We start from the raw sequence: 54909 nt of genomic DNA, 5'->3' as shown, positions 1-54909 counted from the left end.
ATTGTTGATAAGTAAAAACAGGAAATTACTAACAAGCTATCAACGGTTTATATACATACTTATCAACATGGCAAATATTTGTTTTTTTATGATTTTTAGTTAAATATCCACAGAAATAGACCTGCTTAATAATAATAAATAATACTTATTGAATATATAATAATAAAATAATTTTTTGTGGATAACTTTTGTTGAATGGTATTTGTTATACAAAAATATTATTTTAAATAAATAAAATAATTGATTGTGTCTGTGATTTAAAGAAAGAAATTAACCAATAATCTTAGTTATCCTTGACCTATTGGTTAAAATTAAGGATAATACTAGATTAACTGTTTTGAAATTTTGTATTTTAACCGCTATCGGTTAAATATCACGTAAATTTAGCCAAGGTGAATCGCATGAAACGCACTTTCCAACCAAGCGTAATCAAACGTAAACGTACTCACGGTTTCCGTGCTCGTATGGCTACTAAAAATGGCCGTCAAGTTTTAGCTCGTCGTCGTGCTAAAGGCCGTCATCGTTTAACGGTGTAATGTCTATTTCGTTAACTTGATTTAATAATATTGTTGATATTAAAACAGGTTATAGTAAAAAGCGATATACTTCTTATATCGCTTTTTTTATTGTCGTACTAATCGTTATGCTAGAAGTCGGTTTGTAACTAGCGCTTAGCATACTCCCCTACTCTATTATTTCAGCCTATTTTTACCCTATCCATAAAATTTATAGCTTCTTGTTTATGGTTTAGCTTTTATTTTAATGGGGCTTTGGTATTGATTTGGACTTACCCTCATGATTGCAGACAAACCTTTTAAATTTGATAAATCACAGCGGCTACTAACGCCCAAAGATTTTAAAGCGATGTCGGGTCGTCATACCAAAACTGGTGAAGATCAGTCACAGCCTGTTGTGATATTTAAAATTCATCAGCCTAATTTATTGTTCTTTGTCAAAGTGGTTTTAGCTGATAGCCAAAGACAAGCTGCAGTAAATCGGTTGGGTCTTGCGATCACTAAAAAGAAAGTCAAACGTGCCCATGAGCGTAATCGTATTAAGCGATTAACGCGAGAGCATTTTCGGTTGCATCAGCACCAGCTAAATGGTCAAGTTGATATTTTGTTAACTATCAAGCAGTTTTCCGATGACATGCCAAATGAAGCAATTGCGCAGCAATTAGCGATGGGCTTTAACTTAATCAACGATAAGATTAGAAAGTTGAAGCGGAATTAATTTTAGCGGCAGTTCGTAATATCTTTACTCAAATGAAGGTGATAAAAAATCTGGGTTTAATCCATGAATAAATTATTAGCAAAATTTTTGTTGTTTATGATTATATTTTATCAGCGTTTGATTAGCCCGTGGTTGGCACCTCGTTGCCGCTTTTATCCAACGTGCTCTAGTTATGGTTTAGAGGCGGTAAGATTGCATGGGGGGTACCGGGGTGGATTATTAACAGCCAAGCGTATCGCACGTTGTCATCCTTGGGGTGGGCATGGCATTGATTTTGTCCCTAAGCCATTATATCGCTACCGTTATCATTATATTGACACATTGCCGTCTTACTTTTTGGTATATGCTTACCACTATTATTAATTTATTGGGTTGATGAAATTATAAAAACTTGTTGCGAGTCTTAAATAGCGTAATTGAGTCAACTATTTATGGAATATCTTTTTTAACTTTTTTTTAGTAGAATGTCTTCTATTTTTTAATTGTTTTTCCTTTATTAGCAACTAGTGATTTCAAGCAATATCATTAGATAGGATAGCTATATATGCAAAAAATTTTACGGACATTGATTATTATCGCAATGTTAATTACGGGTTATTTGCTGATTCTGGCTTGGCGGGATGATTATACCAATGTAAATAAACCCGTGGCGATAACCCCAACAACCACAGCCGTGAGTAGCAATGATGTGCCAGTGGCGGGGGCTTCAGGTACGCCAACGGGTGATATTCCCGCGGCAACGGCAACCACGCCAACTGCTGCTCCCACTACCCAGAAAACGGGCGCACAGCTCATTAGCGTGATGACGGACAAATATGATCTTCGTATTAATCCAGTGGGTGGCGATGTGGTATACGCGGCGCTTCGAGAGCAGACCCAGACATTAAATAGCAACCAACCGTTTGTACTCCTTGAAGAAGATAGTAATCGCGTATATGTGGCTCAGTCAGGGTTAATTGGTGCCAATGGTATTGATAATAGCAATGGCCGTGCGACTTTTACCGCGCCTAGTAACCAATTTGTCATGCAACCTAATCAAGCCGAATTGGTCGTGCCTTTAACTTATCAAAAAGATGGCGTAACCGTCATCAAATCCTATAAGTTTACCAAAGGTCAATATCCTATCAACGTCAGCTATAACATCACCAATAACGGTACGCAGCCTTGGCAAGGACAAATGTATGCGCAGTTAAAACGTGATAATAGCGAAGACCCAGGTAAAGGTGACAAAGGCGCAATTAGCCTATCGACTTACCTAGGTGGCGCATGGGGTACACCAGATCAGCCTTACAACAAACTCAAGTTTGGTAATTTTAATGAGGGTTTAAAAGCCAGCAGTGATAAAGGCTGGATTGGCATGGTACAGCATTATTTTGTCACCGCTTGGATGCCAAAGGATTACACAGCAAATTTTTATAGCCGTGAAGCTGGCAAAGATCACATTATCGGGTTCACCAGTAACCCTGTGTCAGTCGCTCCCAACAAACAAGTGACGTTAACGTCTGCCCTGTATGCAGGTCCAAAAATTCAAACCAACTTAAAACCTTTGGCAGAGGGGTTAGATAAAACTGTTGATTACGGTATCTTATGGCCGATTTCAAAAGTCCTATTTTGGATTTTGGATAATGTACATAAAGTCTTGGGTAACTGGGGTTGGTCAATTATTGTACTCACTTTATTGGTAAAAATCGCGTTAATGCCTATCGCCAATAAAAGCTATCACTCGATGGCAAAAATGCGCGCAGTGGCACCACGATTACAAGCCCTAAAAGAAGAATATGGTGATGACCGTATGCGTATGTCACAAGAGATGATGCGCATCTACAAAGAAGAAAAAGTCAATCCGATGGCAGGTTGTTTACCTGTATTGCTGCAAATGCCGATTTTCTTGGCGTTGTATTGGGTACTGGTCGAATCGGTCCAATTACGCCATGCCCCTTGGATTGGTTGGATTCGTGACTTATCATCCATGGATCCATTGTTTATCTTGCCACTCATTATGGGCGCGGCGATGTTTTTCCAGCAGATGCTAAACCCACAGCCGCAAGATCCTATGCAAGCCCGTGTGATGAAATTTATGCCGATTATTTTCACCGTGTTTATGCTATTCTTCCCAGCGGGTCTAGTGCTTTATTGGACAGTCAACAACTTGTTTAGTATGGCGCAGCAATACTTTATCAATAAAAAAGTTGAGCGTGAGCAAGCAGCAAAAGAGGCAGCACGTAACGTGGTGTAAATCCATCAATCAGTAAGTTATCCACCCTTTAAACCGTTGTTTAAAGGGTTTTTTATTGGCAAAAAATAATCATGTTGTAATCAGTGAGTGGATGTTAAAATATCAGTATTAAGTCAATGCTGACTACCCGAAATGTTAGATTGTAAAAAATTATGTTAAATAACTCTCAGACAGCGCTTACTTCAACCATTGCCGCCATTGCAACTCCAATGGGTCGTGGCGGGGTTGGTGTGATACGCCTATCAGGTCCAAACAGTTACCAAATTGCCTTGGCGTTAACCGGTCGTCAAGCTTTCAAACCGCGATTTGCCCATTTTTGCCGATTTTATGATAGTGATGATACGGTGATTGATGAGGGATTGGTGTTATATTTCCCTGCCCCCCATTCTTTTACGGGTGAAGATGTGATTGAGTTGCAAGGTCACGGTGGTATGATTTTGCAGCAGCAGCTTTTGACCCGTGTGTTTGAATTGGGTGCAAATCAGGCGGTAGCGGGCGAGTTCTCGGCGCGGGCTTTTGATAATGATAAGCTTGATTTAGTACAAGCAGAAGCGATTGCTGATGCCATTGATGCCACCAGTGTGGCTGCCGCAAAAAGTGCCATGCGCTCATTGACCGGTGAGTTTTCACAAAAAATTAATGCGCTGCTTGAGCAGTTAATTCAGCTACGACTGTATGTTGAAGCCGCTATTGATTTTCCGGATGAAGAAGGGGTTGATTTTTTGGCAGATGAGCATATCGCCAAGCAATTACGCCAAGTTTGTGAGCAACTAAACAATGTATTAGCCACTGCCAAACAAGGGCAATTACTGCGAGATGGTGTCTCAGTTGTGATTGCCGGGCGACCCAATGCGGGAAAATCTAGCTTGCTCAATCGTCTAGCAGGGCAAGAGCGTGCCATTGTGACCGATATTGCAGGAACAACGCGCGATATTTTGCAAGAAACCATTGTGTTAAACGGTCTAACGCTAAATTTGACCGATACCGCTGGGCTGCGCCAAACCGATGATATTGTGGAACAGGCGGGCATTGAGCGAGCACGACAAGCCATCACCCAAGCCGATTTACTGCTTATGGTGTATGATGCGCACCGTGAGCATGAGCCGTTACGATTGGCGAGCGAATTATTTGGTAGCCTACCCAATGCCAATTCGATATTAATGATTGCCAACAAAATTGATTTATCCGACAATCACCAAAATTTGCCCAAGCAGTTTTCATCACAAGAGCAGATTTACCACCCCGTCTATGTGTCTTGTAAATATGGTACAGGGCTTGAGGAATTGGTCAATCAAATCTGTGATAAAGTCGGTTTTCATCCCCCTGAAAACAGCTTGATTGCACGAACCCGCCATCTTGATGCGCTACGCCGTACCCAAATGGCGCTGCAAGAAGCCGATGAACAACTGCATTTGTTTCATGCCGGTGAATTGGTGGCGGAAAGCCTACGCCAAGCACAGATTAGCCTCAACGAAATCACCGGTGAATTTACCGCCGATGATTTATTGGGCAAGATTTTTGGCAGTTTTTGTATTGGTAAATAACGTAATAGGTTTAAACTTAGCTAGGAAATCGCATGCACTGTCCATTTTGTAATGCTGAAGATACTAAAGTCATTGATTCAAGACTCGCGGCAGAAGGTGCGCAAGTACGACGTCGTCGTCAGTGTGCCGCGTGCCAAGAGCGATTTACCACCTTTGAAATTATCGAAGCGGTCATGCCTCGTATCATCAAATCCAATGGTCGTATTGAGCCGTATGATGGGCAAAAACTGCGTCGCTCAGTGCAACTACCGTTACAAAAACGTCCAATATCGACTGACAACATTGAAGCTATGATTAGCCGGATTGAAAAGCAGCTCAGACAGCTCGGGGAGCGTGAGGTGCCAAGTAAAATTTTAGGTGAAATCGTCATGAAAGAGTTGAGCCAAATTGATGATGTCGCCTACGTTCGATTTGCTAGCGTGTATCGAGATTTTCAAGATATTGAAGCCTTCAAACACATGGTGTCAAACCTCACCACGGACACCAACAAACAAGAAATCAATCAACGTATCGAAGATTTGACTCACCCACACAAGCTCAAACATCTACAATCCTAAGTTTTATTATGACGGCAACTTTATCCCCTGCTGAGTGCTATCAGCACCAATACTATATGTCACGCGCCATTGAGCTGGCTAAAAAAGGACGTTTCACCACCCGTCCCAATCCTAGTGTCGGCTGTGTCATTGTCAAAGATAATCAAATCATTGGCGAAGGTTTTCACTATCAAGCAGGACAACCCCACGCCGAAGTGTTTGCCCTTCGCCAAGCGTATGAGCGTTATGCTAAGCATTTGCAAGGGGCAACAGCTTATGTCACGCTTGAACCTTGTAGCCATCATGGACGTACCCCGCCCTGTGCTGATGCGCTAATCCAAGCGGGTATTAGCCGTGTGGTGATTGCTGTTGTCGATCCTAATCCTAAAGTCGATGGTGGTGGTATTGCCAAACTGCAGCGAGCGGGTGTCGAAGTCATTACTGGCATTTGTGAGCAAGCGGCTTATCAATTAAATGAAGGCTTTTTTAAGGTCATGCGTGGCGGCTTGCCTTTTGTGCGCTTAAAGATAGCGACAAGTCTAGATGGACGCACCGCGATGGCAAATGGTGAGTCAAAATGGATAACAAGCGAACAATCACGTGAAGATGTACAGCGTTTACGAGCGCAAGCAGGGGCGATTATCACGGGTAGCGAAACCATCCTGCAAGACCATCCTGCGCTAAATATCCGTAGTCAGCAATTAGGGATAAATTTAGACGATATACCCCAGCCGTTACTGGTCGTGCTTGACCGTCGTCAACGCATCAAAATGACGGATGCATGGTATCAAAGTCAAATCAACAAGCGTCCTGTTTTGCTTATCCAAGATTCAACTATGAGCTTAACCCAACTACTCACCAGTCTAAAAGACAATTACCAAATCAATGATGTGTTGGTTGAAGCAGGTGCGACGGTCGCTGCTAGTTTCTTACAACAAGGTTTGGTAGATGAATTAGTCGTGTATCAAGCGCCATGCTTTTTGGGTAACAGTGCTAAGCCCATGATTAACTTTACGGCACAGCATATCCACCAGCAAATTATCGCTTCGTTAGTTTCACATGAAACAATGGAGACTGATATCAAATTAACCTATCGTTTTGATAAGTAAATACACATAATGGGTTGGATAAATCTCGCTGAAAATAAAATAGTTAAATTATTATATTTTTCGCTTTTTAAAACTTATCCACATTGTTAGCTAAATTTAATGAAAGCGTTAAAAGTAGATTTTCTTTGTGGATAAGTGTTTCACATGAAACAGTCATTAAAGCTATGTTTTACTGCAATACTAGACTATAAGCGGTGTTTCACATGAAACATAGCACAAAACACCCGTAATCTATCACAATTAAGACCAGTGGATAAGTAGATAAACAAGGTCATAAGTAGTCTATGATGGTAAGTTATCCACCAAAAGCTACCTCTATCATTTTAATTTTTTGAATGCCTGATGACCAATTTAAATTATATCTGAGAGCTGATTATAATTTAATTATTCTAAATAATATTTTATATTTGTGATAGTTGTAAAAGTACATTAAAATGCATTGATATCATAAAGAAATAGGATAAACAATGTTCACAGGTATTATTGAAGCGACTGGAAAAATCGTTGCGATTACGCCAACACAGGGTGATGTACGCTTAAAAGTTCAATCTGACTATTTAGACTTTGCTGATGTTAAATTGGGTGACTCGATTGCAAGTAATGGGATTTGTCTCACTGTTGTAGAGCAAGGTAAAGACTGGTACGCCGTTGATGTTTCACGTGAAACACTCAATAAAACAGCGATGCAACAATGGCAAGTTGGCGATGTAGTAAACCTTGAAAAAGCCATGTTGCCTACTACACGATTTGGCGGGCACATTGTCACCGGTCATGTTGATACCACGGGTACGGTTAAACTGATAAAAAATGATTCGCGCTCGATTTATATAGAAATTGAGATTCCAAGCGAGTTTACCAAATATGTCGCTACCAAGGGTTCTGTAACAGTCGATGGTATTAGCCTGACCAGTAATTTGGTGGAAGGTAATGTGATTAGTTTAAATATCATCCCCCATACAGCGCAGGTCACCAACATAAGCAGACATTGGAAAGTGGCAACAAAAGTCAACATCGAGGTGGATGTGGTAGCCAGATATTTAGAAAAACTTCTTATGTCAACACCAGACAACATGTCAAATTCTAATCATGAAGGCATTACATTAAGCTTCCTACAACAAAATGGGTTTAGCAAATAGAGCGCAACTGCTTTATAATGATGGACAAAGAACCACCAACCAATTTACTTTTAAAACTCGACCCTCATAACGTTTTACTTCAAACAAAAAAAGACCAAGTTAACCTGGTCTTTTTTATTGTCTCAGACCATGTAATGACTGATGACTTCGATGAGTTTTTGCTTGTTGATGGGTTTGGTCAAAAAACTGTCCATCCCCGCTTCTAAACAGATATTCTTATCATCATCAGAATCATTGGCGGTTAAGGCAACAATCGGCACACTATCTTTATTGAGACGAATAATACGCGTCGCTTCAATACCATCTAGAATTGGCATGCGACAGTCCATCAGCACAAGTCCGATTTGCTGACGATTTTCACTGAGTAACTTAACTGCTTGCTCGCCATCGGATGCTACAAGATAGCGATAACCCAAGGCTTCCAAATGCTTTTTGGCAATTTTTTGATTAACCGGGTTGTCTTCTGCTATCAATATCAATTTTTGGCTAGAAGGGTGCGCATCGGTTGGGCTATCAACACTCGTTTGCCCGTCATCAACCACTTGAATTGGTGTGTCCAATAAGACATTATAGTTATTAACGGGGGGCGTTACGGATGCTACGTTAACGCTAGAATTAGAGAGGTTAGGGTACTGCTGCAAAAATTGCTTAAAGGCCAGTTGTACGGGCAGATGGGTATTGGTTTTTTCTTTTTTGATTTTTAACTCATATAGATGATTCACCTCAGCAATCAACAGGCTTAAAGACGCAGGTTTTTGCAAATACCCATCAAATTGTAATTGCAGCTCGGGTGGCAGAGTTTTAGGTGATTCAATACTTAAAATAATTTTAATCGCATCAGCATAAAAATGAATATTATCTAATAAATGGTTGTTGGCTTTAAGTGCTGCATCATCAATCACAAAGACCGGCATCAAGCCTTGCAAGTTAAGGTTATTAATCGTATTGATAACGGTTTCATCAATAGTTGTGAAGATATGATGCGATAATTCCACATAACTTAAAACTTTATTCGCTCGCTCAAAGATAGAAAATGGCGAGATAAGAATGAGTGTTACCCTTAAATTCCTGGTTTTATGTTGGTAAACAGGTTGCAGACTAAACTTTGGAATCGGTAAAAATAGTTGGAATTCACTGCCTTGACCAAATTGACTTTCTAAATGAATAAAGCCACCCAATAAATGTGAAAAACTATTGGAAATAGCTAAACCAAGTCCTGTACCGCCAAACTGCCGACTAATGGAATCATTGGCTTGTTCAAAGTAGGAAAATAATTTTTGTTGGTCTTTTTCGCTAATACCTAAACCGGTATCTTTTACCGTTATTTTTAACCAATCTTTGCTGACAGTCATATTTTGGCTGGTTTTAGCCGCGATTAATGGGTGACGGCTATCGGTTTTATCAACCGTGATAGCCACGTAGCCCTCTTTGGTAAATTTTACCGCATTGGTCAATAAGTTTAAAATAATTTGCCGTAATTTGCCTTCATCACAATCAATAAAACGTGGGGTAAATGGGTCCACAAAAATATACAGACTAATTTTTTGACGTCGGGCGTTACCAACCATCAGTCCAGTGGTTTGGCGTAGTAACTGCAAGAGATCAATAGACGTGACATTGGTTTGTAGCCTGCCTGCGTCTAATTTGGCCACATCAAGCATATCATTGAGCAGTTGAATCATGGTATAGCTAGATTGTTGCAGGGTTGCGATAGTCTCTTGTTGCTCGCTATTAAACTGTGCTTTATCTTCAGCAAGTAGATCTATCATGCCGACTAGACCACTGAGTGGAGTACGCAATTCATGCCCCACTACCGCCCACATTTTATTAAAATTGGTTAGTTTATCAGTAGTAAATTTATCTTCGACCCACGCTTTTTGCAGCTTATCGTGATAATCGGTGGTATCTTGTAAGCCACAGCTATAACCTTGTAGTTGACCAAAACGGTTATAATACGGGGTAATGCGTAAATCAAAATACAGATTTCGCTGTAGATTGGTCACGGGTAAAGTTGCATAAGTCTGAATATTCTCGAGCGAATTTAGTAACTGCTGCGTGGTTTTATTGGCACCGGTGATAAAGTCACTGAGAATATACATCGAACCCGGTTGAAACGGGGTATAAAACACTTGTGAAAATTTATGATTAAAGTAAACAATCCGACCATTTCTGCTCATGATAAATAGCAAAATTGGTGAAGTATCAATCAAAATATTTTGTCGATAGGTTAACTCGCGAACCTTATCATAATATTGCCCCATCTTATAAGCATGACGATTAAACAGCTGAGATAAATAGCGTAATTCAGGGTGGTCACGAAACTCATGAAGCTTGGCAGGCTGATAACCTTGACTAATTTGCAATTGCAAATTTTGGGCGTAATCGAGAAATTTATACCAAACCTCGTAACTCTTTCGTAGCTGAATCATCACATATAAAAATAGGCAAAACCCCAATAGCAGCGGCAGCAAATAGATAGGGTTGGCAAAATTACGCCAAAGTGGCAAATATTGTACTTTAACGTATAAGCGGTAACCCGCTGCCAGATTCTGCCAAACTTCAAAGCCATGAATATCATAAAACATTTTATTGCTTTGTTTGTTAGATAGCGTCCAATTGGGTAAGGGGACAGAAAAATCATCATGGTTGTTTTTGACAACGGTAGTAGCACCCGTCGGCTCAACAATAATCAACTGATAATTTTTAATCGCCGCATGGTGATCTAAAGTGACTTGGCTCCAATCGTACTCATGATGGCTAATTTTATGATTGAGTTTATCAACCAGCTCAACGAGGCAACTTTCACCGAGCTGCTGTTGCTGCTGCAACGCATAAAAACCTAGCAACCCATAACCTGCCACTATCAGTATCAGTTCGATAGCCACTAAGGTTATGATGAGTCGCCGAGCTGCTGGGCGATTGTAGAGAGAAAACTGGTTTGACACAGCGTGATATACCCAATAAAGAAAACAGTCAATGAAGGTAAAAGAAAAAAACCCATCATCACAATGCTAGATTTAAGTATTGTGCCAATTCATATTATAATAACAGAAATTTATTGTATTTAAGACGAAATTTATCATGTCTCAAACCCCGCTTAGGGTCGTATTTGCTGGTACGCCCGAATTTGCTAAAGTCGCCTTACAAGCACTAATCAGTCACCAAAAAACCCTTAATATTGACATTGTGGCGGTCTATACACAACCTGACCGCAAATCTGGTCGTGGGCAAAAAATTAGCGCATCGCCCGTCAAAGCCCTTGCCTTGGCAAATAACATTGCGGTGGAACAACCCGAAAGTTTTAGCTTAAAATCAGCCGATGGGATTGTTTCACGTGAAACACTTAAACGCTATCGACCCGATGTTATGGTGGTGGCTGCGTACGGATTGATTTTGCCGCTTGGTGTGCTGCATACCCCAAAATTTGGCTGCATCAATATTCACGGCTCATTATTGCCACGCTGGCGCGGTGCAGCGCCCATTCAGCGTGCGATTTTAGCAGGGGACGACACTACAGGCATTACCATCATGCAAATGGCGCAGGGACTCGATACGGGCGATATGCTGTATAAAATAGAATGCCCAATCACTGACACAGATACCACCCAACTATTGCATGATAAATTAGCCAAATTAGGCGGTGAAGCCATTGTGACGGTGCTATCTGATTTAGAAAACTATCAACAAAACGCGCAAAAACAAGACGACGCTTTGGCTAATTATGCCGAGAAAATTACCACAGCAGAGGGTGAAATTAACTGGCAAAATGATGCTATCAGTATTCAACGCCAAATCCGTGCGTTAAATGCCTTTACCTATCTGGATGAACATAAAGACCCCAACAGCCGTATCAAAATAATAGAAGCAGCGCCCATTAAACTCGACCAACAAACCCATGAACCCGCAGGTAAAATCGTCAGTGTGGGTCGTAACGCGATTTTGGTCGCCTGTGGCAAAAACGCGACCAACCACCAACATCAGGGTGTACAGCATCTGATTAATATCACCCAAATGCAGTGGCCAGGGGGTAAGCCGTTAACCGCTGAGCAAATTGCCAATGGAGATAAACTCAACGATGGTGATATTTTTCACTCATAACCAATTAGGCACATCATGACTCAATTACATTCTCAGCTTAACACTCGCGCCAAAGTTGTCGCCACCCTTGAGCGCATCCAACAAGGCGAGTCATTAGCTAGCTTGCTTGACCCACTACTCAACCAAGTGAGCGAAAAAGACAAAGGCTTTGCCCATGAATTATTGCTTGGCACACTGCGTCAATGGTGGGCACTCGCTCGTATTGGTGAAAGCTTGATTGAGCATGAAGTCACTGACAAAGGCGTATGGGCAGCACTCAATATCGGACTGTACCAACTGCTATATATGGACACACCAGATTACGCGGCGATTGGTGAAACGGTCGAAGCAGTCAAACAACTGGATAAAGGTTACGGTGCTGGACTTATCAATGCCATACTGCGAAAGGTGCAAAAAAACCCTGCCAAATTTGCCAAGAAAATTGAGAAAAACCACAGTCTACCTAATTGGCTTGCCAAGCAGCTCAAACAAGATTGGGGTGAATACTATGCCGAGCTTGGACAAGCGCTTCGCCAACCTGCGCCCATATTCTTACGCGTCAATCGCAAGTTTTGTAGTGTAGAGGATTATGCCGATATATTAACCCAACAAGGCATCGGTTTTGCCCTAGTGTCCATTGGCTTTGAGGAGGTGCAAACCATTCAACTCACTGACGCTATAAGAATCACCGATTTGCCTAAATTTGCCGAAGGATGGGTCAGTGTGCAAGACAAACATGCCCAGTTATCAGCACATATTTTGGCAAGCCTCGCCTTGGATAAATCTTTGACGGTACTAGATGCTTGCACTGCGCCCGGGGGTAAACTGGCGCATTTATTGGAGCTTGAGCAGTCAAAAACGTTTCACGTGAAACATCAAAATATCGCGCATGTAATCGCTTTGGACAACGATGAAAAACGTTTACAACGGGTAAGCCAAAACCTTGAGCGTTTGCAGTTAAACCAAGAAAATGTACACTTGGTATGTGAGGATGCCACAACGTTTCAAGTAGATACCCAATTTGATGTGATAGTGCTTGACGCACCTTGTACCGCAACAGGTGTGATTCGCCGCCATCCTGATATCGCATTGCTACGCACCGAAGAAGATGTGGGGCAAACTGCTGCGTTACAAGCCAATATTTTAGCCAACTGTTGGCATAATTTAGCCGATAATGGTTATCTACTCTATATCACTTGTTCGATGTTAAAAGCAGAGAATGAAAATCAACTACAAGCGTTTTTAGCCACACACCAAGCGGCGCAAATCGTGGATTTTAGCCTTAATTTATCTAACCAAATCAAACGGGACATCGGTTATCAATGCTTACCGCTTCATCAAAACGATGGCGATGGCTTTTATTATGCCTTACTGCAAAAACGTGGCTAAAAAATTGGCATTCATCGCAATGCTAGGTTTATGCTAAACTGCATCAAATTGATTAAATGGATGGAAAGATGAACTATATCAGCACCCGTGGCAAAACGGCCCCTATGCAATTTAGTGATGTGTTACTGATGGGGCTTGCCCCAGACGGCGGCTTAATGCTACCTGAAGAATACCCACAGATTGATGAAGCAACGCTCACCCAATGGCGCACTTTAAGCTACCCTGAGCTTGCCTTTGAAATCATGCAATTATTCGCCACCGATATCCCAAAAGACGATTTAAAAACACTGATTGATAAAACTTACACCGTGCAGGCATTTGGCAATCCCGATATCACCCCTGTTCGTACACTCAAAGATGGCATCAAAATCATCGAGTTATCAAACGGCCCAACACTGGCATTTAAAGACATCGCCATGCAGTTTTTGGGCAATGCTTTTGAATATGTGTTAAAGAAAAAAAATGAGCGTCTGACCATCATCGGTGCCACATCAGGCGATACAGGCTCAGCGGCTGAATATGCGCTGCGTGGCAAAGACAATATCGAAGTGTTTATGATGTCGCCCCATGGCAAAATGAGTGAATTCCAGCGCGCACAAATGTATAGCCTAGATGATAAAAATATCCATAACATCGCCATCAAAGGTATGTTCGATGACTGCCAGGATATCGTAAAAGCCCTGCAGCAAGATGCTGAGTTTAAAGCCAAATACAGCCTTGGGACTGTCAACTCCATTAACTGGGGTCGTATCCTCGCGCAAATCGTCTACTATTTTAAAGGTTATTTTGCCAGCACCACTGACAATAGCCAAAAGGTGAGTTTCTGCGTGCCATCGGGTAACTTTGGTAATATTTGTGCCGGACATATTGCCCGTGAAATGGGATTACCCATCGAGCGTTTAATCGTTGCCACCAACGAAAACGACGTTCTGCACGACTTTTTTACTACTGGTAAATATAGCCCCCGTACCGCTGACAAGACTTATGTGACATCAAGTCCATCGATGGATATTTCAAAAGCGTCGAATTTTGAGCGTTTTGTATACCTGCTCGCTGAGAAAAATGGCGAAAAAATTAATACGCTTTGGCAGGATGTCAACGCAGGCAAAGGCTTTGATATGTCGGATTTGATGGCAAACATCAATGGCAAATATGGCTTTGCATCGGGTAAATCAACCCATGCCGACCGTATCGCCACAATCAAACAAGTGTATGCCGAAGACAATCAGCTCATTGACCCGCACACCGCTGATGGGATAAAAGTGGCTCGTGAAGTACGCAAAAAGGGTGAGGTCATTGTCTGCGCCGAAACCGCCTTGCCAGCCAAATTTGCCGAGACCATCACCGAAGCTGTCGGTCAACTTGACATTCCCCGTCCCAAACATACCGATAATATCGAAAGCTTGGCGCAGTATGTGACTGTGCTTGATAATGATGCAAATTTGGTGCGGGCGCAAATTGAACAGTTTGTGGTAGCCAAATAATGGCTATCTAATAAATTGGCTAATAAGTTGGGTTAAACAAAAGCCTTTTAATTTGCTAGTTAAAAGGCTTTTTTGCATTAGTGTTCTCTTTTGCCTTATTGTTTATGGACAAATTTGCGCAGTATCGCTTTGACTTCATCCGTCTGCAGACGGTTACTAAAGTGAACATTTTCTTGTTGGATACGCGCTAGGATTTCTGTGGCATTACGCATCAAGTCTTTGGTTTGTCGTACCGATGACACCGATTTTTTGGCAAGTATTTCTGCTTTTTGGCGCGCCGTGCTTAGTACCTCATCACTATTAGCAAAAGCTTGGTTGGCTAAGCCCAATTCAACCGCCTGTTTACCTGTAATTTTTTCACCCATCACAAACACTTCAAAGGCACGCTGATAACCAATTCTTTGCGTCAGCAAAAGGGTCGAACCTGCTTCTGGCACCAAAGATAAATCCACAAATGGGGCTAATAATTTAGCGTTTTCTACGATATACACCAAATCACAATGAAGTAGCAGCGTCAAGCCAATGCCAACGCCTGAGCCTGTCACCGCTGCCACGATGGGTTTGGGATAATCGCCCAAAAACTGCACGAAATCTAACGCGTTAAGCTCAGCATCATCGTTTTCTGCTTTGTTTAAAAAATCGACAAGATCATTACCTGCGGTAAAAAAATCACCGGTTGACGTAAATAAAATCACTCGAATATTATCGTCACTTTTTGCCTGTTCCATCGCGGTTTGTACGGCTTGGTACATGGCATTGGTTAGGGCATTTTTTTTATCAGCACGATTAAATTGGATTTCTAAAACGCCATTTTGCGTGTGAAAATTGACAAGTTGTTCCATGAAATTATTTACCTTGGTATCTCATCAGTGTCTAGTAGGGGTCTAGTAGGTATGTCGTGCTAAAAACCAAGTCAACAATATAGCATTATTCTAAGCTGAGATTCCAAACTTAGTAAGACAATGACGGCAAAAAAATTCAAACTGAAAAAAATTAAGCCCAACATACCAAGCGTTAGATGCTATGAGTTAGATGCCAAGCGTTCAGAAAATTTTAGCCAATAAAAAAGGCATTTAAATTAAATGCCTTTTTTTAATTGATATTTTAAATTGATTGCATAGTTAACTAATACAGTATTGACCATTAACCAATACGGCGTTTACCAGTGGCTAGTTCATAAACGAATAGCACAATAATGGCACCAATCACTGAAAAGATTAAACCGGTAAAACCACCACTGGCATCCACACCTAGCATACCTGCTAAGAAACCGCCCACTAATGCACCAATAATACCCAGTACAATGGTAAGAATCCAACCCATTGCGTCCGCACCTGGCTTGATAGCACGGGCGATAACACCAACGATAAGACCCATGATAATCATATAAATAAAGCTCATTTTAACACTCCTAATTTTTTAACTTGTCTAATTTTTAACTTATTTTGTTGCCTAATCGATTGGCAGGCGTCATAGGGCTAAATTGTTATATTTATGGTTTTAACTAATAACTGCCTCTCTGATGACTGTTATTTTATACATAAGCTATCAGTAGTTAAAATGTTGGTTTGTTAATTATGTAAGTTCTCTTTGAAGTATTAAGAGAATTTTTTATTTAATGTAATGCTATGTCAGTAGAGACGATTAAATGTAAGTTCCGTTATCTGGATTCGATTTCTTGATAAAGTGCAGCGTATTGTTGGGTGAGTTTATGTTTGGGGTCCAAATAAATCAGCGGCAAACTTTGATGATGAGATTGTTTCATGATAATTGAAGGGCTAAGTTTGGTGTCATACACAGGATAGCCTTCATTGACCAACGTTTGTACCACTTCTTTGGGTAAATTGGCACGTGGGTCAAACTGATTGACGATAATACCTTCAATTAACAAGTCACTATTATGGTCTTGGCGCGTCTCTAAGATGTTTTGCACCAAGGTTTGCAGCGCGCGTTTGGAGAAAATATCACAATCAAACGGGACGATAACACGATCAGCCGCGATCAATGCCGACAAAGTAAAAAAGTTAAACGCCGGTGGTGTATCAATGTACACCCGATCAAACCGCTGACTTAAAAGGTTTAAGCCGTCTTTTAATTTATAAATTTTATGTTTGCTTTCAAGGGGCTGCAAAATATCGGCAAGCATCGGGCTGGCTGGAATCAGTGATAAATTATCAAATCGGGTAGTGTGAATACAGTGCTCCAACCCCTGATTGCGACTACCCGTCATACCGCCAAACGGAAATGCAAACATCATCGGCATAGGGCTAGACGTCGCTTGCAGGGTTTGCGAAAAGAAATTTTCAATATTGGGTTCTGTGATATGCGCGGGATGAATGTCTGTGGCCGCATCGCCGATGATATATTGGGTAGCGTTGCACTGTGGGTCAAGGTCGATAAGTAAGGTACGCAAACCTTGATGGGCGCTCATCGCGGCAAGATTGACAGCAATGCTGGATTTACCAACACCGCCTTTTTGATTAAAAATGACTCGGGTAAGCATTGTGTAACCTAATATTTGTACAAGTAATCATGAGTATGCTAAAAAATCACGATTTTTGCTAGCAAATTTACAAGGTTAGAACAGTTAGGCTTGCTGCAGTGCCTTCACCAGTCGACCATGAATGCCTTCAAAGCCGCCATTTGACATCACAATCACTGCATCGTCATCGCCAATGTGCGCTGCAATATGCTCAATAATCGCATCGGTCGATGTCATCACTTGTTGGTTGGCAGCATTGCCAATCGCATCGGCAACTGACCAATCTAGATTGGCAGGTTGATACCAAATGACTTGGTCGGCGATACTCGCTGACGGCGCAAGCAAACCTTGGTGGGTACCGAGTTTCATGGTGTTTGAACGTGGTTCAATCACTGCCCAGATTTTACGGTTTGGGTTATCCGCAAAACGTTTTTTGGCGCCATCGAGCGTGGTTTCAATGGCGGTTGGGTGGTGGGCAAAGTCGTCATAAACTTCTATATGCTTGCCGTTGTCATCAATTGTACCGACCAGCTCCATACGGCGTTTGATACCCGCAAAATTAGATAAGGCTTCACAGGCTTGTGCAACTGATACGCCAACATTGTAGGCTGCTGCAATTGCCACTAAACCATTATTGACGCTATGTAGCCCGCTCATCTGCCAATTGACTTGTCCCGTGTTACCATCAAACATGACTTCGTATTGGCTTCCGTCTTGTTTCACTAGCTTGACTTGCCAATCCGCTTGGGAATTAGTGGCAGCAATCGCTGTCCGCCAAATCGGGGTCCAACAGCCTTTTTTAAGGGTTTCTTCCAAGCTTTCGGTATCTGCTGGCATGATGATTTTGCCATTTGACGGTATCATACGTACCATGTGATGGAACTGGGTTTGGATGGCGGCAAGGTTTGGGAAGATATCGGCGTGGTCGTATTCAAGGTTGTTTAAAATTGCGGTGGTTGGGCGATAGTGAACAAACTTAGAGCGTTTATCAAAAAAAGCACTGTCATACTCATCCGCTTCGATGACAAAGTAACCTTCATGATCCGCAGTTTTATCACTACCCAAATAACTACTGTGGGCAAACGCTTTTTTTAGGCGTTCATCTGGGGTATCAACAAGTGGCACGCCACCAATCAAAAAGCCGGCATCAATGCCTGCATAGTGTAAAATCCACGCCAGCATGGTGGTAGTGGTGGTTTTGCCATGCGTGCCTGCGACGGCTAATACATGACGGTATTGCAATACTTGCTCTGCCAAAAACTGCGGACCTGAGGTATAAGGAATACGCTCATTGAGCATATATTCAACCGCCTCTATGCCGCGCTTCATGGCATTGCCGACAATCACCAAATCAGGTGCAGGTTGTAAATGACTGGCGGCGTACCCTTGCATAATCTCAACACCCGCATTTTCAAGCTGGGTGGACATTGGTGGATAGACATTAGCGTCCGAGCCTGTCACGGTATGTCCAAGGTCACGCGCAAGCAGCGCCAACGAGCCCATGAAGGTACCACAAATACCAAGAATATGAATGTGCATAAGTTTGCCTTAGGTCAAATACGCATTAGCGGCTAACCAAAGCCGCTAAACCTTGCTAAAAATTAACAATTTTAAAGGACAAATCATGCTTTGTCAGCTATTAAATCCAGTTGCAGGTTAACTTGCTCGCAAACACCCATGTCTAGTTTTCGGCAACCCACCGTGCCAAAACCGTGCCAAAGAGGTACAGAAAAATAGTTTTACAAATTACTATGACAGTGATAAGTTACTATAAATTCACCAAAATAGTGTTTTTGCACTATTTTTATGAAGTTAAAGAATTGAGGAGTGGTATGAAAAGCAGTGAGTTATTAAGCATTTTAAAGCAGTGTCATAGCAATGAGCCAGAGTTTATACAAGCGGTCGAAGAATTCTGGGAAGATATCGCAGCGGTTTATGACCAATCCACTGTTTATCAACACCTTAATCTATTTGACCGCTTAACCAACCCCGACCGTGTTATTCAATTTCGTATAAACTGGGAAGATGACCAAGGCAATGTTCAAGTCAACCGCGGTTGGCGTGTGCAATTTAACAATGCATTAGGTCCTTACAAAGGCGGTATCCGTTTTCATCCCAGTGTGAATCTTTCGGTACTAAAATTTTTAGGGTTTGAACAAATCTTTAAAAACGCATTGACCGGTTTGCCTATGGGTGGGGGTAAAGGCGGTTCAGACTTTGACCCAAAAGGTAAATCAGACGCCGAAATCCGTCGATTTTGCTATGCCTTTATGCGCGAATTAGCGCCTTATATTGGTGCAGATATAGACGTACCTGCGGGTGATATCGGTGTCGGCGGCCGCGAAATTAATTATATGTTCGCCATGTATAAGACGCTTAATCGGGAGTTTACGGGGGTATTAACCGGTAAGACGGTGGGACAAGGTGGTAGCTTGATTCGTACCGAGGCAACGGGTTTTGGTCTTGTGTATTTTTTACAAAACATGCTAGAAGCCCATCATGATAGTTTGATGGCTAAGACTGTCCTAGTCTCAGGTGCGGGCAATGTATCGCTACATGCGGCACAAAAATGTATTGAGCTTGGCGCACAGGTACTGACATTATCAGACTCAAAAGGTACCTTATATCTCAAGAATGGCTTTACCTTAGAGCAAATTGAAGCGCTCAAAACTTATAAAGAGCAAGACAAACGTTTAAAAGACTTCGTCGGCACCAGTGATGACGCTGAATGGATAGACGGTAGCCGCCCATGGCATATCAAAGCCGATATCGCCCTACCTTGCGCCACCCAAAACGAAATCAACGGGCAAGATGCACAAAATTTGGTCAATCATGGCGTTAAATACGTGGCAGAAGGTGCCAACATGCCCAGTGATGCCGAGGCCATCGCCATTTTCCAAAGTAATGGCGTCATCTATGCGCCGGGAAAAGCCTCGAATGCCGGTGGGGTTGCGGTATCGGGTCTTGAGATGTCACAAAACTCGGTACGTCAATACGCAACCTTTGCGGTGCTTGATGAGCAATTAAAAACCATCATGACAAATATCCATGACGATTGTTTTAACCATGGTAAACAAGCGGATGGCAGCATTGATTATAAAAAAGGCGCCAATCTAGCAGGTTTTAACAAGATTGCTAAAGCCATGGTGAATTACGGCATTCTATAATAATAAAAAACCTCTCATTAACTTTAATAAATAAAAAGCGCCGTCATTGTGATGGCGTTTTTTATTGAAGCCATAGCAATCAGTCAGCACAAGCCTGAAAAAATTTAAAGCTGGTGCTAGGCAGCCAATTTACATTGAGTTTCTTGTTTTGTAATTGTACAAAGCCCACATGTCCCCCATGCTGGCTGTACAGTAAGCGCACGCAAGGTGACACATCGGCTTGGGTGGCAAGAATGCCCAAAAATGGGTCGTCTTTGGCAGTGATAATCAGCGTGGGTTTAGTGATGTTTTTGAGTACAGGTAGGGCAGAGGCCTGGATGTAATAATTCGCCCCTGTACCAAAACCATGACGCGGCGCGGTATATAACTCATCAAACTCATCAATCATCTTGATATTTTTTAAGGCGTTGATTAATGCTGGCTCGTCTACCTTTTTTAAGGCTTTTTGCAATAAAGGATTGAGCAAATAAGGCGTATACACGCGTTTGGCGACAAAACGATGCATGGCTTTTGCCGAAGTTGTCAAATCGACGGGCGCAGAAATCACCACCGCTGCTTCACAGGCAGCTGCATCGCCTTGCTCACCCATATAACGCGCCAGCATATTGGCACCGAGCGACACGCCACTGGCTACAATTCGGCTATAACCGTACTGAGTTTTTAGCAGGTTAAACATATGCACCGCTTCGGCAGTATCACCCGCGTTATAGTCCAGTTCTGAGGTATTATCCACCCCGCCGCAGCCGCGAAAATGGACAATAACCGCATCATACCCCAATCGGTGCGCTTGGTGGGCAAAGGCAATGGCATAATGGCTGTCGCTACTGCCTTCAAGCCCATGAAACATCACCGCCAATGGCTTATCAAGGTTTGGCTGATTATCGGTATTGGCAAATACAAAGTCATAAGCCACTTGGGTGGTACCGGTACGGTCAGGGTGAAGGTGTCGCTGATAATTGGGTTTTGGCAGTTTGATAAACTTGGGTAAAATGGTTTGAACGTGGGGGTTGGCTAAGAAAAACGGGGTGCGAAATGGCGTTAGGGGTAGTTGATGAATGTTCATAATATACCTAGTGATTGTTATGATTTTTGACTATTTTACGGCTTTTTGACAGTTTTTTCATGGCGACTTATGAGCTAAGTTTGGGGTATTTTGTAGGTTTTTTTGAGAACAATTTTGCTAGGCTATCACTTTTACGCTACTGCTGTGGTTATTTGCTTTTGGTTATTCACTGGCTTTCACAGTCCCGTAAAAGCCGATTTTTTCGCTGAGGGCTTGAACCGACTTTTGCTCAGCCTCTACGGTCAAAACGACATTTTTACCATAATCAACCTTCAAAATCGTGGCATTAAAGCCATCTAATGTATGTCTGACAAAGGACTCATTGGCAAAATCGGTTTCAATCATTATCACGCTTAACGGCACAAACGCGTGCAAATTCATGTTATCAACCACGGCTTGTGCGCTGCTACTATAGGCACGTGTCAGCCCGCCTGCACCAAGTTTGATACCGCCAAAGTAACGCACCACAATGACCACACAGTTACCAATGCCCTTGTGTTGTAACACGTTTAAAATCGGCTTGCCTGCCGTACCACTGGGCTCACCATCGTCATCAAACCCTGCCGAGGTAGTGTTATGCGGGTCGCCAATAATATAGCCATAGCAGACATGGCGCGCATCGGGATACTGGCTGCATAATTGTTCCACGTGAAACATTAATTGCTCGCGGTTATCAATGGCAAAGCCAAAGCCCAAAAATTGGCTTTTTTTAATCTCAAGTGTGGCAGTACATGGGTCGCTAAGCGTGTAATAGGTCATGGTTAATCTATGTTACAATAAACAAAACAAGCAATAGGATAACAAAAAAATGCGTTTAGACAAATTTTTAAGCAAAGCCACCGAGCTATCGCGCAAAGACTGCAAAAAAATCTTGCACGCAGGCGAAGTCACTGTCAATGGCGAGGTGGTCAAAGATGCAAGCCTACATATCGATGAAGTGGGTGACGATATCGAATGGGCGGGTGAGCCATTATCGGTCGCGATGGGCAATCGCTACTTATTATTATATAAGCCAGAAGGCTTTGAGTGCACCCTAAAGCCAAAAGAGTGGCCGATTGTTACAGACTTGATTGATGTACCCCAGCTAGGTAGTTTGCGGATTGCGGGGCGACTCGATGTCGATACCACAGGTGCGCTGCTACTGAGCGATGATGGTGGCTTTTTGCACCGTGTCACCAGCCCCAAACATCATGTGGCAAAGGTGTATGAGTTGACCCTTGCCGAGCCAATGACTGAAGCACAACAGGCATTTGCTATCCAAGAATTGGCAAAAGGCATCATGCTTGAGGACGAGTATGATAAAACCAAACCCGCTGAGTTAAGTTTTTCTGATGCTACCCATGCCAAGTTGGTACTCACGGAAGGCAAATATCACCAAGTCAAACGCATGATGGGCTACTTTGGCAATAAAGTCATTGAGTTACACCGTGCCAGCATCGGTAACATTACCTTGGAAGGATTAGAAAAAGGCGAAAGCCGATTTTTGACCGCTGAAGAAATTGACCAGTTTTAATCATTTAGCGGCAGCGTCACACCCACGATTTTCCAATGAATAAGCCCTTGGCGCTGCAAGTGGAGCGTTAACGGGTAGCCACGCACCTGTCCGGTGACTTCAAAACAGTTAAAACCACAATAGTGTGTGGTCGGTTGGGTCTGCGACGTTGCTGTGGTGGCATTGGGATTGGGCGATTGCAGTTGTTGTTTAATTTTTTGATTAAGCTCAGCTGAATTGCGCGCTAAAATCAAGTCTTTGATATCAATCTTATCCATCGCTACCGCCACCAACCCTCCTAGCAGTTTGACGTTTGTTTTGAGCGGCTCGCTAGTCGCTTGTCCTGTCAGCGCATACTGTACGCCCTCTGGCGTGACGGTATTATCCACGGCTTGATTGACCATTTTATTCACTAGGTCATCAGGGTTTAGCGTGATATTGAGCATCTGCAAAATAGGGGATTTTGCCACATGATTGGCTTTTTCCACCAATACAGGGGTTAGCTGTGATTTGATACTTTGCTGCAGTTGCGTAAATTCAATCGCTGCACTGATAGTGTCTGCTTGTTGTGCATCATAGGCTTTTTTCAGTTGGTACATTGCCCAATAAGGGGAGGCAAATACCCATGCGACGACAATCAGTGCCAGGATGATTAGCAAAGATAATACTTTTTTCATAAATGACTATCAGGGTTAGAGTTTGCTAATTAGTTTAAAACAACGGGCTAGGCTATTGCGTATTTTTCTTGCAAAAAAAGGAAAATATTTTTGCGCTGATAGCCGATTATTTGCTTGATTATTTAACAAAAATCGCCACTATATTGCATATTTTTAAATTTTAGTCTTTCAAAGGTTTGGCAGCTGTTAAACGTTGCTACCGGTCGAACCCACTCTTCCGTACTGTCAACACTATGCTGCCAAAGGAGTTACTATGTCAAAACGCGATTTTTATGAAGTATTAGGGGTAGATAAAACCGCTAATGAACAAGAAATCAAAATAGCCTACCGCAAACTTGCGATGAAATATCATCCAGACCGTAATCCTGATGACCCTGCCGCCGAAGAAAAATTCAAAGAAGCCTCGATGGCGTACGAAGTGCTAAGTGATGACGACAAACGCTCAGCGTATGACCGTATGGGGCATGCCGCGTTTGAGAATGGCATGGGCGGTGGCGGCTTTGGCGGTGGAAACTTCCAAGACATTTTTGGCGATATTTTTGGCGGCATGGGCGGCGGTCGTGGTGGCAGCGCGGGCGGCTTCCAAGACATTTTTGGCGACATTTTTGGGGGGCGCACAGGGGGTGGACGTAGCAGACGCGGCTCAGATTTACGCTATATGCTTGATTTGACGCTTGAAGAAGCGGTGCAAGGGACAAAAAAAGAAATTACCTTTACCGCACCTGCCCCTTGTGAAACTTGTGATGGTAAGGGCGCCAAAGACAGCATCGATATCGTGACCTGCGCAACTTGTGGTGGTGCGGGTGTGGTACGTATGCAGCAAGGCTTTTTTGCTGTGCAACAAACCTGCCCCAACTGTGGCGGCTCAGGTAAACAAATCAAGAATCCTTGCAATGACTGTCATGGCTCAGGTGTTAAAGAAAAATCACGCACCCTTGAAGTCACCATTCCTGCCGGCATCGACAATGGCGATCGGGTACGTTTAACGGGCGAAGGTGAAGCGATTACAGGCGGTGAAAGCGGTGACTTGTATGTTGAAATCCGTGTGGCACAGCACCCTATTTTTACCCGTGAAGGCGCTGATTTATACATGGATGTGCCAATTAGCTTTGCAGATGCAGCCTTAGGTCGTGAGGTGGAAGTGCCAACGCTTGAAGGACGTATCAATTTACGCATTCCCGAAGGCACCCAAAGCCACAAAGTATTCCGTATCAAAGGCAAAGGCGTTACCCCCGTGCGCACCACGATGAAAGGTGACCTGTTATGCCGTGTGGTGGTTGAAACACCGACCAACCTTAACAACGAACAAAAAGAGCTACTTCGTCAGCTACAATCATCCATGGGTGATCATCAACAATCACCACAGAAAAAATCCTTCTTTGATAAACTCAAAGAAGATGTCAAAGACTTGTTTGACTAAGTTTTATTGATATATATTGTTTTATAGAAGTTTCACGTGAAACATTAAACCCTTGTAATGATTGCAAGGGTTTTTTTTGGCATAAGCCAGTATCGGGTTAAGCTAGGATTCAGCGAGACAAGCTGTTATGATTTGAACTTAGAAAGTTATGCAAGAAAATGAGACTAGAAAATCAAATTAGCAAGTTACACTAGGTAATTGGGCGAGATAAAGGATAAGCAAATGGTAAAAATCGGGGTCATAGGCGCAGGTGGGCGCATGGGACGTATGTTGATTCAAGCAGTGGCACAAAATCCACAAACTACCCTTGCAGGGGCGATAGAGCGTCAAGGCTCAAGCTTGTTGGGCGTGGATGCGGGCGAGCTAGTTAATCTTGATAAAACTAATGTCGCTTTGGTCGATGACTTGGCAGCAGTGATTGATGATATTGATGTGCTCATAGATTTTAGCTTGCCTGAGTCGACTGCCAAAAACTTACAACTTTGTGCTGATCAAGGCGTCAATATGGTCATTGGGACAACAGGCCTAAATGATGAACAAAACGCCATCTTAAAACAGGCAAGTGAAAAAATCGCCATCGTATATGCAGGCAACTACTCAACTGGGGTGAATTTAACCCTTAAACTGCTTGAAATGGCTGCCAAAGCATTTGGCGACAGCGCCGATGTCGAAGTCATCGAAGCCCACCATAAACACAAAATTGATGCGCCATCGGGCACCGCTTATATGATGGCTGAAGCGGTTGCCAAAGGACGCGGTCAAAACCTAAAAGACGTGGCGATCTATGGTCGAGAAGGTCAAACTGGCGCGCGCAAAGCAGGCGAGATTGGTATCCATGCCATTCGCGGTGGCGAGATTGTCGGCGACCATACGGTGATGTTTATCGCCGATGGCGAGATAGTTGAAATCACCCATAAAGCCCGTGAGCGCATGACCTTTGCCGCAGGGGCGGTGCGTGCGGCGGTATGGGTCAATGAGCAGCAAACGGGACAGTTTGATATGCAAGATGTGCTTGGGCTGAAAGACTAAATTAACGCATATGGGTTCGATGCTTACTAGATAAGGCTAATGTATTGAAGGAAACAATAATGGGCGAAACAGCAAATATCACCAAATTACCCCCATTTGGTGATTTACTAAATTCAGGGATTCAAACGCTAAAGAATCTTAGTGGGCGTAGCAGTATTAGTCAAAACTTATTTTTTCGTGAGTTTGATAAGGTTGCCCAATTAAGTGACGATCAAAAAAGTATTAGCTACTTAAGCCAATTTGACATTCAAAATGAATATGAGGAAGGGACACCTTGTTACGAGCCACTGACTAATTTGATATTAATGTGCTTATCTGCCATGGGTGTTATCAAAGAGAACTGTTTTAGTTTGCAGCCAAATATTGGTAAAGAGTTTGCAAGCTTAATTACCTTTGATGAAAAAGTAACCATAAAAAATCTTGTTAGGATAGATCCACTTGGCAAGATATTTTTTTGGTTAGCCAATGAAAATTTTTCACAATATCTTATGAAAGGTATCCCAAATAATGATTATATCGCAAACTTAAAACGCTTTGATGAAAAGTCTTTTCAAGATCTTAAAAAAGTTAATCAAGTGGCGTATGGCAAACGTGGTGACCCATTGATTAACTATTTTATCAATGAGACAACGCGCCGCACGTCATTATTTATGAATAACTATCAAGATGCCATGGTCAGTGATGGCAATGTAAAAGTTACCCCAGATATGATATTGACCCAACTTGATAATTTAACACCATTGCAATTTGAATGGTTTTGCCTAAAATTGGTAGAGCGTTCACTAGAGAATGAAAGTCCAGAAAGTAACTTAAGTTCGCACCATACAGGAAAAGCCAATGACGGCGGTATTGACGGTATGATTACTCAAATATTTTCTAATGAAGAACGGCATACGTACTATATTCAAGCAAAACTTTACTCCCAAGGTAATAATATTTCAAATCGCGAATTAAGAAACTTTGTGGGCGGCTATCCACCGCAGAAAGAGAGCCATCATGGTATTTTTATTACCACAACTAGCTTTACCAAACCCGCGCTCGATTATTTTGAAAACCTTGAGTCGCATAGTTTAATCCTGATTGACCAAATGGCACTAATTGAGCTGATGATGGAGCATGAAGTGGGGTTAAAGCAAGTAGATTCTAAGCCAAAACTTGTACTGGACAATGATTTTTTTGAAAAAATTAAGCGGTATTAAAAAAATAAGGTAGATTAACTACCCTATTTTTTACCAAAAAATTTAAACTTCTTTATACAGCTGTTTACCTTCTTCAATAAATTTTTGCTTCATCTGCTCCATACCTAGGCGGACCTCATCGGCAGACGCTTCACCGACTTGACCGACCAACTCAGTATCCACCTGCTTGATAGCGTGGCTGGCATCTGATAACTCACCTGTATCAGGGGTGATGTCTTGCCCAAGCTGTGGCTTATTAAACTCAAGCCCTGCAGCATAATCCCGCACGTTTTGGGTGATTTTCATCGAGCAGAATTTTGGACCGCACATCGAGCAAAAATGCGCCGATTTATGCGCTTCTTTTGGCAAGGTTTCATCATGGAATTCACGAGCCGTGTCTGGGTCTAGGCTCAGATTAAACTGGTCATCCCAGCGAAACTCAAAACGTGCTTTTGACAAGGCGTTATCCCGTGCTTGGGCACCTGGGTGTCCTTTTGCCAAATCCGCTGCATGTGCGGCGATTTTGTAAGTGATGATACCGTCTTTGACATCCTTTTTATTGGGTAAGCCCAAATGCTCTTTTGGCGTGACATAGCACAGCATGGCCGTGCCGTACCAACCAATCATCGCCGCACCAATGGCGGATGTGATATGGTCGTAGCCTGGCGCGATATCCGTCGTCAAAGGTCCAAGTGTATAAAAAGGCGCTTCTTTACAGACTTCAAGCTGTAAGTCCATGTTTTCTTTGATACGGTTCATGGCAACATGCCCTGGACCTTCAATCATAACCTGTACGTCATGTTGCCATGCCACTTGGGTCAGCTCGCCCAAGGTTTTGAGCTCACCAAACTGCGCATCATCGTTGGCGTCTTGTAGGCAACCGGGGCGCAAACCATCACCCAGACTAAATGCCACATCGTAGGCTTTCATAATCTCGCAAATGTCTTCAAAGTGGGTATAAAGAAAATTCTCTTTATGATGGGCAAGACACCACTGCGCCATAATCGAGCCGCCACGGCTGACGATGCCTGTCAAACGATTGGCGGTCACAGGTACGTAGCGCAGCAGTACGCCCGCGTGAATGGTGAAGTAATCAACACCTTGCTCGGCTTGTTCAATCAAGGTGTCTTTAAAGATGTCCCATGTCAAATCTTCGGCAACGCCATCCACTTTTTCTAAAGCTTGATAAATCGGTACGGTACCGATGGGCACGGGGGAGTTACGGATAATCCATTCACGGGTTTCATGGATATGCTTACCGGTTGACAAGTCCATGATGGTGTCCGCGCCCCAACGGGTAGCCCAGGTCATTTTGGCAACTTCTTCGTCAATGCTAGAGCCCAGGGCTGAATTACCGATATTGGCATTGATTTTGACCAAAAAATTGCGCCCAATAATCATCGGTTCTGATTCGGGGTGGTTGATGTTATTGGGAATAATCGCCCGTCCTGCGGCGACTTCGGCACGCACAAATTCTGGGGTGATAATTTTGGGGGTATTGGCACCAAAGTTGTTACCAGCGTGCTGACGCAAATCTGTCAGGTCATGCTGTTTTTGGGTTTCACGGATGGCGATGTATTCCATCTCTGGGGTGATGATGCCTTGTTTGGCGTAGTGCATTTGGGTGACGTTTTTGCCATTGAGCGCTCGTCTTGGCTTATCGATATGCCCAAAGCGTAGGTTAGCCGTGGCGATGTCATTGGCACGCTCGTTGCCGTATTGGCTTGAGAGTTTGGCAAGCTGCTCGGTGTCGCCACGCGCTTCTATCCAAGCTTGACGCAGTTTTGGTAAGCCTTTAGTCAGGTCAATTTCGACATTGGGGTCGGTATACACCCCTGAGGTGTCATACACATAAAACGGTGGATTTTTTTCGCCTTCTGCCTTGCCAAAACCGCCCACCGGAGTATCGGTCAAGGTGATTTCCCGCATCGGCACTTGGATGTCAGGGCGTGAGCCTTGGATGTAGACTTTGCGAGATGCCGGCAAGGCGCGCGTCAAATCACGCGCTTCTTCTTCAAAGCGGTCGTCGGTAGGGTCACGGTGGGCAGGGGTCTTGTGGGTAACGTTGGTAAGTTGGTTCATAGCGAGTCCATGTTATGTTATGAAGTGATGGTTTGCTGGACTCGGGCGAAGATAGGTGAGTGTGACTGTTTCTAAAAAAACTGATTCTAGAAAAAACTGGTTCTAGTAAAACACTCATCTAACTAACCTAATAGACGACTTCCCTACAACGGTATTAACCGTGTCAGGTTCGGCGGGTATGTCTCAGCCGTTGGTATGTCATCCAACTGCACCCCGAGTCAATACCTCCATATTAACAAAAACTCACAGGTTTACCTAATAGATTTTTAGCCATTTTGTGACGATGATTTACTCAACTAAATTACTGATTTTTTTGACAACTATCGGTATGATAGAGGCTCCTTGGTTGTTGAAAATGTTGTAATTATTGATATGGAATGTATCGGTTTGTGGAATCGTAAAGCGACTGGTGCCCGATGGCGGTTAGGGGCGATGGCAGTGTCATTGATAGGGTCGATGTCCCTCAGTCCAGCCGCGATGGCAAAGGATTTGTGGGAATTGTATAGTGCAGCCCAGCGCACCAACGGCAATTGGGCAGGGCAGCAATATGACTATTTGGCAACGCAAAAAAATGTGCAGCTAGCGTTTGGCGATATGCTGCCGCAAGTGGGACTACAAGGCAGTGTCAAACATAACCAGTTTTATCCCAAAGATGATAACATCCCTGACACGGGCAATAGCGTAAGCCAAATTGGTATCGGACTGCGCCAAGCCTTGTTTCGTGCTGATAAATGGGCAAATTATGAAAAAGCCGTGCTCGCCAGTCAAGCCAATGACATCCAGCTATTACAGCAGCACCAACAACTCATCGAGCAAATCAGCAAAGCCTATCTCAATGTATTGCGCGCTGAAGCGATGACAGATAGCCTTAATGCCGAGTTCACCGCACTCAAAGCACAAAATGACATGATGCAAGCGCGACTCGCGCAAGGGGTAGCGGCGCGGGTAGATACCGAAGAGAGCCGTGCAAGGCTTGAAAGCGTCAGCGCCTCTATCGCCAACAATGACGTGGCAATCGTAAATGCCAAACAGCAGTTATCACTGCTCACCGGTCAACCAATCAATCAGCTAGACAGTATCAAGTTACCGCCTGATTTGAATCTTGTGGCAAGTCAAAGTATCGACAACTGGATGCAGCAGTCACAAAATAATAATCTCGATATTCAGTTAGCACAAACCCAAGTGGCGATTGCTAACAAACAAGTCGATTATCTCAAAGCCAATACCTATCCCCGTGTCGATTTGGTAGGCAATGTGGGGTGGCAAGACTATACCCATAATAACCAAAGCGCTATTGATGGCACCAATTATAGCTTTGGGGTGGAAGTGGATTTTCCGTTTTATACCGGTGGGCGGACGCGGGCAGGCGTTGAGCAAGGCAATCTGCAAGCGCAAGCGGCAAAAAGTCGCCTCGCCTATGCGTACCAAGCTGCGATGACTCAAACTAGCCAAGCGTATCTAAATTTGATCGCACAGCGTGCCACGATTAAAGCCCAGCAAGTTGCCGTGGAGGCTAATCGCCGCGTCGCCCAAGCGTCAAAAACAGGCTATGATTTGGGGGTGCGCTCGATGGTAGATACACTACTGGCAGAACGCCAATATCACGCTGCCAAACGCGATTTGATTAATGCGTATTTTGATTATTTAAATGCCTACATTGACCTACAAAAAGCTGCGGGCAATCTGACCGATGAGACGGTCAAAGTGCTAGATAATCAGCTGATGTAATGCTTTTTTTGGCAAAATTTTAAGCTAAAAAACCCCGCCTATCGGCAGGGTTGGTTAATCTAGTAAGCTGACGCAAATGACTATTTAACTTTCGTCCATTCTTTACGAACCGCAGCTTTAGTACCGGCAGGTAGCGGAACGTAGTCGAGTGCAGTTGCTTGTGCATTGCCGTTAGTAAATGCCCAGTCAAAGAATTTAAGCGCTTCTTTGGCTTTTGCACCGCCCGTACGAGGTACGAGGATGAACGTCGCTGCAGAGATTGGCCAAGCGTTGGCTGCTGGCATGTTAGTAATCGTCACCGCAAAACCAGGGTATTGTGCCCAGTTAATGTTTGATGCGGCTGCAAACGTTGAATCGTCTGGCATCACAAATTTACCGGCGCGGTTTTGAAGTTGGGTATAAGCTAAACGGTTTTGTTTTGCGTAAGCATACTCAACATAACCGATGGAGTTTGCAACACGTTGTACGTTGCTTGATACGCCTTCGTTACCTTTACCGCCTACGCTTGCTGAAGCATTGGGCCATTTAACGGTTTTGTCCGCGCCTACTTTTGCTTTCCAATCGCTTGATACTTGGCTTAGGTAGTTAGTAAATACGAAAGTAGTACCTGAACCGTCTGAGCGATTAACGGTAGTAATCTTAGCGGCAGGTAGGGCAACGCCTGGGTTTAATGCTTGGATACGTGCATCGTTCCAAGTAGTGATTTTGCCCATATAGATGTCAGCAAGGACGGTGCCCGATAGTTTTAATTGACCGGGTTTGACGCCAGCGATGTTGACCACAGGTACGATACCACCAATGACTGCGGGGAATTGGATTAAGCCGCTGGCATTTAGCTCTGCTGGGCTCATTGGCGCATCAGTGGCACCAAAATCAACCGTTTTTGCTTGGATTTGTTTGATACCGCCTGAAGATCCGATACCTTGATAGTTTACTTGGTTACCCGTTGCTTTTTGGTAGTCGCTCGCCCATTTTGAGTAAACAGGTTGTGGGAAGGTTGCACCAGCACCTGTGATGTTGACAGCATTGGCTTGTACGCCTACAGCAGCGAATGCCACACTGACGATTAAATGTGATAGTTTCATAATAATTCCTTGATGGACAAATGAGATGATTGTCAGGGAAGATGGTAACTTAGCTTAGGGCGTCGCCAACTAATGTGTCGCGTTTTAAATCACCCAACGCTGAAAAATTGTTGCCATGTTAATGTAACAAAATGTCAAATCTATTACGGTTATGTTAAAGTTTGATGACATTGAAATGTTTGTTAGGTTTTTTGCTCGGTTTATATGATGCAATATCAGCGAATAGGCGCGCTATTTTTCATCATTTTGTCGTAATTTTTAGTTATAGTTAGCTTTTCTTTAACGGCTTTTTTAATCACAATTTTGCACAGTCCATGAGTCACAATCCATGAGTTAGGAAGGGAAATATGAATTTAATTGGTGAGCATTTATCAAAAAGTTATGACCAAGATTTACAAAACTTGGTCAATTTATTTTTAAAAATGGGTGGCATGGCAGAAGCCAATCTCACCAAAGCAATTGAATCTTTGGTAAAAAGTGATGTGGCGCTTGCCGAAGATGTCATTGATGGTGACAAAGAAATCAACTTTACTGAGCAGCAGCTTGATGATTTGGTGGTCAAAGTATTGGCACGTCGTCAACCTGCTGCTACCGACTTACGCCTAATCATGGCAGTGAGCAAATGCAGTGCTGACATTGAGCGTATTGGTGATGAAGCCAAAAAAATCGCCAAGATGGCGCGCCGTGCCACCCGTGAAGGTCAATCACCGATTGGGTATCATGAAGCGCATCAAATGGGTAATTTTGTGCAGATGATGCTAAAAAATGCGCTAGAAGCCTTTGCCAAGTTTGATGCAACAGGTGCTTACCAAGTGATAGAGCAGGATAGTGAAATTGATGCAATGTACAAATCTGCGTCACGCGCGATGATGACATACATCATGGAAGATGGTCGCTATGTAGCAAAAGTCATTGATATTTTATGGGTGCTACGTTCGATAGAGCGTATTGGTGCGCATGCGCGTAATATCTCTGAGCAATTGATTTTTTGTATTACCGGTGAAGATGTGCGTTATCAAAAACTGGGCGCCAAAAAGGACAGCGCGCTGAATCCCGAAGCTAGCAATGAAATCGCTGATGCCTCACTAGATTATCAACCGAGTAATGGCGAAAACTAACGTTTTTTAGTCAAACCTGCTCTTAGCCGGAATTGGTTGTCAGGGTTAGGTTATTTTAATGGACGGTTGCATGGTATTTTTAAGTGATTCTGCTACACTGTAGCCTATTAATTTTTGGTGAAAAAACGATAGGAAACACCATGTCTAGCGAATCACTTAATAGCCCAATCCCCCCATCCACTGGGGAAAATATCACCCAAAAATCGTTACTTATTTTTGACTTGGACGGTACGTTGATTGATAGCGTGCCAGATTTGGCTGACGCCGTCAATGCGATGTTAACCGCGCTTGGCAAAGCCAACTTTAGCGAAGATGTCATCCGCAACTGGGTGGGCAATGGCGGCAAAGTATTGGTGCAACGTGCCTTATCAGGCTCACAAACCATTGACCCCAATCTCACGGAAGATGATACCAATCAGGCGCTTGCTCTATTCTTTGACTACTACCATCAAAACACCTGTGTCAGAACCCAGCCCTATGCAGGGGTGGGCGAAGGGTTGCGTCAGCTTAAAGAGCAAGGCTATACCCTCGCTATTGCCACCAATAAACCCATTGATTTTGTTCCTGCGATTGTCGAAAAATTGGGTTGGCAAGCCCTTTTTGCCTATATTTTGGGTGGCGATAGTTTGCCTGCCAAAAAACCCGACCCGATGCCGCTACTGCACGTCTGTGACAAACTGGGCTTTAGCATCGCTCAAAGCTATATGATTGGTGATTCCAAAAACGATATTTTGGCAGGGCAAAACGCGGGCATGGATACGCTTGGGTTGTCGTATGGCTATAATTATGGGCAGGATATTCGCGATTATCATCCGACCCAAACCTTTGATGACTTTGCCACGCTGACCGAGTTTTTGAGTCATGCACGAGTTTAACTATCATCTCAACTTTGACACGCTGAATTTTCGCGAGCATCCAGCGTTGTATCGGGTGGGGCGCGGTGAGCAAGGGGTATTATTGGTAGAGCCGTATAAATCCGAGATTTTACCGCATTGGCGATTTGCTACGCCAGAACTTGCGCGTGAGAGCAGTGATACCATCTATGCGATGTTTTTGGACTACCTTGCCCAAGGGGATTTTGTCGGTGCTGATATGGCGCGTAAATTTATCCAAATGGGTTATACGCGCTCGCGTCGTTATGCCAATCACAAAGGGGGCAAAAAATACGACGGCGCTGTCCCTGACGCTAAAAAAGGACAAAGTGGGGCGCATGGGCGTGAGCAATTGCCACAGCAATCACAGCAGCTTGAATCCGCACAAATCAAAGCCCAATCCGCGCAAATTTTTAAGCAAAAATGGGATGAATGCCGAGCCAATGCGGATTATAAAGCGCTAAAAAAACAGTTTGAAGCCAAATACGTCAACGACACCCAATACGATAACCTGCCTCCCACGTTTTTTCGCGAGCATCCGTTTTTATAGGCTTGCTATATCTTGCTCTATGATGAGTTAGCACGAAAATTAGGCATTCGTTAATTGACTACGATAACTTAATGCCTCTGTCAGATGCGGTGTCTGAATATTGTCACTGCCTGCCAAATCCGCAATCGTGCGGGCGACGCGAAGGACGCGATGATAGCCACGTGCGGACAGATTCAGCCGACTTTGTGCCATTGCCAAAATACGACTTTCTGCATCGCCAAGCGGCGCAAATTGGTCAAGTTCACTGGGGGAGAGTTCATTATTGGCTTTGCCCTGTCTGGCTTGCTGACGCTGATAGGCTTGTATCACCCGCTCACGCACTACCGCAGAAGACTCGCCCCTCTGTGCTGACTGCAAATCACTGGCAGGCAGGGCAGGCACGGTAATATGCAAATCAATACGGTCTAGCAAAGGTCCTGATAGCTTTTCTTGATAGCGTTTGATTTGCTCGGGTCGGCACTGGCAGCGACCTGATTTATCCCCATAGTAGCCACAGGGGCAGGGATTCATCGCTGCTACCAGCTGAAAATTGGCGGGAAAGCGTACTTGAGAGTTGGCACGGCTGATGACAATTTCTTTGTTCTCAATGGGCTGTCTGAGTACCTCAAGCACCTTGCGATCAAACTCTGGAATCTCATCCAAAAATAACACCCCCCGATTGGCGAGCGTGATTTCACCGGGTTTGGGCGATGAGCCGCTGTAATTATCCGAAATTCGTGTCACAAAATAGGGTCAAAAACCCTTTTTTTTACACTTGAATAACCTAAATTCGTGGCACAAATGTATTGAAATTTGTGGCACAATCTTATAGGATGTCCTAATAACATGACACAATCTTAAAATTGAATTAAGTAACTGATTTAACTGGAAAAATATGAAGCAATCTAGGAAAATTAAACCCACTAGAATTAGTATTTCTGGTCGAATTCCCTATAAGGGAAATAGTATTCAATACGAATCAACGCTAGAAAGAGATTTTTTAATTTATTTTACTTTTTTAGAGAATGTTATAGAGATTGTACCGCAGCCTGTAACCATTAAATTTGAAAAAAATAATAGAACATACCCCTATACACCTGATTTCTATATCGAATTTGATAAAAGTACAAATAAGAAACCATTGATAGTTGAAGTGAAGCCTAAAGAATTATGGCAAGAAAATTGGCGTGAGTGGTCAGTTAAATGGAAAGCGATGCTTAGCTATTGCAAAGAGCATGGCTATCAGTTTCGTATTTTTGATGAGACACGGATTCATCACTTAGCTTTTCAAAACATAGTATTTTTATCTAAATACTTTCGGATTAGCTACAAAGAAAGTGAGGTTGAATTAGTTTTAGAAACTGTTAGCTCGTTTTCAAATCCGACCATTGGTAATGTTATTGATGTTTTAAGTAGCAAAATTGAAAAAGACCATTTGAAAAGACTGCTGTATTTCATGATGTACACCAAAAAAATAGGATTCGATTTGTTTGAACCGATAGACGAAAAATTAGTCGTTTGCTTGAATCCCAAAGAATTTAATTGAGGTTAATAGTATGCCGAAAAATGACAAAATCATTTTACAAAAAGGAAATGTCTATCTTTTAAAGGATACTCAGCAAGAATGTGAGATGCTTGAATTTCTTGCTGATAGCGATGAGTTATACGTTCGTAATTTATCTACCCTAAAGACTGAAATTGTTAAACTAATTGACTTACAAAATGTTCCAACTAATGATGAATACATCAAAACTGATTTAAGTGAAATTTCCGATGAACAATTAAAGAAAGCTCAAGAAAAATATGACGCTATTAAACCATTATTAGAATCTAAAAGTGTAAGTGTGCGAGAAAGAGCAAAAGAAATTAATGTCCCTTTCCGTAGCCTTTACCGATGGCTAAATGCTTATCAAACAACTAACTCTCTAATAGGTTTAATTGATAGAAAATCAGGCTGGGTGGAAGGAAATTCTAGACTAGATAAAAAACAAGAGGAAGTTATTCAGAGGGTTATCGAGAACTTCTATTTAACGAAGGTTAGACCAACCATTGAACAAACCTGTCGTGAGGTTTATCGAATTTGTTATAAAGAAGGTGTTGAGCAGCCAAGTCGTAATGCAATTAAGTTAAGAATCAAAAAAATTGATGAAAAAGAAGCTTTGCAGAGACGTGGCAAACGTGAACTTGCTAAGAATCGTTTCACTCCAACGCCAAATCAATTTCCTAATGCTAATTCACCGTTAAGCGTTGTTCAGATTGACCATACGCCTGTGGATTTAATTTTAGTTGATAGTCAGCACCGCAAACCGATTGGGCGACCTTACTTAACGTTGGCAATTGATGTATATAGCCGAGTTATCACAGGCTATTATCTGTCTTTAGATGAACCTTCCGCAACTTCTGTTGCAATGTGTGTCGCTAGAAGTATTTTGCCTAAAGATGATTTGTTACATCAATTTGGTTTAGATGATGCTGATTGGGCGGTATTTGGATATCCCTATAAGATTCACGTTGATAATGGGTCGGATTTTCAATCGAAAACATTTGCCAAAGCTTGTCAGATAAACAACATCCAGCTTGAGTTCAGACCTGTTGCTCGTCCTCAATATGGTGGTCATATTGAACGTTTGATAGGTACTTTTATGAAAGAAGTACACAATATTCATGGAACAACTTTCTCAAATATTCAAAAACGTGAGGGTTATAACTCTGAAAAAGAAGCTGCCCTTACGTTAGATGAATTTGAAAAATGGCTACTTACGTTTATTGTTAAAGTCTATAACAAACGTAAGCATAGTGCTTTAGGTACAAGCCCAATGGCACAGTGGAAACTAGGTATCTTTGGTAACGACCACCAAGAAGGTATCGGAATTCCTGCATACCCTCAAGATAGTAAGACATTGTTACTAGACTTCATGCCAATTTTTGAAAGAACTGTGCAGCATTTTGGTGTAACGATTGATGGATTACGTTATTACGATACGTGTCTAAATGCTTTTATTAATAAAACAGGAAATAACGGAAAAAAAGAAACGTACATTTTTAAGCGTGACCCTCGTGATATCAGTCAGGTTTGGTTTTACGATCCAATTATTAAAGAATATTTCAAAGTTTGTCTTGCCAATCGAAACATTCCTGCTATTAGCTTGTGGGAACTACAACAGGCTAGAAAATCGATTAAGCAGAAAGGTGATAAGTATTTAAACGATCATCAAGTATACGAAGCTATTACAGAAATGCGCGAAATTGTCGAGAGTTCTACTCAAAGCACTAAAAAAGCTAGACGTCAGCAACAGCGACAAAAATCGCATGAGAAATTAATTAAGCAGGTTAATAAAACCATGATTGATAAAACAATAAGTGTTCAAGAGGAAATATCAAATCAATTAATAGATATAAAACCTAGTGAACCAATCAAGAGTGCAAAGCCAAAAGCAGCTACTAATGAAACTAAAAGTAGCCAAAAACCTGTGGTTGTAGAAAGTGGTTTATTAACAGATACATTTAAATTTGATATGGGTGAGATCGATTAGCCTTAATTAATAGGGGGATAGTATGGATAATGAAGCACCGCACAGTCATATACATGAAAAGTTTCGTCATCTTGTTTTCGCAGACAACGCTACTCGGATAGGCTTCCTACAGGAACCTCGTTGGATTGGCTATGAGGTTGCTAACAAAACTATGGATAAGTTAAGTGAGCTTCTTAATGCCCCAAAGCGAGATAGAATGCCAAATCTGCTTTTGATTGGTGATTCAAACAACGGGAAAACAACCTTAATAAGGCGCTTTGTGAAGTTAAATGGTGAGCCTTACATTGATGAGAATCATAATGGTATCAAACCTATCATAACTGCCGAATCACCACCCACAGCAAATGAAAAAGAACTCTATATCTCTTTAATAGAACGTTTTGCTGTTCCATACAAAAACTCTGATTCATCAGCCAAACTTAGGTATCAAGCGATTCATTTATTTCGAGAATTTCACGTCAAAATGCTTGTTATTGATGAATTTCATTCATTGCTAACAGGAACTGCTAGACAGCAAAGTCAGGTAATGAATGCGATTAAGTTACTATGTAATGAGTTGCAAATACCGATTATTGGTGTCGGTACAAAAGATGCTGTTCGTGTTTTACACACTGATCCTCAACACGCCAGCCGATTTGATGTTATTCAGCTACCTGTTTGGAAATTAGATACCGAATTTCAAAAATTGCTATTTAGAATTGAAGCCACTTTACCATTAAAACATCCATCTAATCTAGCACAAGCAGAATTAGCTACACAGATACATACAATTTCAGAAGGTAATTTAGGCAATATACATCGCTTAGTTACCACTTGTGCAAGAAAAGCTATTGAAACAGGCGAGGAACGCATAACTTTGGATATTATTCGAGATCACGCATGGCTCAAACCAACAAAAGGCTTACGTCAGCTTATTGGCTAAAGCCTTTAGCTGTCAAAACTCCCTTATTAAACGATGAAAGTATTACATCGTGGCTTGTAAGAGCAGCATTAAATCAAGGATGTGATCCTTTGGTTTTGACGCAATTCTACTGGTCAGATTATCGACTTTGGACTTACGATGTTGATAAGGGTTTTAACACCATTGATGATGCCATTCATAGCGAAATGGCAATTTTATCCGATACTGATCAAACTCTTTTCGATACTCAAAATTTAACCTATATCAGTAACCAAATGGGTTCATTAGCTAAAAGTCAGAATGTGAGTAATACATGGACTTTGCCACTATCTAAGCGAAATACCCGATCTAGATTGGGTTACTACTATTGTCCCCTCTGTATGGTGGATGATGAAAAAGCGCATCTTAAAATACATTGGCGTATGAGTTGGAATGTTTACTGTGAGCAGCATGGTGTAAGTATGCTTTCAAAATGCACAGTTTGCGGCATGCCTTATCAACCGAATTTAATTCAGGCTCAGTCACGCTTTATTAATCGTTGTCATCACTGCGATTCTAGAATTATTGATGAATATTGTAGAAACATGATAATTGTTGATGAAGCCTATTCATTACAAGAATTAGCCTTGCAGCATTTGAGAACAAATTCAGCAAACGTATTCGATAAATCGATTGAAGTTCATGAATGGTTTGAATTTATCTTATTTTTAATCAATATTGCACGTAGAACTGCAAAAACACAAAACCCAAATTATATGTTCTATAGATTAATGCAAGAAATGGGGATTGATATACAAATACAAGATAATTCTCGTCCTGAATTAACTGATAGTAGTACAGGTTTAGCATTTGATTATTTATCAAATCATGAACGCATTAAATTCATGACCTATGCTTACTTGCTTTATGAAAAATCACTAGATGATTGGTTAAGTGTTTGTAGCAATTTAAACATCACGCAAAATAGTTTTAATTGGTCTGAAAGAACTAAGATACCTAAAGCATTCATGCCTGTTTATTCAAACCTACCCAATAATAGTAGGAAAAAAAATCCATCAAATTCAAATGATATTAACCCTAAATCCTTGCAATCAGTACAAAAGGCGTGGAAAAGGTTACAACGTAAAATGGAAATGAAAGAGGCTTATGAACAACAACGTATTCGTTCCTTTAACTAGCAGTAACCATTCTATGTGCGATATTTGCAAAAAATCAGATATCAAGGTTCATAGACGGTATAAAGATAAAGCTTACTGCGTAAATTGCTATAAACAGTTTTTTAAAAAACGTCCATGCGTTAGCTGTGGTGATCAATATCGCTTTCATTTAGATGAAACTAAACTTATTTGTCCTACTTGTATGCGTCATCAGCCTTGTATTCGTTGTGGGAAAGATGCTGTCAAAAACGGCACCAATACTATCTATGGGCGTGTTTGCCAAGTATGCAATCAAAATTACTTTAAACCCAAAAAAGTTTGTTTTGAATGTGGTGAGGAAAAATCAAACGTTTCACGATATAAAAATATCCCTCATGATGAGGCAGTTTGTGAAAATTGCTATCACAAGTACACGCATAATACCTGTCCCTGCTGTAAGCGCTATCGCAAACTCATAGATACAGCTAACGGAAAAATGTGTCAAAAGTGCCACAATCAAGGTCAAATTCCTTGTCCTAGTTGCCACAATACTATGTGGGCTGGCGTGGGTGAGCGCTGTTGGGATTGCTACTGGTCAAGCAAAATTTCTCATGAAGTGAAGTTAAATCAGCATATTTTTGAAACACAAAGTATGAAGGACAGTTATGCTGATTTTGTTGAATGGTTTGGTCGAAATAAAGGCTTAGTTAAAGCCAATATCAAGCATAATGACTTTATTGATTTCTTTGTACGCTGTGATGGTTTGTGGGGCAAGATCCCTTCTTATGAGTCATTAGTTAAAGCGTTTAAACCCGAAGGATTAAGACACAACCTTACGGTTCTACGCTGGCTAGTTGACACCCAGCAAATAGTTATTGATGAAAATATCAAAAATCAGGTTGCTGAGGAATCTCGTATTGAAAAACTTCTTGCAAAATTAGGTGATGACACACCGCTTATTATTCGAAACTATTATGACTATCTAATAGCAAGACAAAGGCAAAAGAGTACTGCTTTAAAGACCGTTAGATTAAGCTTACAACCTGTAGTGGATATATATCACAAGTATGAACTCAAAAAAGATTCTACGCCTTCCCAAGCGCAAATAGACGAATATTTAAAGCATAAAAGTGGGCAGTTAAATAGTTTAAGCTCATTTATCGTATTTTTAAGAAATCAGTATCAAATTAATTTGATAGCTAAGTCACCAAGCAAAAAAATAATTGCAAAGATTAAGAAAAAAGACGCAGAAAATGAACTTATGGCTTTGGCTAAATTACCTCTGCCTTTATCAGATGAGAACCAATTAAAATGGATTCAAATGGCATTGGTTTATTTTCATGGTCTATCGCTTAATTTCCAAACAATTAAAAAACTTACAGTCTTAAAAGATAAAGTAGATAATAGTCTTATGATTAATCATGAAGGCAAAAAATTTCCAATACCATTTATCATGAGTAAATATTACTAATTTCAAGAAATAAATGTATTTAGAAACGAGGAAAAGTTATTTCTTAAAAATTTTACTCTTTTAAATAGATGTATACGCTCATTAAATAAAATATAACTTTTTTTAACATGTTAATGAATAAAATTATTTAAATTTTGTTATTGTAATCATTAAAAAAAAGTTGTATTTTTAAATAAATTATATCGATATTTATGGTCAATTTTAATTTTTACTTACAAGGAAAAAAATATGTCTTTATTCGATGTTAAAGTTAAGAGAGAAAGAGCAACTACTGGTGGTAGAACTAGCGGCACAGATACCATCAGAGTAGAAGCGTCAAATGAATCGTCTGCTAGACAAATTGCAGTAGATAAAGCCAAAAATAAAACATCATTAAGTGATGAATATAAATATTCTGTAGAAAGTATTAAGCGTAAATGATTTTTTAAATAAAGCTTATAATGTTTTTAGATCGACTTGATTTAAAATCTTGTTAAATCTTTAGGTTAGTGACAGATTAAGTCCTAACCTTAATTCCTATTAAGTTATCTAAAATCGATTTTATATTTGAACTATATTCAACTCTTTCATCCTCATCCACAGTGATTGAACTAATATAACGACTAATCCTGTTGTAAAGCAACCTTGCTCTTATCATCTCCAAACTATAAGCATGAGTTAAATTCTTACCAATAATATTTAATTGATTATGACTAATCTCATAGCTTTGGTTTAATTTATTATTAACTGAAGTTACGCAAACCATCTATATGTTGCGTTTTTAAATCTCCAAAAACCGAATATATAGTAGTATTTCTATTCTTTCTGCGTAACTCCACTTATTAATTTACTCCACTCTCAACTCTTTATAATTCATTGATTTTAAAAGGCTTAAAATTTAATAACTTTTTAGCCAAAAATTGCAAGCCTAGTATTTACAAGGCTTTAGAAAAAAGAGTTGAGAGTCGGGTTGATTTTATAAAATATAATTAACTCAGCGTTTGGTGGAGAATTATGTATTTTTTTTCTGTGCTTTGAAAGAATCCTATTAATTTTAATCCATTTAGTTTTATCTTTATCAAGCAAAGTTTCTAAAAACGAAATAAGACTATAAACTGTGTTTTTTGGCAAAATTTCAAGCAGGCAATTCATATTTAACGTATGGCTACCTATTATTAACTTCATGAAAAATCATAAAAATTAACATAAATAACAATACTTTAGATGTATATATTATATCAAAATTCATGAACTCAGTAAATAAACAAAAAAGCAAAAGAAATTTTCTCTTGCTTTATTTTTTTGTTGATATTTAGCGTTATAACTTAATAGCTAGGTTTAATGCAATATATTGATTAATAACTTGGAAACAACCCACCTAAGCTAGTCATTCTTTTTAAGAAATGATGTACGTCATTTCTACTCATGGATCTAATAGTAACCCCTGTATCATAATCATGTTGGAATTCACTGTTATGAATGCGTTGTTCGTTATTAGTGCCAACTTCAATCTTTCTATCTCTAAATCCATTGAATTCATCATTTTCGTATTTTAGGTTTGGATTATTGGGATTTAATATCCATTCACCAACATCCATAACTGATTCATTTAGGGACTGAACTGCAGGGTTAAAAAGCGTTTGGGTGTTAGTTTTTTCGTATTCATAGTACATATTTTCCTCGAAAAACTTACCCATTAAGGCATCACAATGGCTACAACTGTTAGCCATATAAGTGCCATTTTCTGTCTTACTGAATCGATTTTTTAACTTAGCAAAATTATAAACAGGTTGGAAAAACTGGTTAATAATATCGATATGTTCTTGGGGAATTTCTCTAATGGTTTTATTGCTCATTCTCACATCATCAGATAAAAGACCATAAACGTATTGCTTATAGTTAACTCTACCCACTGATACTGTCTCTTTGTGGCATTTCCAACAAGTATCTTTAATTAGCTCTAGGGACAGATAACGTTCATTAACGGATTGTCGAGGCAAAAAAGTGAAGTTTTTGGAAAATAATTCTCTTATAAAATCAGTAAGCTCTAAGGTAATTGCATTAAATTTACTATTTAAATTGGTTCCTGTTTCGTCAATAACATAGATATTATGAACTCGCATCGAATTATCTTTATTTTTAACCAATGTAAACACTGGTAAATCTTGAGTTCGGTACATATAATCAGAGGTTAACGCATTGCAATTACTTGCTTTAGAGTCTCTAAGTAGCCAGACGCAACGCACACCTGATTGTCTATAAATTTCTTGTCTTTTTGCAGTTTCAATATAGGATTGGGGAGACCATTGAATTTCAACAGCCATTTTTGCTTTACCCCTTTCAGCATAAATATCTGCAACCCACTCTTGACCATCAGGGGTATGACCAACTTTTTCAGTTTCGACATGCCAGCCCATTTCAAACAGTGTTTTACTTACAAGATATTTTGCAAATTGATGTTCTCTAGACTCACCATTAGTAGAAGCAGGGCAGCTTTCACTTTTAGTTTTATGAGCAAAGAATTGTGTTCCTAAGGCACTGGTTTTTAATATAGCTTTTTCACCACAACACGGCATAGATAAAGCATGATTTTTTTGTTCTGATTTTAAATTAATCCATTCGTCAGTAGATAGTTGAAAGCTATAAACCACTTCATTATCTTTAATACATGAAAATCCCATGTTATCCCCTGTTTTTTAATTAGTTATTGATTAAATTCTCAAAAGTTGTATTAAGATTGGCACCGTACTCTATTTGTGTGTTTTTCTGTGAGTTTATTGAACCAACATATCGACTAAATTTGTTATACAGCAACTTAGCTCTTATTACTTCAAAACTATAGTTACGAGTTAGATTAAGTGAAATTTGGTTTAATTGCTCATGACTCTGTTTATAATTTTCAATTAATTTATTTTCGCTCTCGCTAATAATGATTAAGTCTGCATTTGGCAATATCTGTTTAATATCCTTCTCAATTTTTAAGAGGTTTTTATTGCCAATAACCCACTCAACCTTATTCCTATCAGATAGCTCTCTTAAAAATGAAAGAATGCAGGTGTGGTTAATTTTAGGCAAAATATCAAGCAAACAATTCATACTCAGATTGGTAACTGCAGTTCTTTTTATATCTAAAATAGTTAATTCATTAACCCCTAAGATTGTAGGGGTCTCAAATTGCACTGTTTTTTCAAGCTGGCTAATATAATCTAAAGTAATACTCTTGATTGTATTAACTGCCAAACCTGTAGCTTCTGCTATTTCGCTAAAAGTTTTTTCAAGGCAGTTATCTTGTACAAATTCAACAAGCCTATGCGTTGCCCGTCGCTTATCATCAATAAATTCAAGATTCGCTGTGACTAAGGCATGACAATCTTTACATCGATATCTCGGTCTAATAACTTCAAGCTTAACTGGTTGATTTTGAATAGGTAGATCAGCGAACGTATTCGAACGCTGACCATGTTTATAGAGCTTGCCACCACAGTTAGGACAAATATCTATCTCACCATCATTTAAGACGACAGTGGCAATGATATCGCCATTTTCATTACGATAATCGATGGGTGTTACGCCTTGAAGTTTAATAACATCAATCATTTTCGTTATCGTCACCTTTATCATCCATTAACTTTGTTAATATCTCAAGATCGATTAACTTACCTTCCTTAACATGTTCATAAAGCAGCTCAATCATACTAGCCCTAGTATTTTCGTCCATTTTTAGTAATATTTTGGTGAGAGCAGTATGAGACGAAAGTGCCTGAATAATCGCTTTATCAACGGCACCTTGTAGATTACCTTGTATAGCAACCTCTTTAGGATTATTCTGAATTTGAGAAACAACATTGTTGTCTTTGTTCAAAATTGTCAAAATATGATTAATCAGAATGATTTGCTCTGTCGTTGTCGAAATATCACCAAATGTTTTCTCCAAAACATCAAGAATTTCATTTAGATAAATCATCTGTGTTGGCGTTAATTCATTATTACTATTGCCTTTAATGCCTTCAAGAACTTGATTTCCACTTTTTTCGGCATCACCGCTTTCGCCTGTTGGTGGGGTGCCACCTGTTTCTAGATCTTTCTTTTTAAAGATACTAAATCCTGTTAAAACTAGACCTGACACATCAATTTGTTTTGCGTTAAGACCGTTCAAACGTTTTGCCAACAAGCTACAGAATGAAGCCAAGACTTCTAAATCAGGGTCATTGAAATCAATCAATTGAGCAACGTAGGAATAGACCCGACTAAATTTATTTAGGTCACTTTTAAAACGACTTAGGGTTTGAAGCTCAACATCTAGCTGTTTGCGCTCATAATCAGCTTGTTCTGCACCTGTTTTATTACCCTCAGCTTTAGCCTTGTTGAATGCTGCTTCTTGCGTTTCTATCGCATTCTTAAGCATTGTAATTTTTTCATTATACAAACGTGCTATGCGATCCGTAGCTTTGAAAAGCTCAGCATGGGTGTTTTCATCAACTGTACTTTTACTAACGTCTTGGATAGTTTTAAAACGTGCATTTTTAAATAGTTCTAAGTCATTATCGGTAATTAAACCAACTTCATCAATATTGTCTCTTAGTGTATAAACCACATTGGGATCTTGAACCGATTCAATTTCTGCACCGCTATCATACTTTTTGAAGCTATTTAAAACGTGTTGTGGCTCATTGACAAAATCAATAATGAATACTCTGTCTTTGCCTGTAGTCTTACGATTTAAGCGAGATAGGGTTTGTACCACTTCAATTTCATTACCAATCACTTTATCAATGTACATTGCACAAAGCTTGGGTTGATCAAATCCTGTTTGAAATTTATTAGCAACTACCATGAGGCGGTATTCAGGGCGGTCAAAAGCTATACGCAAATCACTTGGTGCGTCAGGGTTCATGCTAGCTTCTGTGAATTCATCATCATCGTTGACGTTAAAAATATCACCGTTTTCAGCATTTTTATCATCAGCGTGTTTTACTTGTTTTCCAGTGACTTTATCAGAGAAGGCTACTAGAACACGATAGTCTTTATAATCAGGATTGTCATGAATGAATTTCTCAAGGGCTAATTTGTATCGAACCGCAGCAGGGCGAGAGCTAGTAACAATCATTGCTTTTGCTTGACCATTTAGCATATTCGCTACATTGTGATGAAAATGCTCAATAATGAACTTAACCTTTTGGGTAACGTTGGTTGCGTGTAGTGACATCCATTTAGCTAGGGTTTTCTTAGCTTGGCGTTTATTAACACGTTTTTCGTCTTTTAGTGCTTCATTACCAAGCTTGAATGCGGTTCCATATGATACATAACCCTTAAGCACATCAAGAATGAACCCTTCCTCAATCGCTTGACGTTGGGGATATAAATGGAATGATTGTGGTAGATTATCATCAGAAGCTTCTTGACCATCTGCTGTGCGTCCAAACAACATAAGTGTTGAATGTTTAGGCGTCGCTGTGAATGCAAAATAGCTTAAGTTTTGGGATTGCACACGGTTCTTTTGAATACTACTAATGAAATCCTCGATTGTGAAATCATCATTTGTCTCATACGATAGCGTTGCTTGCAATTTAGAAGCCGTTGTACCAGTTTGTGAAGTATGAGCCTCATCGATTACTACTGCAAAATTACGCTTGCTAAGAGTAGAGTTTTCGAGGATAGCTTTCATAACGTATGGGAAAGTTTGAATGGTTACAACAATAATGGGCTTTGCTGAAATTAAAGCACTTTCAAGCTGTTTGCTTTTTGATAAGCCTTTTTTTCCCTTGTCATCACGGCTAATGTTCTCAATCATGCCTTGTTGGTGCTCTAGCTGCTTAATAGCGTCCTGCAACTGACTATCTAAAACATTTCTGTCTGTGATTACGATAACAGAATCATAAAAAGGCTTGCCGTCATCATGGCGTAAACCAACAAGAGAATGACAAATCCATGAAATCGTTGAAGTCTTACCCGAACCTGCGCTATGCTCACATAAATAGTTAAGACCAACTCCATGTTGTTTAACATCATTAATAATCTTAGTGACCGCATCAAATTGATGGTAGCGAGGGAAAATCAAGCGTTCTTGCTCATACCATCTACCAGTCAATTCCATTTTCTTTTTCTTTTCGATATAAATGAAATTATGGAAAATTCTTAACCAATTATCGGGTTGCAATACATAATCATAAAAGTAAGCAATTGGATAATCCTCACCTTTATCAGCATCGGCAGGTGGATTACCTGCATGACCGTCATTTCCTTTGTTAAAAGGTAAAAATTGCGTATTTTCCCCATCAAGCTCAGTAGTCATAGCAATTTCATTTTCACATACTGCAAAATGAACGATTGCACCACGTTTCGGTAAAAGTAATGGTTCTTTACGCTTAGTTTTAGGATCGATGGGCTTACGGTCATTTTTATACTGATTAATCGCATCCTCAAGTGACTGATTAAATTCAGTCTTAATCTCAACCGTCGCCATTGGTAGACCGTTGATAAAGAACACCAAATCAATCGCAAATTCTCGTGTCGGGTTATATTTTAATTGCGGTACAACACGTAGAATATTCGCTTTATACAAACGAATAGATTCTTGATTACGGCTGTCCTCAGGTGCAGATTCGGTTAGTGAAATCTCGCCAGCACCTGCCATTGAGAAACCTTTTCTAAAGACATTAATCATGCCTTTTTTATTGAGTTCACTTCCTAGCCTATCTAATAAGCGATCTTGGGTTTTATCACCGTTTGACTTAACAAGTGCATCCCACTTTTGCGGTTGAGAAACTTTAATCCATTCAAGTAGGTCAGGGGTATAAACGGCATATTCAGTATCGTAATATTTAGTTTCACCAACTTGCCAACCCTGTGATTCTAATTTTTTAACGATATAACGCTCTAAATTACTTTCGTAGTGTGCTTTATCAGATGGTAGTCTCATAGGGCTTCTCTCACATCGATTTTGCCAGTAACTGCATAGGAAATGATTGATGAACGGTATTCTTTCAATTTTTCTATTAAGATATTTTGCTTAGATATTAAATTTTGAATTCTAAGAGTTTCACCTTCTAAATAATTATAAATTTGCTTTTGCTCATCTAGTGGTGGAATAACTATCTTAACTTGACTGAAATTATTGAATCTCAATGCTTGACCATCACGAACAAGATTTGAAGTGGATTGTAATGCTTTGATATATCGTGGAGTTTTAAAAAAATACTTATAAAACTCAGGGTATATAAATTCTAAATTGGGTTTTAACATTACATATGCAGAACTAATCGAACCTTCATTATAACTAAGTTCTAAGCCACCCTGAAAACTACGCATACTAATGACAAAATCATTAGGTTTTACTTTTTTAAGAATCTCAGGGTTTTTCATCACTACCATCAAACGACCTTTTTCAGCCATATATTCATCTTGGTACATTATTCCATGTTTTTGTGAAGCGGTTAATTGTCTATCGTTAGATTCTGCTTTTTCACCTCTTTCGGTAAAATAGAATTTACTTGGTACAACTTCCCAATGCTCAGGGACTTCACCTAACCATTCAACACCACTATCTTTCATAGGTGCATTGGGATTTAGACCTTTAGTAACAGCATGTGAGATGATCGATTTACGCTGTTCATCTAAAAGCTTGATAAGTTGTTCTTGTTTGGAAATTAAATTGTCGATTTTGAGGATTTCTTTATCTAAAAATTTAGATATTTTTAATTGATCATCTAAACTTGGTAAAAACAGGCTAATGTTACGCAAAAGGTGCCATTTAACCTGTCTTTGAATAGTTCCAACACTTAAAGATGATAATGAAAATTGTGATACAGAAATATTATCCTTTAAGAGGTATTTTAAATAACTGGGATCAGCTTTCTCTTTATCTGTAGAAAATACTAAATAGGCAGGACTCACAATACCACGATAATTACTGATACCGACGGAACCACGCCAAGCTTGTTGATTGTTCATGACAAAATCATTAATATCAACTAATTGATACTTCTCTAAACTTTCCGATGGTTTGTGGACTAATCCACCCCCTTCAGAATAGGGTATTACACCTCTATCAAGGTAAACAGACAATAGCCCTTCATTGGTTAAGTTAGTAATTTCTTTTTTTGTAAAAAGTTCTTTGAAACTGTATTTTTGCCAGTTCTTTGGTATTTGTTCAAGTAAATTAACACCGCTTTTTTTATATTCATCATAGGGTTTATATTTCATATTAAATTTCCCCCAACAATTGAGCTACCTCTGCAGACAACTCTTTTATCTCTGCCATAATCTCATTCGGGTGACGGGGTTGTTCAAACACATAGTAGTAACGATTAAAGTTGATTTCATAACCGACTTTACCAACCTTACCGTCTTTTTCATCAATATAAGTATCATCAACTACTGCATCAGGGGCATGAGGTAGCACTTCTTTAGCTATGTAGTCATTGATATCTTGGTTGTAGGGAATACGTTCATAATCCTCTAGTTCTTTATCCCAAAGTGGCTCGCCATTAAGTTGAGAAGGTTCGGCTAGTGGATTTTTTACACCAAACCAGTAAGACAAACCGTTCAAGATAGATTTACTTGGTTTAGCCCAAACTTTATAAAGTCCTTCAAAAAATTGATTATGAGAAATGCTTTTATTTTCAACGCTTTCAAGATATTTCGTTAATTTTTCATAGTCAGCGATTTTTAACTTCATGACCTCTGTAGTCGATCTATAATCAACAATTCTTTCAGAGCTTAAATTCATGTCTAATCGCAGTGGACGTTGGACTTTAACTTCACGATATCCAAATTCAGTATAGTCAAAAATTTTACTAACTTTGGATTCTTGAAAGTCTGCGTAAATGCGACTAATTTCATCAATAGCATTTTGGTCAATAAAGATACGTTTGTTACCCTCATTTTTTCGCATTGGCGAACCCATGCCTGTTGCATCGATAAGCTGAACTTTTCCTTTACGATGTTCAGGTTTACGGTTTGAAATCATCCAAATGTAGGTGCCAATGCCTGTACGGAAAAATATATCAGTCGGAAGTGCGATAATCGCTTCGATTAAATCATTTTCTAGCAAATGACGTCGGATAGCGACTGAACCTTTATCACCATTGAAAAGAGGGGAGCCTGAAAGAACAATCGCACCACGCCCACCACCATTTTCGGGGGTTTCAAGCTTAGAAACTAGGTTTTGAAGGAATAGCATTGAACCATCGCTGACTTTAGGGAGTCCTGCATAAAAACGTCCATTTTCTTTTTCGTCTTTATGTTCTTTTTGAACTGCATCCGCATCTTTCGCCCACGACATACCAAAGGGGGGATTAGAACATTGATAGTGGAAACGTTTATCTCTAAATTTATCGTCGCTTAACGTACTGCCTTGCTTGATGTTCTGAGATAGGTCACGACTAGGATCAGATTCTAGCTTTTTAAGTAGCATGGAACCTAATGCAACAGCGTGGGTTTCGGGTTGCAACTCTTGACCATACGGAATAAGTACAGGCGCTACTTTTGAATTATCTTTAAATGTGGCTACATGGTTCATCATGTCTGTTAAAAAGCCACCTGTACCGCAGGTCTGATCGTAGATAGTTCGAATTAAACCGTCCTCTTGGGCGAATAGCGTATCATCAGGGTCTAACAGCAAGGTAGCAGCTAGATGCACGATATCACGAGGGGTCATAAAGTCCTCCGACCCCGTACCTACCTCTGCACCGAAACGGGCGATCAAATGCTCATATACGTTACTCATAGTACGGTCAGGAACCGTATTGGGATGGAGGTCAATATTGGCAAAGATGTCACAGATTCGGTAAAGCAAGTTTGCTTTAGAAAGGCGGTTGATGATGGTTTCAAAATCAAACTCATTAAAAATGACAACGACATTTTCAGAAAAGCTTGAAATATAGTCTTTTAAATTTGCTAGTGTTTTTGTAGAACCAAGATTCGAAAGGTTATATTTTGACGTGTTGTAAAATGGTTGACCGCTTGCATTACAAAGAATAGCGTCAAGTGGTATGCCCTGATCTTTAAACGTATCATAACTCTCTACGACTTTATCTCTAGTTGGCTCTAGCACACATTCTAAGCGTCGTAATACGGTAAAGGGCAAAATAATCTTACCAAAATCGGTATGTGGGAAGTCGCCCCATAAATCATCTGCCACTTTCCAAATGAATCCTGCAAGTGTCGTGTCATTAGTGTTTGGTGCTGTTGCCATGATAAAGCCTTTAATTTATTGTAGAGTTAGGTTTTCAACCATATATTGCAAATAATTATATGTCGAGATTATTTTATTTTCAACCTTGTAATGCAAATAAATGGATATTATTAAAAGATAATTATTTACTCATTTTTACAGATAAATTTAAACGGATATTTTACATATGACTGAAAAAACTAGAAAACTTGCAATGTACTTAGACCAAAACGCTTTAGATATGCTGATAAAAAAGGGAACAGATGCCCATTTATTTGCATTGAAAGAGAGTTTTAACATTGTGTACTCAGATGGAACTTTACGAGAAATATATAAAGCTGGGCATAACGCAAGTGATATCAATGCATCACTAAAATTTACCAAAGCTTTAACGAACTTAGGTGCAGTTTACTTTCAATTACCTGATATCTCGTTAAATACTGATGATAGACCTTATGAATGCACTGATGCACCTAATGATGTCTTTTTACGATTTCTGAATGAAGTTGTTCCATTTGATAAGTTTACGCAACCTTTTGAAAAAATGGGTTTGGCTTTATACAATGGTGTAAAAGATTATGACTGTTTCGGCAATGATCAAATAACTGCCATGTATAATTTAAGAAATTTTTTACATGAAAATTTAGAGCTTTTAGAAGCTGAATTGTTAGAGTGTGGTAATGAGCGCATAGAAAATCATTTACGAACAGCAATTGATGAGTATAGAAAGCAAATATATGAGCTGGATTCACAGCTTGATGAATTCCAAGAAAATGTAAAATATGGAATTGATAGTTTTAAAGAAGCCAATCAGATAAATAGTATTCATAAGACCTTTCAAAAGGCTTATAACATCAATATTGATAACCTAAAAAAAATTGAAGGTGATAATGCTCTAAATAGAATTTTTGATTATATAGATCAAGTAAAGCCTAAAAATACGCCTTCTTTAAGGGAAGCTCATCAAATAATATTTGATGATAACGAAAGAATATTTAATAAAATCCCACATATTTATAGTCTGTTGAATTTAGTTGGATATTATTCCGATGAAAATCTCAATAAAGAAAAAAGATTTCTTAGTTCAACTCTGGACAGTCATCATGCTCAATTAGGATGTTTTTGCGATATATTTGTTACACACGACCAAAAGTTCGCAAAAAAAATGAAAGTAATTTATGAGCACTTTAATATCGGAACCCAAATCTACGATATTGATATTTTAGAGAATCGAATTAGTTTGAAGCCATTATATAACTTGGAATTAGGCATTTTATAGGTTGACATTATAAATTTTAAGGAAATGATTGAAAATGAATAAAATAGATATTGATAAACAAACTTTCTTTTCATACGCCCTTTATATAGGTCGGCAAAGAGGTTATCAAAAAGCATGGGCAAGTATGGTTTTTAAAGCTAATTTCGGTACCAGTACAGTTGGCAAGGATATCTATCACCATACGTTGCCACAAATACCATCACAGGATTTTTTAGAATGGTTTTCTTTGTATGAACAAAAAGTTAAACAAGAATATATAGCACAAAAAAATGCAGAATTTGAAAAAGAACGGCAAGCTGAAATTGAAGCAAAGAGAAAAAAAGACGAGCAGGAAAAGACTTTGCGGAAGGAAAAGGCAAAAAAAGAACGTCAAAAACCCTACATTCAAGCTTACTACGCACAAAGATCACATGACACAAAATTGCTTAAATGGGCGAAAAGTAATGGAATTTTAAATGAATAATAAGGACAAAATTTTCAGATAATCAAATTCATAAAAATATAATGAGCAGCAATGCTCATTTTTTTTGCCTTTTTTCAAGTATCGCCTTACATTACCGATCATGCAAATTTGTCATCATCAGACGATGCAAAATTGTCATGTTCAGATCATGCAGATTTGTCACCTTCTCTAAGAGAATACTAATAAGAATTTAATTTAATTACAGAACTTAAGTTAAAAACGATGATATTAGCAAGTAAGCTAATTGAAACGGTTTATCGCATTCTTAACCCAATTGCTATTATCAGATGATGGATGAATAAATGTTTTAAGTTTTCCACCAAAGGAAGCAGGATAGTCAAGTTTTATAACACCGTTAAATAAAGTCATTGCTCCTAATATTTTCGCAAAAGTACCATGTTCATCTGTAAATTCCTCGTTTTTTTCAGCACGATAAGCAATTCCTTTGAGATTGTCACCAAACTCCATTATGTAATAAGTTATCCCTGAATGAATTAATTTAATTAACATGACGAATTCAGGCTGTCGCTTACTATAGTTATTAGCGAAATTTACCCGATGTGCATCCGCGAATGACATCACATAAAAATCGTCTGATTGTTTAAAACCCTGTTTAAAAGTAAACCACCAAACATTTTTATTGTTATTAAATTCTTTGGCGTGATGCCATATTCGATCAAATCTTGATCTGTTATTGATAATATCAGTATCTAAAAAACAATTTGCTAAGCCTGTTTGACCTGTTGCACCTTGTTTTTCACCCACTGCGTAGTCGATAGTGTCAGGTTGAGGTATGGTTAAAGTTCTAGTGTGCGGATCAATATCAGATGGTTGTTTAGTAACCTTATTAATATTCCTTTGATTGCCTAAAATTAAAAATCTTTCCACTAGCGTTGCTACAGTTAAGTTATTTACAGGACTTTTAACTATACTAATTGGCTCAATATTTTGAGGGCGATTAATGACTTTTATACTCGGTTGCTGATTATTAATAGCATTTTGTTCTATTTGACTTAGTTCAGAAAAGCTCTTACTTTTACTAGGTCGAATCATTACATCGATATCATTACCCTGAGGTTGGCTCATACCTGTAATTGAAGTACACAGTACGTTTCCATCAGAAAATTCAATGCCTTTCATTCTGATCAAAATTTCCTGTTCATGCCAAAACTTTATTTTAATACGCCAATTCTCATTTGAACCTTCCGCATTCTTTGTTTTATTGAGATTTATACTATTAGAAAGATGTTGAATTACATTCTTAGTGAAGTTGTTATGTTTCCATTCATAGATGATGATCGCGTCTT

General features: G+C 40.2%; 44 protein-coding genes, 1 pseudogene and 1 riboswitch (1 of these 46 cut by a window edge). Of the genes and pseudogenes, 28 read left to right on the top strand and 17 right to left on the bottom strand.

Annotated elements, in window-relative coordinates; genetic code table 11:
* The first annotated feature begins 401 nt into the window (after positions 1–401).
* The 8 genes from rpmH (at position 402) to ACAM37_RS10865 (ending at position 7794) form a co-directional block, all read left to right on the top strand.
* Positions 402–536, top strand: a complete 135-nt coding sequence (gene rpmH, locus ACAM37_RS10900; protein ID WP_050326012.1) for a 50S ribosomal protein L34 — start codon at positions 402–404, stop codon at positions 534–536.
* A gap of 259 nt (positions 537–795) precedes the next feature.
* Entirely contained in the window at positions 796–1233 is a 438-nt protein-coding gene (gene rnpA, locus ACAM37_RS10895) for a ribonuclease P protein component (protein WP_369626238.1), read from the top strand.
* 63 nt (positions 1234–1296) lie between these two features.
* Positions 1297–1596: a membrane protein insertion efficiency factor YidD gene (yidD, locus tag ACAM37_RS10890; RefSeq protein ID WP_007116622.1), complete on the top strand. Its 300-nt coding sequence runs from the start codon at positions 1297–1299 to the stop codon at positions 1594–1596.
* Positions 1597–1777: 181 nt separating this feature from the next.
* Positions 1778–3469, top strand: a complete 1692-nt coding sequence (gene yidC / locus ACAM37_RS10885) for a membrane protein insertase YidC (RefSeq protein ID WP_100285359.1) — start codon at positions 1778–1780, stop codon at positions 3467–3469.
* 152 nt (positions 3470–3621) lie between these two features.
* Positions 3622–5013: a tRNA uridine-5-carboxymethylaminomethyl(34) synthesis GTPase MnmE gene (mnmE, locus tag ACAM37_RS10880; protein WP_203171252.1), complete on the top strand. Its 1392-nt coding sequence runs from the start codon at positions 3622–3624 to the stop codon at positions 5011–5013.
* Positions 5014–5045: 32 nt separating this feature from the next.
* Positions 5046–5570, top strand: coding sequence for a transcriptional regulator NrdR (gene nrdR, locus ACAM37_RS10875; protein ID WP_007116619.1), 525 nt, complete (start codon positions 5046–5048; stop codon positions 5568–5570).
* An 8-nt stretch (positions 5571–5578) separates the two neighbouring features.
* Entirely contained in the window at positions 5579–6658 is a 1080-nt protein-coding gene (gene ribD, locus ACAM37_RS10870; RefSeq protein ID WP_369626237.1) for a bifunctional diaminohydroxyphosphoribosylaminopyrimidine deaminase/5-amino-6-(5-phosphoribosylamino)uracil reductase RibD, read from the top strand.
* 467 nt (positions 6659–7125) lie between these two features.
* Entirely contained in the window at positions 7126–7794 is a 669-nt protein-coding gene (locus ACAM37_RS10865) for a riboflavin synthase (protein WP_144918597.1), read from the top strand.
* 122 nt (positions 7795–7916) lie between these two features.
* On the opposite strand, the gene ACAM37_RS10860 is transcribed toward ACAM37_RS10865, so the two are convergent.
* A complete protein-coding gene (locus ACAM37_RS10860) occupies positions 7917–10739 on the bottom strand; it encodes a response regulator (RefSeq protein ID WP_369626236.1) in 2823 nt (940 codons plus the stop codon).
* A 136-nt stretch (positions 10740–10875) separates the two neighbouring features.
* Here ACAM37_RS10860 and fmt point away from each other — a divergent pair, with 136 nt between their 5' ends.
* From fmt to thrC, 3 genes are all read left to right on the top strand, one after another.
* On the top strand, positions 10876–11892 hold the full coding sequence (gene fmt / locus ACAM37_RS10855) for a methionyl-tRNA formyltransferase (protein WP_369626235.1): 1017 nt from the start codon (positions 10876–10878) through the stop codon (positions 11890–11892).
* A 15-nt stretch (positions 11893–11907) separates the two neighbouring features.
* Entirely contained in the window at positions 11908–13260 is a 1353-nt protein-coding gene (rsmB, locus tag ACAM37_RS10850) for a 16S rRNA (cytosine(967)-C(5))-methyltransferase RsmB (RefSeq protein WP_369626234.1), read from the top strand.
* A gap of 68 nt (positions 13261–13328) precedes the next feature.
* On the top strand, positions 13329–14744 hold the full coding sequence (thrC, locus tag ACAM37_RS10845) for a threonine synthase (RefSeq protein WP_312176985.1): 1416 nt from the start codon (positions 13329–13331) through the stop codon (positions 14742–14744).
* Between the two features lie 95 nt (positions 14745–14839).
* Here thrC and ACAM37_RS10840 read toward each other — a convergent pair whose 3' ends face one another.
* The 4 genes from ACAM37_RS10840 to mpl form a co-directional block, all read right to left on the bottom strand.
* Complete coding sequence (locus ACAM37_RS10840) at positions 14840–15586, bottom strand: enoyl-CoA hydratase-related protein (protein ID WP_309596084.1); 747 nt, start codon at positions 15584–15586, stop codon at positions 14840–14842.
* A gap of 301 nt (positions 15587–15887) precedes the next feature.
* Positions 15888–16145 carry a GlsB/YeaQ/YmgE family stress response membrane protein gene (locus ACAM37_RS10835; RefSeq protein ID WP_159375615.1) on the bottom strand — a complete coding sequence of 86 codons (258 nt, stop codon included), beginning with the start codon at positions 16143–16145 and terminating at the stop codon, positions 15888–15890.
* Positions 16146–16404: 259 nt separating this feature from the next.
* Positions 16405–17247 (bottom strand): ParA family protein, encoded by an 843-nt coding sequence (locus ACAM37_RS10830; RefSeq protein WP_369626233.1) that lies wholly within the window; start codon positions 17245–17247, stop codon positions 16405–16407.
* A gap of 84 nt (positions 17248–17331) precedes the next feature.
* Entirely contained in the window at positions 17332–18765 is a 1434-nt protein-coding gene (gene mpl, locus ACAM37_RS10825; RefSeq protein ID WP_369626232.1) for a UDP-N-acetylmuramate:L-alanyl-gamma-D-glutamyl-meso-diaminopimelate ligase, read from the bottom strand.
* Between the two features lie 293 nt (positions 18766–19058).
* Between mpl and gdhA the strand changes: the two genes are divergently transcribed.
* Positions 19059–20393 carry an NADP-specific glutamate dehydrogenase gene (gdhA, locus tag ACAM37_RS10820; protein ID WP_369626231.1) on the top strand — a complete coding sequence of 445 codons (1335 nt, stop codon included), beginning with the start codon at positions 19059–19061 and terminating at the stop codon, positions 20391–20393.
* Positions 20394–20472: 79 nt separating this feature from the next.
* Here the strand turns inward: gdhA and ACAM37_RS10815 are convergent, their stop codons facing one another.
* Together ACAM37_RS10815 and ACAM37_RS10810 are read right to left on the bottom strand one after the other, a co-directional pair.
* Positions 20473–21456 carry a YheT family hydrolase gene (locus ACAM37_RS10815; RefSeq protein ID WP_060995902.1) on the bottom strand — a complete coding sequence of 328 codons (984 nt, stop codon included), beginning with the start codon at positions 21454–21456 and terminating at the stop codon, positions 20473–20475.
* 162 nt (positions 21457–21618) lie between these two features.
* Entirely contained in the window at positions 21619–22215 is a 597-nt protein-coding gene (locus tag ACAM37_RS10810) for a YigZ family protein (RefSeq protein ID WP_369626230.1), read from the bottom strand.
* 49 nt (positions 22216–22264) lie between these two features.
* Here ACAM37_RS10810 and ACAM37_RS10805 point away from each other — a divergent pair, with 49 nt between their 5' ends.
* Positions 22265–22969 (top strand): pseudouridine synthase, encoded by a 705-nt coding sequence (locus tag ACAM37_RS10805; protein ID WP_203171241.1) that lies wholly within the window; start codon positions 22265–22267, stop codon positions 22967–22969.
* On the opposite strand, the gene ACAM37_RS10800 is transcribed toward ACAM37_RS10805, so the two are convergent.
* Entirely contained in the window at positions 22966–23625 is a 660-nt protein-coding gene (locus ACAM37_RS10800) for a DUF2939 domain-containing protein (protein ID WP_369626229.1), read from the bottom strand. The genes ACAM37_RS10805 and ACAM37_RS10800 overlap by 4 nt on opposite strands.
* Positions 23626–23878: 253 nt before the next feature.
* Between ACAM37_RS10800 and dnaJ the strand changes: the two genes are divergently transcribed.
* The 3 genes from dnaJ (at position 23879) to ACAM37_RS10785 (ending at position 27273) form a co-directional block, all read left to right on the top strand.
* Positions 23879–25045, top strand: coding sequence for a molecular chaperone DnaJ (gene dnaJ / locus ACAM37_RS10795; RefSeq protein WP_369626228.1), 1167 nt, complete (start codon positions 23879–23881; stop codon positions 25043–25045).
* Between the two features lie 222 nt (positions 25046–25267).
* On the top strand, positions 25268–26074 hold the full coding sequence (gene dapB, locus ACAM37_RS10790; RefSeq protein ID WP_369626227.1) for a 4-hydroxy-tetrahydrodipicolinate reductase: 807 nt from the start codon (positions 25268–25270) through the stop codon (positions 26072–26074).
* A gap of 59 nt (positions 26075–26133) precedes the next feature.
* Positions 26134–27273 (top strand): restriction endonuclease, encoded by a 1140-nt coding sequence (locus ACAM37_RS10785; RefSeq protein WP_369626226.1) that lies wholly within the window; start codon positions 26134–26136, stop codon positions 27271–27273.
* A gap of 42 nt (positions 27274–27315) precedes the next feature.
* On the opposite strand, the gene thiC is transcribed toward ACAM37_RS10785, so the two are convergent.
* Positions 27316–29334: a phosphomethylpyrimidine synthase ThiC gene (gene thiC, locus ACAM37_RS10780; protein WP_062333119.1), complete on the bottom strand. Its 2019-nt coding sequence runs from the start codon at positions 29332–29334 to the stop codon at positions 27316–27318.
* Between the two features lie 123 nt (positions 29335–29457).
* A riboswitch (TPP riboswitch) is annotated at positions 29458–29560 on the bottom strand.
* A 116-nt stretch (positions 29561–29676) separates the two neighbouring features.
* Here thiC and ACAM37_RS10775 point away from each other — a divergent pair.
* Positions 29677–31062 (top strand): TolC family protein, encoded by a 1386-nt coding sequence (locus tag ACAM37_RS10775; protein ID WP_369626225.1) that lies wholly within the window; start codon positions 29677–29679, stop codon positions 31060–31062.
* Between the two features lie 80 nt (positions 31063–31142).
* Here ACAM37_RS10775 and pstS read toward each other — a convergent pair whose 3' ends face one another.
* Positions 31143–32147: a phosphate ABC transporter substrate-binding protein PstS gene (pstS, locus tag ACAM37_RS10770; protein WP_282842204.1), complete on the bottom strand. Its 1005-nt coding sequence runs from the start codon at positions 32145–32147 to the stop codon at positions 31143–31145.
* Between the two features lie 347 nt (positions 32148–32494).
* Between pstS and phoU the strand changes: the two genes are divergently transcribed.
* The 3 genes from phoU to ACAM37_RS10755 all read left to right on the top strand — a co-directional run bounded on the left by phoU (position 32495) and on the right by ACAM37_RS10755 (position 34687).
* Entirely contained in the window at positions 32495–33265 is a 771-nt protein-coding gene (gene phoU, locus ACAM37_RS10765) for a phosphate signaling complex protein PhoU (RefSeq protein ID WP_309596095.1), read from the top strand.
* A gap of 140 nt (positions 33266–33405) precedes the next feature.
* Positions 33406–34140, top strand: coding sequence for a phosphoglycolate phosphatase (locus ACAM37_RS10760; protein WP_062333128.1), 735 nt, complete (start codon positions 33406–33408; stop codon positions 34138–34140).
* Positions 34127–34687 carry a DUF4385 domain-containing protein gene (locus ACAM37_RS10755; RefSeq protein WP_076775610.1) on the top strand — a complete coding sequence of 187 codons (561 nt, stop codon included), beginning with the start codon at positions 34127–34129 and terminating at the stop codon, positions 34685–34687. Before ACAM37_RS10760 ends, ACAM37_RS10755 begins: the two co-directional genes overlap by 14 nt.
* Before the next feature lie 39 nt (positions 34688–34726).
* On the opposite strand, the pseudogene ACAM37_RS10750 reads toward ACAM37_RS10755, so the two are convergent.
* Positions 34727–35383: pseudogene (locus ACAM37_RS10750) on the bottom strand (ATP-binding protein); the annotation flags it as partial.
* Positions 35384–35561: 178 nt separating this feature from the next.
* Here ACAM37_RS10750 and ACAM37_RS10745 point away from each other — a divergent pair.
* From ACAM37_RS10745 to ACAM37_RS10720, 6 genes are all read left to right on the top strand, one after another.
* Positions 35562–36212, top strand: a complete 651-nt coding sequence (locus ACAM37_RS10745) for a TnsA endonuclease N-terminal domain-containing protein (RefSeq protein WP_369626224.1) — start codon at positions 35562–35564, stop codon at positions 36210–36212.
* Between the two features lie 10 nt (positions 36213–36222).
* Positions 36223–38199, top strand: a complete 1977-nt coding sequence (locus ACAM37_RS10740; protein ID WP_369626223.1) for a Mu transposase C-terminal domain-containing protein — start codon at positions 36223–36225, stop codon at positions 38197–38199.
* Positions 38200–38221: 22 nt separating this feature from the next.
* Complete coding sequence (locus ACAM37_RS10735) at positions 38222–39121, top strand: TniB family NTP-binding protein (protein WP_369626222.1); 900 nt, start codon at positions 38222–38224, stop codon at positions 39119–39121.
* A complete protein-coding gene (locus ACAM37_RS10730; RefSeq protein ID WP_369626221.1) occupies positions 39079–40278 on the top strand; it encodes a TniQ family protein in 1200 nt (399 codons plus the stop codon). The genes ACAM37_RS10735 and ACAM37_RS10730 overlap by 43 nt, the downstream gene beginning before the upstream one ends.
* Complete coding sequence (locus tag ACAM37_RS10725) at positions 40247–41707, top strand: hypothetical protein (RefSeq protein WP_369626220.1); 1461 nt, start codon at positions 40247–40249, stop codon at positions 41705–41707. Before ACAM37_RS10730 ends, ACAM37_RS10725 begins: the two co-directional genes overlap by 32 nt.
* A 228-nt stretch (positions 41708–41935) precedes the next feature.
* Positions 41936–42127: a hypothetical protein gene (locus tag ACAM37_RS10720; protein ID WP_369626219.1), complete on the top strand. Its 192-nt coding sequence runs from the start codon at positions 41936–41938 to the stop codon at positions 42125–42127.
* Positions 42128–43041: 914 nt separating this feature from the next.
* Here ACAM37_RS10720 and ACAM37_RS10715 read toward each other — a convergent pair.
* From ACAM37_RS10715 to ACAM37_RS10695, 5 genes are read right to left on the bottom strand one after another with little or no spacing between them, the layout of a single operon-like run.
* A complete protein-coding gene (locus ACAM37_RS10715) occupies positions 43042–44367 on the bottom strand; it encodes a competence protein CoiA (RefSeq protein ID WP_369626218.1) in 1326 nt (441 codons plus the stop codon).
* Between the two features lie 19 nt (positions 44368–44386).
* Positions 44387–45283, bottom strand: coding sequence for a transposase family protein (locus ACAM37_RS10710; RefSeq protein ID WP_369626217.1), 897 nt, complete (start codon positions 45281–45283; stop codon positions 44387–44389).
* Entirely contained in the window at positions 45276–48605 is a 3330-nt protein-coding gene (locus ACAM37_RS10705) for a type I restriction endonuclease subunit R (RefSeq protein WP_369626216.1), read from the bottom strand. The genes ACAM37_RS10710 and ACAM37_RS10705 overlap by 8 nt, the downstream gene beginning before the upstream one ends.
* On the bottom strand, positions 48602–49888 hold the full coding sequence (locus ACAM37_RS10700; RefSeq protein WP_369626215.1) for a restriction endonuclease subunit S: 1287 nt from the start codon (positions 49886–49888) through the stop codon (positions 48602–48604). Before ACAM37_RS10700 ends, ACAM37_RS10705 begins: the two co-directional genes overlap by 4 nt.
* 1 nt (position 49889) lies before the next feature.
* Positions 49890–51881, bottom strand: coding sequence for a type I restriction-modification system subunit M (locus ACAM37_RS10695; RefSeq protein WP_369626214.1), 1992 nt, complete (start codon positions 51879–51881; stop codon positions 49890–49892).
* Positions 51882–52047: 166 nt separating this feature from the next.
* Between ACAM37_RS10695 and ACAM37_RS10690 the strand changes: the two genes are divergently transcribed.
* Complete coding sequence (locus tag ACAM37_RS10690; protein WP_369626213.1) at positions 52048–53139, top strand: hypothetical protein; 1092 nt, start codon at positions 52048–52050, stop codon at positions 53137–53139.
* A gap of 34 nt (positions 53140–53173) precedes the next feature.
* Complete coding sequence (locus tag ACAM37_RS10685) at positions 53174–53602, top strand: hypothetical protein (protein ID WP_369626212.1); 429 nt, start codon at positions 53174–53176, stop codon at positions 53600–53602.
* A 240-nt stretch (positions 53603–53842) separates the two neighbouring features.
* Here the strand turns inward: ACAM37_RS10685 and ACAM37_RS10680 are convergent, their stop codons facing one another.
* Positions 53843–54909, bottom strand: the 3' portion of a protein-coding gene (locus ACAM37_RS10680) for a hypothetical protein (protein WP_369626211.1). The gene runs 775 nt beyond the window's last position; the window shows 1067 of its 1842 coding nt (coding positions 776–1842); the start codon falls outside the window, past its right edge; the stop codon is at positions 53843–53845.

The sequence above is a fragment of the Moraxella sp. K23 genome (assembly GCF_041154765.1).
Classification (GTDB): Bacteria; Pseudomonadota; Gammaproteobacteria; order Pseudomonadales; family Moraxellaceae; genus Faucicola; species Faucicola tetraodonis.
The sequence above is the reverse complement of the archived record's forward strand: the minus strand, read 5'-3'. Positions and strand labels throughout refer to the sequence as shown.

Coding starts and splice junctions, on each gene's coding strand:
- ACAM37_RS10730 (WP_369626221.1), top strand. CDS start 39,079: ATGGCTCAAACCAACAAAAGGCTTACGTCAGCTTATTGGCTAAAGCCT.
- ACAM37_RS10760 (WP_062333128.1), top strand. CDS start 33,406: ATGTCTAGCGAATCACTTAATAGCCCAATCCCCCCATCCACTGGGGAA.
- ACAM37_RS10800 (WP_369626229.1), bottom strand. CDS start 23,625: ATGAAAAAAGTATTATCTTTGCTAATCATCCTGGCACTGATTGTCGTC.
- ACAM37_RS10815 (WP_060995902.1), bottom strand. CDS start 21,456: ATGAACATTCATCAACTACCCCTAACGCCATTTCGCACCCCGTTTTTC.
- ACAM37_RS10830 (WP_369626233.1), bottom strand. CDS start 17,247: ATGCTTACCCGAGTCATTTTTAATCAAAAAGGCGGTGTTGGTAAATCC.
- nrdR (WP_007116619.1), top strand. CDS start 5,046: ATGCACTGTCCATTTTGTAATGCTGAAGATACTAAAGTCATTGATTCA.
- ACAM37_RS10755 (WP_076775610.1), top strand. CDS start 34,127: ATGCACGAGTTTAACTATCATCTCAACTTTGACACGCTGAATTTTCGC.
- yidD (WP_007116622.1), top strand. CDS start 1,297: ATGAATAAATTATTAGCAAAATTTTTGTTGTTTATGATTATATTTTAT.
- rpmH (WP_050326012.1), top strand. CDS start 402: ATGAAACGCACTTTCCAACCAAGCGTAATCAAACGTAAACGTACTCAC.
- thrC (WP_312176985.1), top strand. CDS start 13,329: ATGAACTATATCAGCACCCGTGGCAAAACGGCCCCTATGCAATTTAGT.
- dnaJ (WP_369626228.1), top strand. CDS start 23,879: ATGTCAAAACGCGATTTTTATGAAGTATTAGGGGTAGATAAAACCGCT.
- ACAM37_RS10735 (WP_369626222.1), top strand. CDS start 38,222: ATGGATAATGAAGCACCGCACAGTCATATACATGAAAAGTTTCGTCAT.
- yidC (WP_100285359.1), top strand. CDS start 1,778: ATGCAAAAAATTTTACGGACATTGATTATTATCGCAATGTTAATTACG.
- ACAM37_RS10695 (WP_369626214.1), bottom strand. CDS start 51,881: ATGGCAACAGCACCAAACACTAATGACACGACACTTGCAGGATTCATT.
- ACAM37_RS10725 (WP_369626220.1), top strand. CDS start 40,247: ATGAACAACAACGTATTCGTTCCTTTAACTAGCAGTAACCATTCTATG.
- ACAM37_RS10865 (WP_144918597.1), top strand. CDS start 7,126: ATGTTCACAGGTATTATTGAAGCGACTGGAAAAATCGTTGCGATTACG.
- rsmB (WP_369626234.1), top strand. CDS start 11,908: ATGACTCAATTACATTCTCAGCTTAACACTCGCGCCAAAGTTGTCGCC.
- phoU (WP_309596095.1), top strand. CDS start 32,495: ATGAATTTAATTGGTGAGCATTTATCAAAAAGTTATGACCAAGATTTA.
- mnmE (WP_203171252.1), top strand. CDS start 3,622: ATGTTAAATAACTCTCAGACAGCGCTTACTTCAACCATTGCCGCCATT.
- gdhA (WP_369626231.1), top strand. CDS start 19,059: ATGAAAAGCAGTGAGTTATTAAGCATTTTAAAGCAGTGTCATAGCAAT.
- ACAM37_RS10685 (WP_369626212.1), top strand. CDS start 53,174: ATGAATAAAATAGATATTGATAAACAAACTTTCTTTTCATACGCCCTT.
- ACAM37_RS10690 (WP_369626213.1), top strand. CDS start 52,048: ATGACTGAAAAAACTAGAAAACTTGCAATGTACTTAGACCAAAACGCT.
- ACAM37_RS10835 (WP_159375615.1), bottom strand. CDS start 16,145: ATGAGCTTTATTTATATGATTATCATGGGTCTTATCGTTGGTGTTATC.
- ACAM37_RS10705 (WP_369626216.1), bottom strand. CDS start 48,605: ATGAGACTACCATCTGATAAAGCACACTACGAAAGTAATTTAGAGCGT.
- thiC (WP_062333119.1), bottom strand. CDS start 29,334: ATGAACCAACTTACCAACGTTACCCACAAGACCCCTGCCCACCGTGAC.
- dapB (WP_369626227.1), top strand. CDS start 25,268: ATGGTAAAAATCGGGGTCATAGGCGCAGGTGGGCGCATGGGACGTATG.
- pstS (WP_282842204.1), bottom strand. CDS start 32,147: ATGAAACTATCACATTTAATCGTCAGTGTGGCATTCGCTGCTGTAGGC.
- fmt (WP_369626235.1), top strand. CDS start 10,876: ATGTCTCAAACCCCGCTTAGGGTCGTATTTGCTGGTACGCCCGAATTT.
- mpl (WP_369626232.1), bottom strand. CDS start 18,765: ATGCACATTCATATTCTTGGTATTTGTGGTACCTTCATGGGCTCGTTG.
- ACAM37_RS10745 (WP_369626224.1), top strand. CDS start 35,562: ATGAAGCAATCTAGGAAAATTAAACCCACTAGAATTAGTATTTCTGGT.
- ACAM37_RS10710 (WP_369626217.1), bottom strand. CDS start 45,283: ATGATTGATGTTATTAAACTTCAAGGCGTAACACCCATCGATTATCGT.
- ACAM37_RS10740 (WP_369626223.1), top strand. CDS start 36,223: ATGCCGAAAAATGACAAAATCATTTTACAAAAAGGAAATGTCTATCTT.
- ACAM37_RS10840 (WP_309596084.1), bottom strand. CDS start 15,586: ATGGAACAACTTGTCAATTTTCACACGCAAAATGGCGTTTTAGAAATC.
- ACAM37_RS10785 (WP_369626226.1), top strand. CDS start 26,134: ATGGGCGAAACAGCAAATATCACCAAATTACCCCCATTTGGTGATTTA.
- ACAM37_RS10810 (WP_369626230.1), bottom strand. CDS start 22,215: ATGACCTATTACACGCTTAGCGACCCATGTACTGCCACACTTGAGATT.
- ACAM37_RS10805 (WP_203171241.1), top strand. CDS start 22,265: ATGCGTTTAGACAAATTTTTAAGCAAAGCCACCGAGCTATCGCGCAAA.
- rnpA (WP_369626238.1), top strand. CDS start 796: ATGATTGCAGACAAACCTTTTAAATTTGATAAATCACAGCGGCTACTA.
- ACAM37_RS10700 (WP_369626215.1), bottom strand. CDS start 49,888: ATGAAATATAAACCCTATGATGAATATAAAAAAAGCGGTGTTAATTTA.
- ACAM37_RS10720 (WP_369626219.1), top strand. CDS start 41,936: ATGTCTTTATTCGATGTTAAAGTTAAGAGAGAAAGAGCAACTACTGGT.
- ribD (WP_369626237.1), top strand. CDS start 5,579: ATGACGGCAACTTTATCCCCTGCTGAGTGCTATCAGCACCAATACTAT.
- ACAM37_RS10715 (WP_369626218.1), bottom strand. CDS start 44,367: ATGGGATTTTCATGTATTAAAGATAATGAAGTGGTTTATAGCTTTCAA.